Origin of the sequence: Bradyrhizobium sp. JYMT SZCCT0428 (assembly GCF_018131075.1) — a bacterium.
Classification (GTDB): Bacteria; Pseudomonadota; Alphaproteobacteria; order Rhizobiales; family Xanthobacteraceae; genus Bradyrhizobium.
The window spans coordinates 56,315-113,085 of the sequence record NZ_JAFCLS010000026.1 but is presented as its reverse complement, the minus strand read 5'-3'; the positions used below and the strand labels follow the sequence as shown (position 1 = coordinate 113,085).

Genomic DNA, 56,771 nt, shown 5'->3' with positions numbered 1-56,771 from the left:
CTGACTATGCCGCCGCGCGGCACGCTCGCGGAAGCAAAGGACTTTGCGCAGCTGCATGGCGGCTGGATCGCCGCACGTCTCGGCCGCCTGCCGAAGGCCGCACCGTTTCAAGCTGGCACAGTAGTACCGCTCCGCGGTGTTCCTCACCGCATCGTACATCGTTCGGGCGAGCGTGGCACGGTGTGGACCGAAACCCGCGACAGCGGGGAGAAAGTTCTCTGCGTCGCCGGCGGCGCCGAGCACATGGACCGCCGCGTCCATGATTATCTCAAGCGTGAAGCGCGCAAGGATCTGCACAAGGCATCATTGGCCTATGCGGAAGAACTCGGCGTCAGGGTCAAGCGGGTGTCGATCCGCGATCAATCGAGCCGCTGGGGCTCCTGCACTTCGGCCGGATCATTGTCGTTTTCCTGGCGGCTGATCCTCGCGCCGCCCTTTGTGCTGGACTATCTCGCCGCCCACGAGGTCGCGCATCTGGTCGAGATGAACCACTCGGCGCGATTCTGGCGTGTCGTCGGAAAGATCTGTCCGTCGGTCGTGCGCGCCAAATCCTGGCTCGATACCCACGGCAATGATCTGCACCGTTACGGGGTCGAGGACTAAGTCGGAAAACCAGGCCCCATTCTACTTTGCATGGGTTGTTTTCGCGATTCTTGTGTCTGCGGCCTGCGCTGTCTAGCGATTGCCGCCGAACACCCGGTCCATCAGCCATCCATCCAACCCTGCCGCAGCTTCCGGGCGGGCCGATGGATTCGGCGGCGGCGCCGACGTGCGCGTCGGTGGTTGGCGATAGCCGCCGCCTGAGGGGATCGGGGCAAGCGGCACCGGCGCGGATGGCTGATATGATGGCTGTGGCGGCGCGCTGACCTGCGAGGCGGGGAACAGATTTGAGAGCAGGCCGCCGCCGCCGGCTTGTGATCTCGGCAGGTTCGCAACCGGCACGCCCTGGTGGGCTGATCGCATGAAGCGGGTCCAGACCTCGACCGGCAAGCCGCCGCCAGTGGCCTTCTTGGTCGGCGAGTTGTCGTCATTGCCGAGCCAGACGCCGGTGACGAGGTTTGCGGTGTAGCCGATGAACCAGGCGTCGCGGAAATCCTGACTGGTGCCGGTCTTGCCGGCGGCCATCCAGCCCGGAAGCTCCGCCTTGCGCGCGGTGCCCGAGAGCAGCGTCTCCTGCATCATGGTGTTCATCATCGCGACGTGGCGCGGCTCGATCACCTGGCTCAGCTGATCCGGCTGCCGCGCATACAGCACCTTGCCTTCATTGGTGCGGATTTTGGTCACGACATGCGGGGAAACCCCGAGCCCGCCATTGGCAAATGGTGCAAAGGCGCCGACCAGCTCGATGACGGAGACTTCCGAGGTGCCGAGCGCGATCGAGGCGTTGGCGTCCAGCTTCGAGGAAATGCCGAGCCGGTGCGCGGTCCGCACCACGCTCTTGGCGCCGACTTCGATGCCGAGCCGCACCGCCACCGTGTTGAGCGACATCGAAAGCGCCTGGGTCAGCGTCACCGACCCGAAATATTCATGGGTGTAGTTCTCAGGCCGCCAGCCCTTGATATCGATCGGCGAATCCTGCCGGATCGTTTCAGGCGTCAATCCCGCCTCGATCGCGGTGAGATAGACGAACGGCTTGAAGGCCGAGCCTGGCTGGCGCTTAGCGGTAACCGCGCGGTTGTACTGGCTCTCGGCATAGTTCCGCCCGCCGACCATGGCGCGCACCGCGCCGTCAGGCGTCATCGCCACCAGCGCGCCCTGGGTGACGTTGAACTTCACGCTTTTGGCGGCGAGTTCGTCGATGATGGAGGCTTCCGCCACGCTCTGCAATTTGGGATCGATCGTGGTCTCGACCACGATGCTCTGTTCGATCTGGCCGATCAGATCGTCGAGCACTTCGCCGATCCAGTCGGCGACGTAATTGACGGTGCCGGCGCCGACCGGTTTCACGTTATAGGAGGGATGGCCGATCGAGGCCTGCGCCTGCGCGTCGGTGATGAATTTGGCATCCGCCATCGCCGCGAGCACGATCTGGGCGCGCTGCTCGGCTCCTTCCGGGTTGCGGTTCGGCGCCAGCCGCGACGGCGACTTGACGAGGCCCGCCAGCATCGCCGCTTCCGCGATCGTGACGTTCTTGGCGGACTTGCCGAAATAGCGTTGCGCCGCGGCCTCGACGCCATAGGCGCCGGAGCCGAAATAGACGCGGTTGAGATAGAGCTCGAGGATTTCCGATTTGGAATGCTTGCGTTCCAGCCAGATCGCGAGTTCCACTTCCTGCAGCTTGCGCGCGACGGTGCGTTCCTGGGTCAGGAACAGGTTCTTCGCGAGCTGCTGCGTCAGTGTCGAGCCGCCTTGCGAGACGCCGCGATGCATGACGTTGGCGACCGCTGCCCGCGCGATGCCGATCGGGTCGACGCCGTAATGCGAATAAAAGCGGCGGTCTTCGATGGCGATGAAGGCTTTCGGCAGATAGGGCGGCAGATCCTTCAGCGAGACATTGGCGCCGGCCATCTCGCCGCGCGAGGCCAGCACGCTGCCGTCGAGACCGACGATCTGGATCGTCGGCGGACGTTTCGGAATAGCCAGCGACTGGATCGCCGGCAGATGCGCGCCGACCCAGATCACGACGCCGACGACCGCGATCGCGGCCCATAGGCCGAGCACCGCGCCCCAATAGAACAGCCGTCCGATGCGGAATCCGCCACGCGATTTCGTGCGGCGCTTGGCGCCGCTGCGGTCCGCGCGCGGCTTGCGCTCGCGCGGCGTCTCGTCGTCATCGCTTTCAGGTTTGCGCTTGGCGGAAGATTTTTTCGGCTTGTCTTCGCTTACGGTGACGCGGTCCTGCGGCGACAGCCGCAATTCGCTCAGCGCGGCGGCGATTCCGAATTGCGGTTCCTTGCGGCCGCCGCTCTTTTTCCGTCCCCACGCCATACGCAAACGCTGCTCACATCCCGCCCGCCGCAAGCTAACGCCCGCAGTTTAAGGGTCGGTTACGGAGAGGTTAACGCGGGATTAGGAGGTGCGGCGGCGCGTGCTAAAGGAACAGCATATGTCAGCAAGGGAAGCCGCCATGGGCCACATCGATCCGACCAAGGAAGTGTTCGCACAGTTTCGGGCCAACGACCGGCCCGGCCCGATCCACATGCTCAATCTGGTCCGGTTGCGGGAACAAGCTGCCTATCCCGACGGCCGCAAGGCATCAGGCGCGGAAGCCTATGCGGCGTATGGACGGGAAAGCGGACCGGTGTTCGAACGGCTTGGCGGCCGGATCGTCTGGCAGGGGCGGTTCGAACTGATGCTGATCGGGCCGGCGGAAGAACGCTGGGATCATTGCTTCATCGCCGAATATCCAAGCGTCGCCGCCTTTGCGGAGATGATCCGCGATCCTGTGTATCGCGAGGCGGTAAAACACCGGCAGGCGGCGGTCGAGGATTCGCGGCTGATCCGGCATGCCGTGTTGCCGCTCGGAAAGACGTTTGGGGAAATCCCGAAGTAACAATTTCCACGCCGTCATGGCCGGGCTTGTCCCGGCCATCCACGTCTTCCTGTTCATGAGGGCCAAAACGTGGATGCCCGGGTCAAGCCAGGCAATGACGACTGCCCTCAAAAAACAAATCGGCGGCCCCGAGGGACCGCCGATCGTTCGTATCGATGGAAGTTGAGGCTAGCCCGCCGGGCCGGCGTCCTCGAGGATGGGGCCGAACAGTTCCCAGCGCTCGCCGTTGAACTTCATCATCTGCAGCTGCTTGTTGACGCGGTAATCGTTGGGGCCGGTGTTGATCTTCATGCCCGGCAGGCCGAGGTCGAGTACGACGTCCTTCAACGAGGCCGCCTGCTTCATCACGTTTTCACGGGTCAGGTCATCACCGCACTGTTTGAGCACCTGCACGAGCAATTGAGCGGTCGAATAGCCGTAGGTATTCACCGTGTTCATCTTGTCGCCTTCCGGGAAGTACTTCGCCATGAAGTCGAGATACTTCTGCAGGCCCGGATCGCCCTTCCAGGTCGGATCGGCCGGATCCTTGCCGTACTGAACGCTGATCACGCCCTTCGACGCTTCGAGGCCCGCCGGCTGCAGCGTGGCGCTGACCGGGCTGGCATTGATGTCGAGGATGTGGATCGGCTTCCAGGCGATTTCGTGGATCTTCCGGATTGCCTGCGCCGCCTGCTTCGGCGTCGTGGCGCTGTAGAACAGGGTCGCGCCGGCGTCCTTGATCTTCAGCACCTGCGAATCGATGGTCGGGTCGGAGACTTCGTAGGAAGCCTCGGCCACGATCATCTTTGCCGCCTTGTCACCGAGGCCCGCCTTCAGTCCGTTGACATAGTCCTTACCCAGATCGTCGTTCTGATAGAGGATGCCGATCTTGGCATCCGGATGTTCTTTCAGAATGTACGTGCCGTAAATGCGGCCCTCGACGAAGTAGTTCGGGTTGTAGCCCATGGTCCAGGGGAAGTTCTTCGGGTCGGTGAACTTCGAAGCGCCGGTGGCGGCGAACAGCTGCGGCACCTTCTTGCTGTTGAGATATTTCTGCACGGCGGCATTTGCCGCGGTTCCGATGACCTGGAAAGTGAGGAGGACTTCATCGCTCTCGACGAGCTTGCGGATCTGCTCGACCGTCTTCGGCGGGCTGTAGGCGTCGTCATACTGGATCAAATTGACCTTGCGGCCGTTGATGCCGCCCTGGTCGTTGATCATCTTCATGTAGGCGGCCTGCGTCTTGCCGATATTGGCATAGACGGAGTAGGCGCCCGAGAACGGCACGGTCTGGCCGATCTTGATTTCGGTATCGGTCGCGCCGGTGTCGTATTTCTTCTGCGCGTAGGCCGACGAAGCCGACAGGGCGACCGCGAGTGCCGTGCCGGTGATCAAATGGAAAATACCATTCTTCATATCGCTCGTTTCCTCATGTGTTGATTGAGCCGATGATCTTGTCTTGGGACCCAATATGACCCGGTGGACGCCATCGCTGGTTGAATAGTGGCGGAACGGATGCTGCAATGCAAGGCGATGCAAGCTGAAACGGTCCGGGATTTCTGGCTGGCGAGGGCAAGGTTAATTCGAGGGCGGCAATTGGTGGCTGCCCAAAAAGAATCCAATCGGCATGTTCACGTTCGGAATGACACCACATTGGGCATTGGAGCCCGCACCGGATACCAAAAACGGACAACGATGGCGTGCTGAAGACGACATCGCCAGTTCCTCTCTGAACGAAGCGGCCCAGCCAGAACGGCCGGGCGTTTACGCCAACCAGAGCAGGATCAATGCGAGCGCCGCTGGCGCCGCCTGCACATACAAGATCCGGCGGCTGACGGTCGCGGCGCCGTAAGCGCCTGCCACGATCACGCAGAGCAGAAAGAATGCTTTGATCTGGAATCCGAAGCCCGGGTTTGGATGGACCAGGCCCCAGACGAGGCCGGCGGCGAGAAAGCCATTATACAGGCCCTGATTGGCCGCCAGCACCGCCGTCTCCTTCGCCTTCTCGGGCGTATTGCGGAAGGTCTTCAGCCCGAGCGGCTTCTCCCAGAGAAACATCTCCAGCGCGAGAAAGTAGACGTGCAGCGCGGCGACCACCGCGACCAGACAATTGGCGATAAGCGTCATGTGGCGGCCCCCAAAACCGACAGCGGAATTCGGGTGGACGCTAGCACGCTCAGCGTGAAAAGTGCGGCGGCGTGCCGATATTTTGCAGAAAATGATGAGGTCCGAAAACCGCGAGACAGGCCGGGCGCGATATCAGATGCTTCGATCGAGCGACAGCGCGAGGAATCAACGGGAATGCGTACCGACAGAACATACGGCACCGTCAGCGCCATCAGGCGCAAGGAAATGAGCGGCCTGGAATTTGTCCAGGGACTCGCCGACGGCACGCTGCCCCTCAACACGATCGCGCGCACGCTGGGCTACGATGTCACCGAAGCCGCGAGCGGCCGCGTGGTCATCACCGCCGAACCGAGTGACGACCACCTCAACCCGGCCGGCACCGTGCATGGCGGCTTCTCGGCCACGCTGCTCGACAGCTGCATGGGGCTGGCTATTCAGTCGACCCTGGAGAAAGGTCTGGGATCGACGACGCTGGAGTTCAAGACCTCGCTGGTGCGACCGATTACGCCCGAGACCGGCACGATCAGGGCCGAGGGCATTGTGCTCAGCAGCGGCCGGCGGGTCGGCACCGCGGAAGGACGCATCACCGATAGCAAGGGACGTTTGCTTGCCCAGGGCACCACGACCTGCCTGATTTTCGAGAACTGAGCGGGCATAAGGCGCGCAAAGCGCGGGACATGCCCTGCACAACGGTGGATGATTTTCTGATGGATATGGACCGTACCGCTTGCTATCGCGCGATTTCGACCCGGGATATCAGGTTCGACGGGCGGCTTTTTGTCGGCGTCAAAACCACCGGCATCTATTGCCGGCCGATCTGTCCGGCGCGCACCCCGAAATTCGAGAACGTGTCGTTCTATGCTTCGGCGGCCGCAGCCCAGGAGGCCGGCTTCCGTCCCTGCCTGCGCTGCCGGCCGGAAGTGTCGCCTGACCTCGCGTTCTGGCGCGGCAGCTCCAACACGGTTTCGCGCGCGCTGGCATTGATCGAATCCGGCGCGCTCGATGGTGATGATGTAGAAGGTCTGGCTAGTCGGCTCGGCGTCGGCGGGCGGCAATTGCGGCGGCTGTTCCGTCAGCATGTCGGCGCTTCGCCGATTGCGGTTGCCCAAACCCGACGGGTGCTGCTTGCCAAGCAGTTGATCCACGAAACGTCGCTGCCGATGGCCGAGGTCGCCCTGGCGTCCGGCTTCAACAGCGTGCGCCGCTTCAACGAAACCTTCTCGGATCTGTTCGGGCGTCCGCCGGCCGCGTTGCGGCGTTCCCGCGACAAGACCAGGCGTGAAGCCGGCGCGCTGTCGGTTCGTCTTCCGTATCGGCCGCCCTATGATTGGGACGCGATGCTGTCGTTCCTCAGCGCCCGCGCCATTCCCGGGGTCGAGATCGTTGCCGGTGATAGCTATCGCCGCACGATTGCGATCGGCGGCAAGTGCGGCGTGATCAGTGTCATGCCCGCGCCGAAGAACCGGATCGACGTCCGCGTTCGCTTTCCCGAGATGGCGGCCTTGCCGCAGATCATCGCGCGCGTCCGCCGGGTCTTCGATCTCGCCGCTGACCCCGATACGATCGGCGCGCATCTCGCGCTCGATCCCGTGCTGGCACCGCTGGTCGCGGCGCGGCCGGGCTTGCGCGTCCCCGGGGCATGGGACGGTTTCGAACTCGCGGTGCGGGCGATCTTCGGCCAGCAAATCACGGTTCCTGCCGCGACCAAACTGCTCGGCAAACTGGTGCAGGCCTTTGGCGATCCGCTGCCGCCTGCGATGACGGAGAGCGAGGGTCTCAGCCATCTGTTTCCCCTTGCGGCGCGGATTGCGAGCTCCGATCTGACAACGCTCGGGATGCCAGGTGCGCGGGCGATGGCGGTGACCTCGCTGGCGCAGGCGATCTCGGCCGATCCCGCGATCTTCAGCCGCGGCGCCAGCCTTGAGGACGCGATCGTGAAATTAAGGGCGCTGCCGGGAATCGGCGAATGGACCGCGCAATACATCGCCATGCGCGAGCTGCGCGAACCCGATGCGTTCCCCGCCGCCGACATCGGTTTGCTCCGCGCGATGACCGACGGCGAAGGGCGTCGCCCGTCGCCGGCGGAATTGCTTGTTCGCAGCGAGCGCTGGCGGCCGTGGCGCGCCTATGCGGCGTTGCATCTGTGGGCCGCGGGCGTCCAGGCTGCAGTAGTATCCGGAAAAATCGATGAGCGCGAAGCCGCCTGAAACCTTCAATCTCGACCGGCTGCAAACGCCGATCGGAATCGCGTTGCTGGTGACCGATTCCGGCGGCGTGCTGCGCGCGCTGGACTGGGAAGAGCACGGGCCGCGCATGAAGGAGTTGCTGCGGCTGCAATATGGCCCGGTCGATCTGGAAGAGGCGCGGTCACCGAAAGCGTTGAGGGCGGCGCTGACAGGGTATTTCAAAGGCGATCTCGATCGCCTCAACGCGATCAAGTGGCGCGTCGCGGGCACGCCGTTCCAGCAGAAGGTCTGGACCGCATTGCCAAAGATTCCTGCGGGCACGACGATGAGCTACGGCGCGCTGGCAGCGAAGCTGAACGCGCCAAAAGCCATGCGCGCGGTCGGTCATGCTAACGGCTCCAACCCGATCAGCGTCGTCGTGCCCTGTCATCGCCTGATCGGCGCCAACGGCGCGCTGGTCAAGTATGGCGGCGGCCTCGAGCGGAAGCGATGGTTGCTGGAGCATGAGGGGGTGAGGCTGAAGGTGTGACGGCTCCCCGTCATTGCGAGCGCAGCGAAGCAATCCATAGCGCGGCATAACGGATGGGTGGATTGCTTCGCTGCGCTCGCAATGACGATGCATATGTCAGGTCCGCAAACCGCCAGACAGATTTGTGCGACACCCCTAGCGTCTCCCCACATTCAATCATGGAGACGACCAATGACGGACGCTGAAATTCAGGAATTTGTGACGCGATTTGCCGCCGCCTGGGCGGCGCGGGACGGAAAGGCCTTTCTCGATCTCTGGCACCCCGAAGGCTCGCTGCATACGCCGCTGGTGGGCCGGCGCGTGGCGGGCAACGAACTCGACCGGCTGATGGAAGTGCAGACGGCGGCGGCGCCGGATTTCGTCTGGCAATTGCTGGACTGGACCTCGCGCGGCGACGTCGTGATCATCGAATGGCAGACCACGCGCAATGTAGGCGGCGTCAGGTTCGAATGGCGCGGCGTCGACAAGTTCCGCATCAAGAACGGCAAGATCATCGAGGAGCGGGTCTATACCGACACCGCGCCGTTGCGCGCATTCCGCAAGGGCGAGAAGCTGGAGCCGATCATCCAGTTCTGAGAGACAGGTGCTATCTCCCTCTCCCCGCTTGCGGGGTGAGGGGCTCTATCCGCAACACAGGATCTCGGTCGCTGGACCGGTACCCCCTCACCCGGATCGCAAGAGCGATCCGACCTCTCCCCGCAAGCGGGGAGAGGTAAGGGAGAATCACGCCGCCGGCTGGGCGGCGTTGTCCTCGCTCGCGAGCAGGTGCAGCAGCGCGCTCTTGATCGCGGCCTGCCGCGTCGGCGCGGTGATCTGCGCACCGAGCAGATCGGTGACATAGAACACGTCGCGGGCGCGCTCGCCGAAGGTCGCGACATGGGCGGAGGCGATGTTGAGGTTGAGCTTCGAGATCGCCGTCGTCAGCTGGTACAGCAGACCCGGGCGGTCGAGGCCGGAGACCTCGATCACGGTGTAGCGGTCCGACCATTGGTTGTTGATGGTCACCTCAGGCTCGACCACGAACGGCCGCGCCTTGCCGCGCGCGGCCGCCTTGCGCGCCACCACTTCGGGCAGTCGCAATTTGCCCTCCAGCACCTGCTCGATCATCTCGCCGATTCGCGTGGCGCGGCGTCCCTCGTCCTCGTCGCGGTCGTATTCCCGGGAGATGGCGATGGTGTCGAGCGCGCGGCCGTCGGTGGTGGTGTAGATCTGCGCATCGACGATGTTCGCGCCCGCGGACGCGCAGGCGCCGGCGATGATCGACAGCAGCCAGGGATGGTCGGTCGCGAGTATAGTCAGTTCGGTGACGCCGCGCGCTTCGTCGAAGCCCACATTGATCGCAAGCTTGTGGCCGGCCTGTTCGCTGGCCCGCAGGAAACGCGCGTGGCGGATTTTTCGCGGCAGTTCGACCTTGAGCCAGTACGCCGGATAATGCCGCGCGATATAGGCGTTGAGCTCCTGCTCCGGCCATTCGGTAAAGGCGGCGCGGAATTCCGACTGCGCCACCGCGATGCGCTGGGCGCGGTTCACTTCCGAGAAGCCGCCGGTCAGCACCGGCTCGGTTTCGTAATACAGCGTGCGCAGCAACTGCGCCTTCCAGCCATTCCACACGCCGGGACCGACGCCGCGGATGTCGGCGGTGGTCAGAATCGTCAGCAGCTTCATCAGCTCGACCGATTGCACCACGGCGGCGAAATTCTCGATCGTCTTGCGGTCCGACAAATCGCGCGACTGCGCCACCGTCGACATGGTCAGATGCTCTTCAATCAGCCACGCCACCGTCTCGGTGTCGGCGGCGTTGAAGCCGAGCCGCGGGCACAGCCGCCGCGCCACCTTGGCGCCGGCGATCGAATGATCCTCGGGCCGGCCCTTGGCGATGTCGTGCAACAGCGTGGTGATGTAGATCACCGCGCGGTGCTCGGGGCGGATTTTGCGCATCAGGTCGCTGGCGACGGTGAACTCGTCGTTGCCGCCGCGCTCGATGTCCTGCAGGAAGCCGACGCAGCGGATCAGGTGCTCGTCCACCGTGTAATGGTGGTACATGTTGAACTGCATCATCGACACAATCTTGCCGAAGGCGCGGATGAAGTGACCGAGCACGCCGGTCTCGTTCATGCGCCGCAGCACGGTCTCGGCGTTGTCGGACGTCAGGATCTCCATGAACAGAAGGTTGGCTTCCGGATTTTCCCTCAAGCCGGTGTTGATCAGCTTCAGCGAGCGCGTCACCGTACGCATCGCGTCGGGATGGAAGGCGAGGTTGTTCTTCTGTGCGAGGCGGAAGATCCGGATCAGATTGACCGGATCGTGCTTGAAGACGTCGGGCGCCGCGAGATTGATCCGGTTGTTGTCGATGATGAAGTCGTCGCTGTCGGGCACCCGCCGCCGCTTGATGCCGGGCCGGAACCGCGCGACCACGCGGCTCAGTACCGGCGCCGGCTTGGCCTGCTCGTCTTCCAGCTTGGCGCACAGGATTGCGGTGAGGTCGCCGACGTCCTTGGCGACCAGGAAGTAGTGCTTCATGAAGCGTTCGACATCCTGCATGCCGGGATGCGAGGTATAGCCGAGGCGGACCGCGATCTCGCGCTGCATGTCGAACGACAGTCGTTCCTCGGCGCGGCCGGAGACGAAGTGCAAATTGCAGCGCACCGACCACAGGAAATCGGCGCAGCGGCGGAAGGTGCGGTACTCCTGCGCGTCGAACACGCCGCGCTCGACCAGTTCATCGGTCTCGCGGACGCGATAGACATATTTCGCGATCCAGAACAGCGTGTGCAGGTCGCGGAGACCACCCTTGCCGTCCTTGACGTTGGGTTCGACCAGATAGCGCGACTGCCCGCCGCGGCGATGGCGTTCTTCGCGCTCGGCGAGCTTGGCGGTAACGAACTCTGCGGCGGTGCCCTGCACGACGTTCTTGTCGAAGCGCGCGACCAGTTCGTCGTAGAGCGGCTGGTCGCCGGTCAGGAATCTCGTCTCGAGGATGGCGGTGCGGATCGTCATGTCGCCACGCGCCTGCCGGACCGATTCATCGACCGAACGCGTGGCGTGGCCGACCTTCAGCCCCATGTCCCACAGGCAATAGAGAATGGCTTCGGCGACCTGCTCGCCCCAGGCGGTCTGCTTGTAGGGCAGGATGAACAACAGATCGATGTCGGATTCCGGCGCCATCAGCCCGCGGCCATAACCGCCGGTGGCGACGACAGACATGCGTTCTTCGCCTGATCGGACATGCGAGCGATAGAGATGCCGCGTGGCGGCGGAATAGAGAATGCGGATGATTTCGTCCTGCACGAAACACAATCGCTCGGCGCAGCGGCGGCCGTGACGGTCCTTCAGCAGCACGGCCTGCGCGGTGGTGCGCGCAGCGATCAACTCGGCTTTGAGCAATTGCGCCATCGCCGAGCGGAACACGTCCTCGCGGCCGGCATTTTTTTCGGCGAGCGCATCGATCGCGGCGGTGATCCGCGCGGTATCAAAACGATCATCCGCCACCGGGCGGTCCTCGGTCACAACGCTGTCCATGATCTATCCCGATATCGGACGGCGCAGACGCTGTCACTGGCGATTGTGAGGCAACAGTAGTTCTATGCTGGATTCGCGCTGCTTTGGACAAACCTGTTCTCAGGGCGCAGCTTTCGCGGCAGCTATTTTCTCGTTGACCTTGCGGTTTAACTCATTGAAATAAAAGACAGTTTTTTGAGATATGAGGAGACTAGGGAATGTTCAGGATTTCACGGCGCGCGTTTGCTGCTGTTATCGCAGCCTCGACCTTGCTGCCCGGCGCGGCCTTCGCCGCCGACCCGCTCAAGGAAATCCGCATCGACTGGGCGACCTACAACCCGGTGTCGATGATCCTCAAGCAGAAGGGCCTTCTGGAAAAGGAATTCGCCAAGGACGGCATCAACGTCGTCTGGGTGCAGTCGGCGGGTTCCAACAAGGCGCTCGAATTCCTCAACGCCGGATCGATCGACTTCGGATCGAGCGCGGGCTCGGCCGCTTTGGTCGCCAAGATCAACGGTAATCCGATCAAGTCGATCTATGTCTATTCGCGCCCCGAATGGACCGCGCTAGTGACCGGCAAAGATTCCAAGATCGCCAGCATTGCCGATCTCAAGGGCAAGCGCGTCGCGGTGACGCGCGGCACCGATCCGCATATCTTCCTGGTGCGCGCGCTGCTCGGCGCCGGCCTGTCCGAAAAAGACATCACCCCGGTGCTGCTGCAGCACGCCGACGGCAAGACCGCACTGATCCGCGGCGACGTCGACGCCTGGGCGGGGCTCGATCCGATGATGGCGCAGGCCGAAGTCGAGGAGGGCGCCAAGCTGTTCTTCCGCAAGCCCGACGCCAACACCTGGGGCATCCTCAATGTGCGCGAGCAGTTCCTGAAAGATCATCCGGACGCGGTTCGCCGCGTGCTCGCGGTATATGAAGAGGCGCGCAAATATTCGCTGGCCAACTACGACGACCTGAAGAAGACCTTCATCGGCATCACCAAGCTGCCGGATGCGGTGGTCGACAAGCAGCTCAAGGAGCGCACCGAACTGACCCACAGCCGCATCGGCGCCCCGCAGCGCGACTCCATCCTCGCCGCCGGCCTCGCTTTGCAGCAGGCCGGGGTCGTTGCCGCCACGGTCGACGTCAAGGCGACGCTGGATGCGCTGATCGACGATCAGGTCCCGCTGCCGACGAATTGAGGTTTTCACCCTCCAGGGGAGGGTAAGTCGCCACCTTGCAATCCCTCGAAAGACGCGTTCTTGCTATGGCCATGACCGTTGAACTGCCAGCGCTGGAACGGACCGATTCGACGACGCCCGAGACGAAGGTGTCGTCGGCACGGCTGCGCCGTTATGCGGGGCCGGCGCTGGGGCTGCTGCTGCCGGTGGGCCTCGCCGTGGCCTGGGAAATCGCGGTCTGGGCGGGCCTGTCGAACGGCCGGCTGGTGCCGCCGCCAACCAAGATCTTCGCCACCATGGTGGAACTCGCCAAAAGCGGCGAGCTCTCGCGCCATATCATCGCGACGCTGAGCCGCGTCGCCTCGGGTTTTGTCATCGGTGTCGTCGCCGGCACATTGTTCGGCGCGATTTCCGGCTATTGGGGGCTGGCGCGGCGGCTGCTCGATCCGACTGTGCAGGCGCTGCGCGCAATACCGTCGATCGCCTGGGTGCCGCTATTCATCCTGTGGCTCGGTATTTTCGAAACCTCGAAGGTTGCGCTGATCGCGGTCGGAGTGTTCTTTCCGGTCTATCTCGGCGTGATGGGCGCGATCCTCTCGGTCGATCGCAAGATTGTCGAGGTCGGCCGCACCTTCCGCTTGAGCGGCCCGGCGATGATCCGCCGCATCCTGTTGCCCGCGGTGCTGCCGGCCTATGTGGTGGCGCTGCGCGTCGGCCTTGGCTTGGGGTGGATGTTCGTCGTCGCCGCCGAATTCATGGGCGCGTCCGAAGGGCTCGGCTATCTCCTGATCGATGGCCAGCAGCTCGGCAAGCCGGCGCAGATCGTCGCCGCGATCGTGATCTTCGCCATCCTGGGCAAAACCACCGACTGGCTGATCGAGCTCGCCACCGCGCCGCTGCTGCGCTGGCAGGACGCGTTCGGCGGCAAGGGTGGAGCGGCCTGATGCTCGCACTCGATCGTGTCGGAAAAACCTATCCGAACGGCGTCCACGCGCTGGAGCGGTTTTCCGCCGACATCAAGCTCGGCGAGATCGTCGCCATCATCGGCGGCTCCGGCTGCGGCAAGTCCACCTTGCTGCGCGCCATCGCCGGCCTCGACCGCGCCACCACAGGCACGGTGACGCTGGACGACATTGCAATTACTGCCCCGCACGCAAAAATCGGCATCATCTTCCAGGAGCCGCGGCTGCTGCCGTGGCTCAGCGTCGCCGACAATATCGGCTTTGGCCTCTCTGAGTTGTCCGCCGCCGCAAGGCGCGAAAAGGTCGCGCAAGCCCTGGCCCGGGTCGGCCTCACGGACAAGGCCAACGCCTGGCCGCGCGAATTGTCCGGCGGGCAGGCGCAGCGGGTCGCGATCGCCCGCGCCCTGGTGCCGCAGCCGGAAGTGCTGCTGCTGGACGAGCCGTTTTCCGCGCTCGACGCCTTCACGCGGCGCGACCTGCAGGACCACCTGCTCGATCTCTGGAACGATACAAGGCCAACGCTCATGCTGGTGACGCATGACGTCGATGAGGCCGTGGTGCTGGCGGATCGCGTGCTTGTGATGCGGCCGCGGCCGGGGCGGCTGTTCGAGGAGATCAAGGTCAATCTGGCGCGGCCGCGCGACCGTAATTCGCCGCACTTCGACAACTTCAAGCGCCGCGTGCTGACCGCGCTGGATCGCTCGCTCGACCGCAATGTGCCTGACGCCGACGCCAAATCGACCGCCGGCGAGGCGATGTGGTGGTGACATCCGCCTGATTAGGCCTTAAATCCGGACCTGCAAAAACAGCCGGGAGAAAAAAATGGACGCCGCCGAACTCCGTGCGATGCAGGCCCCGATCAAGGAGCGCTACAAGTCCGATCCCTCAGCCGCCGTCATCACGCTCAAGGCCAAGGGCTCGATCGACAATGAAGGCCTGACCTGCAAGGTCGAAACCGGCCGCGCGCTGGCCGTTGCAGGCCTGCATCCCGCCACCGGCGGTTCCGGGCTTGAACTGTGCTCGGGCGACATGCTGCTGGAAGCGCTCGTCGCCTGCGCCGGCGTGACGCTGAAGTCGGTCGCCACCGCGGTCGAAATTCCGCTCAAGTCCGGCCACGTCATCGCCGAAGGCGATCTGGATTTCCGCGGCACGCTCGGCGTCGACAAGGAAGCCCCGGTCGGTTTCGCCGAAATCCGCCTGCGCTTCGACGTCGAGACCGACGCGCCACAGGACAAGCTCGATCTCTTGCTAAAGCTCACCGAGCGCTATTGCGTGGTCTATCAGACCATCCGGAACGGCCCCAAGGTCGCGGTGTCGATGAAGCGGGTCTAGCCCGCAATACGATGTCGTCCCGGCCTTGAGCCGGGACCCATACGGTGCGGCCCCTCGTTTCGAGCACCGCTGTTCGACGATCTTCGCGCCACACGAATAGTTGTGGTTATGGGTCCCGGCTCGCGCTTCGCTTGGCCGGGACGACGGTAGAAAATGTCCCCCGAATCCATCTTCCTTCTGACGCTCGTCCTGCGCATGGTGATAACAGCGGCGTTCGTGGTGACGGCGTCCATCATCACCGAGAAGTCAGGCCCGGTGATCGGCGCGCTGATCGCGACACTGCCGATTTCGGCGGGGCCGTCTTATGTGTTCCTCGCGCTCGATCACGACGCGGCCTTTATCGCCGAAGGTGCGCTGGCGAGCCTGCCGATCAATGCCGCGACGATCTTTATGGGGCTGACCTATGTCGTGCTGGCGCAGCGCCGGAGCGCGGTCGTCAGCTGCCTCTCCGCGGTCGCGGTGTGGATCGCGCTCGCCTCGATCATCCGCTCGGTACCCTGGACGCTGGCCGGTGGTCTGGTCGTCAACGCCATCGCCTTTGCGATCTGCGTGCCGCTGCTCGCGCGTTACCGTCACGTCAAGATGCCGCCGGTCGCGCGGCGCTGGTACGACATTCCCCTGCGCGCCTCGCTGGTTGCGACACTGGTTGCGACCGTGGTCACGACGTCAGGCTGGGTCGGTCCGAAAATCAGCGGCATCATCGCGCTGTTTCCGATCGTGTTCACCTCCATGATGCTGATCCTGCATCCGCGCATCGGCGGCCCGCCGACCGCAGCCGTGCTCGCCAACAGCGCCTGGGGCTTGATCGGTTTGGGCCTTGCGATTGCCGTCCTGCACATCGCCGCGTTGCAGTTCGGCTCGGTGATCGGACTGAGCCTCGGGCTCGCGACCTGCGTCTCGTGGAATCTGGCGCTGTGGTGGAAGGGGCGAAGGAAGGCTGTGCGGTGAGGAGTTATCCGTCATTCCGGGATGGTGCGTTAGCACCAGACCTCAGGGGCGCAATTGCGCCCCCGGGGAATCTCGAGATTCCGGGTTCGATGCTTTGCATCGCCCGGCTCCAATTTTGACAGAAGATTGCTAGTTACCACTGCCGGCAGACCCGCTAAGTTGGCGGCAGAGCAGAACTGGGGCGTGCGGTGGAGGGATTGTACAAGGTCGAATACGACATCAATGAGGGCTCCGGTCGCAGCGTGCTGTACGCTAATGCCGGAACGATGCTTGGCGGCAATACGGCATTCGCCCATTTTGGCAGCTACCAGATCGTGGACGGCGAAATCGTCGCCAGGCTCAGGACCGCCGCCACAGCCCGTCGCCCCGCCCGAGGTCGCTCGTCAGTTCCGACCAGGTCACGCTCAGTATACGCGGCAGGGCAGAGGGCCAGGCCTATCGCTTCGCGGGTGAGGTGGTGGAGGACGCCGGCTCGGTGTTTCGCGCGCTCATGACGCCGCTCGGCAATGACGACGTTCCGCCGCCCGGTACGGTCGGCGACGGCGGTATCGTCAGCGGACTCTACTCGATCGACATCCGGATGCTCGACGGCCTTGCCGGCGGGCATACCGGGGTGATGCTGCTGCATGACGGTCGCATTCTCGGCGGCGACGCGTTTTTCTATTATCTCGGGGCCTATAGTTCGGCGAACGGCAGCTGGAAGGGCGAGTTCGTCAATCAGGAACACACCCCGGCGAAGGCCGAGCATCCGCTGTTCGGCGGTTATGAAGTCGGCATCGGTTTCTCAGGCCGTTGCGATGCCAACGGTGCTGAAATGGAGGCAACCGCATTGGCCGGCAAGCGCAGCATCCGCCTCGCCGCCACGCTGAAGTTGATCCAGCCGTTCGCCGAATTGGGCCGCTAGCCCGCTGCGCCCCAAGGCAGTCTCCATTGAATGACGCCAAACAGGCGCAAATACAGCAGCGTTGTCGCCACCAGCGAGACCACGGCCACCGCCAGCGGCACGCCGTACACCAGCGCAATCCATGCGAACGCTTTCGCGGCGCGCCTCAAGCCTTGCGTTCTTTCGCCAGCGTCGTGAGCCGATACAGCGCATCCAGCGCTTCGCGCGGCGACATCTCATCGGGATGCAGCGCCTGCACGGCGGCGAGCAATTGCTCGGCCTCGCTCGGCGGTGCGGGTTCGGCAGCCGCACGTGACGGCACCGCGAACAGCGGCAGATCATCGGCCAAGGCGCGCGCGGTCTGACCACGGTCCTGGGCTTCGAGTTTTGCCAGCACCGATTTGGCGCGCGCGATCACCGCCGGCGGCAGGCCGGCGAGTTTGGCAACCTGGATGCCGTAGGAGCGATCGGCCGAGCCAGGCAGCACCTCGTGCAGGAACACGACGTCGCCCTGCCATTCCTTGACGCGCACCGTGGCGTTGAACATCCGCGGCAGCTTGGCGGAGAGCGCGGTCAACTCGTGATAATGCGTCGCGAACAGCGCGCGGCAGCGGTTGCTCTCATGCAGATGTTCGATCGCGGCCCATGCGATCGACAGGCCATCGAAGGTCGCGGTGCCGCGGCCGATTTCGTCCAGGATCACAAGCGAGCGCTCGCTGGCCTGATTCAAAATCACGGCGGTTTCGACCATTTCCACCATGAAGGTCGAGCGCCCGCGTGCCAGGTCGTCGGCGGCGCCGACGCGGCTGAACAACCGGTCTACGACGCCGATCCGCGCCCGCGAGGCCGGCACGTAGCTGCCGATCTGCGCCAATAGCGCGATCAGCGCGTTCTGGCGCAGGAAGGTCGATTTACCCGCCATGTTCGGGCCGGTGATCAGCCAGATCTGGCCGGACACCTGCGCCGGTCCCGGCGAGAGGTCGCAGGCATTGGCGATGAACGGCTGGCCGTCGCGCTTCAGCGCGGCCTCGACCACGGGATGGCGGCCGCCCTCGACGGCAAAGCCGAGCGAGCCGTCGACTTCAGGCCGAACGTAATTCTCGTCCACCGCAAGTTTTGCCAGCGCGGTTGCGACATCGAGCAGCGCAAAGGCGTGCGCCGCGGCGCGAAGATCGTCGCTGGCCGCAAGCGCGATGACCGACAGCCGTTCGAAGATTTCCAGTTCCAGGTTGAGCGCGCGGTCGCCGGCATTGGCGATCTTGGCTTCGATCTCGCCGAGCTCGGAAGTCGTGAACCGAACCTGGCCGGCCAGCGTCTGGCGATGAATGAAGGTCGCATTCAAGGGCGCGGTCATCAGCTTGTCGCCGTGCTGCGCCGTCACCTCGACGAAATAGCCCAGCACATTGTTGTGGCGGATCTTGAGGCCCTTGATGCCGGTGTCGTCGGCATAGCGCGCCTGCATCGCGGCGACCACGAGACGCGAGGCATCGCGCAGATTGCGGCTCTCGTCGAGCGCAGGCTCATAGCCTTCGCGGACGAAGCCGCCGTCACGTTTGATCAGCGGCAATTGTTCGGCCAGCGCTCGTTCGAATTCGCGCGCAAGATCGCGTGACGGACGGCGTAGCGCCTCCATCACCGAAGCGATCTCCGGCGGCGGCGCATCCAGTTGCGCCAGCCGCGCCAGCGCCTGGTCCGCGGCGAGGATGCCGTCGCGCAGCCCAGCCAGATCGCGCGGGCCGCCGCGGCCCACCGACAATCGCGCCAGCGCGCGCGACATGTCAGGCGCGGCGCGCAAGGTGGTGCGGATATCGTCTCGCGCAAAACTGTCGGCGACGAAAGTGGCGATGGCGTCCAGACGCCGCGCGATCGCAGCGCTGTCGGTGAGCGGCGCCGCGAGACGTTGTGCGAGCAGCCGCGATCCGGCCGCGGTGACCGTGCAGTCGATCGCATCGAGCAGCGAACCGCGCCGCTCGCCCGCCAGCGTGCGGGTCAATTCGAGGTTGGCGCGGGTGGCCGGGTCGATCGCCATCGTGGTGCCGGCGGCCTCGCGCGACGGCGGCGACAGCGGCGGACGCTTTCCAACTTGCGTACGGTCGATATAGGTCACGGCGGCGGCCGCCGCGGTCGCTTCCAGCCGCGACATGGCGGAAAGGCCGTCCATGGTGGCGACCGCGAAATAATCGCACAGCCGCCGTTCCGCGGTGGCGCCGTCGAACACGTCGCGGGTCAGCGGCGTCACCGCCGGCAGTTCGCGCAGCAGGGCGCCGAGATCAGCATCGCCGTAGAGCGCGTCGGTGACGATGACTTCGTTGGGGTTGATCCGTGCCAAGGTCGCCGCAAGCTCGGCCGTCGAGCATTCCGTGACCATGAATTCGGAGGTCGAGATATCGATCCAGGCCAGGCCAATGCGGTCGCCACCGCTTGATCCCCGCGCCCGTGCGATTGCCAGCAGGTAATTATTGGTCTTGGCGTCGAGCAGCGTGTCTTCGGTCAGCGTACCCGGCGTGACGAGCCGCACCACGCCGCGGCTCACCACGCTCTTGTTGCCACGCGCGCGGGCGGCTGCGGGATTCTCGGTCTGCTCGCACACCGCGACGCGATGACCGGCATTGATCAGCCGATGCAGGTAATCCTCGGAGCGCTCCACCGGCACGCCGCACATCGGGATGTCCAAGCCCTGATGCTTGCCGCGTTTTGTCAGTACGATGCCGAGCGTTCTGGAGGCGATCTCGGCGTCCTCGAAGAACAACTCGTAGAAATCGCCCATCCGGTAGAACAGCAGCAGCCCGGGATGGCCGGCCTTGATCTCGAGGTATTGTTCCATCATCGGCGTGACGCGCGCGGGCGCCTCGGCGGCCGGAGTTGCCTCTGGAGGTGGGGGTGCAGGGATGTTTTGCTGGATCGTCATTGCGGGGCGCAAACTACAAAATTTTGTCTCGCGGTCCTATTGGTTTGGCCGGGCTGTCCGGGTTTTCCACGCTCGGTGTGAATGGTGTGAAATAGAGGCCACACGGGGCGTTCCATCCGCTCCCTCCCCCCTTGCGGGGGAGGGTCGGGGAGAGGGGTAAGCCACGCGCACCGTCTTTGCCGTCACCCCTCTCCCTAGCCCTCCCCCGCAAGGGGGGAGGGAACATACCGTCTGTGTTGCTGGCGCGGTCAATTGACCTCTCGCAGCGCCGCTCCTAAAACTCGCCATTAATTCAGTGGGGTCAACGGCCCAAACGCGGCGTTCAGGGAGAGATTCAATGCGTGATGTGTTCATTTGCGATGCTGTACGGACCCCGATCGGCCGTTTTGGCGGTTCGCTCGCCAAGGTGCGTGCCGACGATCTCGCCGCCGCCCCGATCAAGGCCCTGATGGCGAAGCATCCCAATCTCGACTGGAAAGCGGTCGATGAGGTGTTCTTCGGCTGCGCCAACCAGGCCGGCGAGGACAACCGCAACGTCGCGCGCATGGCGCTTCTTTTGGCGGGCATGCCCGACTCGGTTCCCGGTCAGACGCTCAACCGTCTCTGCGCCTCGGGCCTCGATGCGGTTGGTGCCGGCGGCCGCGCGATCCGCGCAGGCGAGATCGATTTCGCCATTGCCGGCGGCGTCGAATCGATGACCCGGGCGCCGTTCGTGATGGGCAAGGCGCCGGAAGCGTTTTCGCGTTCCGCTGATATTTTCGACACCACGATCGGCTGGCGTTTCATCAATCCTTTGATGAAGGCGCAGTACGGCGTCGACGCGATGCCGGAGACCGGCGAGAACGTCGCGGAGGAATTCCAGGTGTCGCGCGCCGATCAGGACGCGATGGCAATTCGCTCGCAGCAGCGTGCGGGCGCCGCGATTGCCGCCGGCTATTTCGCGGAAGAAATCACCCCGGTGTCGGTGCCCGGCGGCAAGGCCGGCCCGATCACCGTCGACAAGGACGAGCATCCGCGCCCCGAAACCACGCTGGAAGGCCTGACCAAACTGAAGCCGATCGTGCGCAATCCCGGCACGGTGACGGCAGGCAATGCGTCCGGTGTCAATGACGGCGCGGCCGCGATGATCCTGGCTTCCGAAGCCGCCGTGAAAAAGCACGGCCTGACGCCGCGGGCGCGCATCCTTGGGTTAGCGTCGGCCGCGGTGCCGCCGCGCATCATGGGCATCGGCCCGGTGCCGGCGACCAGGAAGCTGATGGAGCGGCTCGGCATCAAGATCAGCGATTTCGATCTGATCGAGCTCAACGAAGCCTTCGCCTCGCAGGGCATTGCCGTTCTCAGGCAGCTCGGCGTCAAGGACGATGCCGATTTCGTCAACCCGCATGGCGGCGCCATCGCGCTCGGTCACCCCCTCGGCATGAGCGGCGCGCGACTGGCCATGACGGCGGTGCACGGCATGGAGAAGCGCGGCGGCAAGCTTGCCTTGGCAACTATGTGCGTCGGCGTCGGTCAGGGCGTCGCGATGGCCATCGAAAAGCTGAACTAAGACAACGATTTGGGAGGGGCAAAAACGGCCCTTCCCCAAATTAGTTATGTCATATAATGATCCGGTGGCGCCTGCGATCGCGATGCCAGGGAGGAAGTCATGACATTATCTTATCCGCTGCAAAGCTTGACGGCGCACCCGCCGCGGCTGTCGCCCGGCTACAAGAGCACGGTGAAGCGCTCGCCCACCAAGCCGCTGATCCCGATGCGGCATACGCTGTCGGAATTGACCGGGCCGGTCTACGGCCACGAGACGGTGCGCGAAAACGACAACGACCTCACGCTCCAGGGCAAGGGCGAGCCGCTCGGCGAGCGCATCATCGTGCACGGCCATGTTCTCGATGAAGACGGCCGCGGCGTGCCCAACACGCTGGTCGAACTGTGGCAGGCCAACGCCTGCGGCCGCTATGTCCATGTCGTCGACCAGCATCCGGCGCCGCTTGATCCGAATTTCACTGGCGCCGGCCGCACACAGTCGGACAGCGAGGGCTATTACCGCTTCGTCACCATCAAGCCCGGCGCCTATCCCTGGGGCAACCATCACAATGCCTGGCGTCCGGCCCATATCCACTTCTCGGTATTCGGACATTCCTTCGTCTCGCGGCTGGTGACGCAGATGTATTTCCCCGGCGATCCGCTATTCCCGTTCGATCCGATTTTCAATTCGGTGACCGACGAGAAGGCGCGCAACCGGATGGTGTCCGACTTCGACCTCGAAAATACGCAGCCGGATTGGGCGCTGTGCTACCGCTTCAACATTGTGCTGCGCGGGCGCAACGCCACGCCGATGGAGACCAAGTAAGTGTCCAAGGCCCAGAGCAAGCCGGAAGGCGTTACCCCATCGCAAACCGTCGGCCCGTATTTCGCCTATGGCCTGACATCGAACGGCAAGTATGACTGGAACGACGCCTTCTCCAACAATCTCGTGACGGCGGATACGTCGGGCGAGCGCGTCCGCGTCGAGGGCCGGGTGTTCGACGGCGACGGCAATCCGATGGTGGATTGCATGCTGGAGATCTGGCAGGCCGACGCGCAAGGCCGCTTCTCCGATCCGCAGGACAAGCGGGCGCTGCCCAATTCATCGTTCAAGGGTTTTGGCCGCTGCGGGACCGATGCCGATGGCCGCTATGCCTTCGACACCATCAAGCCGGGCATCGTGCATGATCCCGACGGCAAGCCGCAGGCACCGCATCTCGTGCTCGCGGTGTTCGCGCGCGGTATGCTGCTGCATCTCTATACGCGGATCTATTTCGGCGGCGAGGCGGCCAACACCACCGATCCCGTGCTGGTGCTGGTGCCGGTCGACCGTCGCGCCACGCTGATCGCCCAGCAGGCGCACTGCAATGGAAACGCGGTCTATAGCCTCGACATCAACATGCAGGGCGACAACGAGACCGTGTTCTTCGACGTGTAGGGACTGCCGATGATCATCGGGCGCGAGCAGGATTTCACGGTTGCAGCGTCGGCCGTGATGGAGCGGACCTCCGATCCACGGTTGCGCGAGATCATGCTGTCGCTGGTCAAGCATCTGCACGGTTTTGTCCGTGATGTCAGGCTGACCGAAGCCGAATTCCGCGAAGCCGCCGCTGTCATCGCGGAACTCGGCCAGCAATCGACCGACACCCACAATGAAGTCGTGCTGATCGCGGGCTCGCTCGGCGTGTCCTCATTGGTATGCCTGTTGAACAATGGCGATCACGGCAATACCGAGACGGCGCAATCGCTGCTCGGGCCGTTCTGGCGGCTGAACTCGCCGCGCGTTGAAAACGGCGGCTCGATCGTCCGGTCCGACACGCCGGGTGCGGCGCTGTTCGTCAACGCCCGCGTCGTCGACCCTGCCGGTAATCCGATTGGCGGCGCCGAGGTCGATATCTGGCACGCCTCGCCGGTCGGCCTGTACGAGAACCAGGATCCCGAACAGGCCGAGATGAATTTGCGCGGCAAGTTCACGACCGATGCCGACGGATGCTTTGCGTTTCGTTCGGTGATGATGGTCGGCTATCCCATTCCGACCAATGGCGTGGTCGGGCGGCTCTTGAAGGCGCAGGACCGGCATCCCTACCGGCCGGCGCATCTGCACGCGCTGATCTTCAGGCCGGGCTTCAAGGTTTTGATTTCCCAGGTCTATGATCCCGCTGACCCGCATATCGACAGTGACGTGCAGTTCGGCGTGACCAAGGCGCTGATCGGCGAATTCGTGCGGCATGATGAGGCGCATCCGACGGAAAGTGATGTCGGCTCGCCCTGGTATTCGCTCGACTATGTCTACCGGATGGAAGCCGGCGAGGCCGTCCTGCCGCGCCCGCCGATCAAGTAACGCCCAGCTCGTTCGACTTGCCCGAGATGTCCATCGCCGCGCGCCATGCAAACACCATGGCCGGGCCGATCATGGTTCCCGGACCGGGATAGGTGCCGCGGAAAATCGAGGCCGCGTCGGCGCCGGCGGCATAAAGGCCGGGAATCGATTGTCCTGTGGACGTCAGCACCCGGCCGTTGGCGTCGGTGCGCAATCCGGCGCTGCTCGCGAGGTCGGAAGGCCAGACCGCGACCGCGAAATACGGAGCGGGGCCGATCTTGCGCAGGCAGGGATTTGGCTTGTTCGTGGCATCACCGTTGAAACGGTTGAGGTCGCTGGTGCCGCGGCCGAAATCCTCGTCGATACCGGTTTCGGCAAACCGATTGTACCGTTCGATCGTGCCGGCCAGCGCGCCGCCGTCAACGCCGATTTGCGGCGCTAGTGCCGCGATGCTGTCGCCAGTGAAGAGATAGCCTGACCTGATGAAGCGCGTGAGGTCGCGCGTCCCGGGATGGATCAAGCCGAGGCCATAGTCGCGAAGAAAACTGCGGTCGCAGATCAGGAACGCCGGGATGCTGGGCACTGTTTGATGCGCCCGCAGCATGCCCTCGACGAAGTCATGATACGAATTGGCTTCGTTGACAAAGCGCACGCCTGACCTGTTGACGGCAACCAGCCCGGGCTTGGCGCGGTCGAGCATGATGTGCGGAAATACCGAGAGGTGGCCGTCCTCTTGCTGCATCACCGAACTCGGCATCCACAGCGCCGGGCTCCGGATGTCCTGCGCAATCTCGCCATGCGCGCGCTCGCCCGCGAGAATGCCGTCGCCGGTGTTGCTGTCCGGGGACATCGAATAGCGCCGGGTGTCGTCCGGAAACAGCCGGCTGCGCAATTCGCTGCTCCAGCCAATGCCGCCGGCCGCCAGCACGATGCCGCGCCGCGCGCGAATGCTGATCTCGCTATCGTTTGTCGTGAACACCGCGCCGATGATTCTTCCGTCGTCCGCGATCAGCTGGCTGAGCTGCGTCTGGTAACGAATCTCGACGGCGTACTGTTTCAAACTGTAGAGCAGCCGCGCCACCAGCGCGTTGCCCATGATCAGCCATGTGCCGCGCGGGTGCTTGATCCGGTCCAGCGCCTGCCGCACCAGCAGGCGGGCCGTGTTCGAAAAATTAGCCCAGGAGCGAAACGGATGCAGCAACGACGGAATGTCGGTCTTGCCGACCATCATGCCGCCGAGCACCATGAATTCACGGCGCGGCGGTCGCACCCGCGCAAAGTCATCGCCGAGCTTTCGTCCGTCGAACGGTACGGCACCCAGCGCCCTGCCGCCAAGCGCGGCGCCGGGCTGTGCGTGATAGTCCGGATGCACCGGCGGCGGCACGAAGGCCACGCTGGATTTCTGCTGAAGATAATCGAGCACGGCAGGGCCAGTGGCAAGAAAGGCCGCGAGCCGCGCATCACAGGCGTCATCGCCTAGTATCGCCGCAAGGTAGGTTCTCGCGGCCTCGACGCTGTCGGGCACGCCGGCCGCCTCGCTTTGCCGGCTGCCGGGAATCCACACTGTTCCAGCCGAGGTCGCGGTGGTGCCGCCGACCATGTCGGATTTTTCGCACAGAATGACCTTGAGGCCTTCGAGCGCGCCGACCAATGCTGCCGTCATGCCCGCGGCGCCGGCGCCGATCACGAGCAAATCGGTCTCGACATCCCACTCTGTCTGGCGGCCGGTCACAACAATCCGACCGAACAGCTCATTTCAGCGTCCCGATCGCCAGCGCATGCGCCACGCAACTGTTGATGTGCTCGGTCAGGATCGACTTTGCGCCCTCGATGTCACGCTTCAGCGCGCAGTCCAGCAAGGCCTGATGCTGCGCGATGGTGGCGCTGCCGCGGTATTGCAGGGCGTAGCGGAAATATTTGTCGAACACGACCGAGTGAGTCTGCATCAACTCGCGCGACCCGCAGCTCGATATCAGGGCCTGGTGGAATTCGCCGTCGTAACGTTTTCGAAGTTCGGGATCGTCGCCCGCCGTGAGGATGGCGCGCTCGGTCGCCGCCAGCTTGTGATGCGCTGACACCACGCGGCCTTCCCATTCCATGTCGCCGGCCCGGAAGGATTCGGTCATCGCGTGATGTTCGAGCAGGATTCGCAGCTGCGCGAGCTCGCGCAAATTCTGGATCGAGACGGGAGCGACCTCGAACCCGCGCTGGCCTTCGGCAACGACAAACCCTTCCGAAGCCAGCCGGTTGAGGATCTCGCGAAGCGTCGAAACGCTGAGGCCGTAATCCTCCTTCATCGAGTCGAGCTTGAGCCGTCCCGACGGGTTGAGCACTCCGAAGATGATGTCGGAGCGAATGCGGTGATAGCCGCTGTCGCCGGCCGACATCGGGGTCTGCTGCTGCTCCATGATCGTCAATGTCTATCCCGCTTTTGGGCCTGCAATGGCTGACGCGACTCGCCGCCGAGCATAGCCGCGAATGTCGGCCTTTGCCGCAAACTACGATCATATGATCAAATCTATTACATCATATATTTCTGTGATTATCATTTGACAATGACTCCGCTATATGGTTTCCACCGAAAAGGATCGGCCAGACATCAAAAATCGCAGCAACAAGCCGCGGCTGGCACCGGATCGTCAGGGGAGGATGAGATGAAGCTGTTTGCAGTTCTGTCCGCGGCCGTGTTCGGCGGGGCACTTTTGGTCGGCTCCGCATCCGCGCAGGAGGTCCAGGAGCGGACCATCCGCTGGGGACACCTCAACAACACCGATCATCCCGTCAGCTTCGGCGTGCAAAAATTCGCGGAAATCCTGCTCGCCAAGAGCGGCGGCAAGCTCAAAGTCCGCGAGTTCGCTTCGTCCCAGCTCGGCAATGAATTGCAGCAGCAATCGGCGCTGCGCGGCGGCACGCAGGAGATGCTGTCGGCGTCCACGACCTCGCTCGCGACGGTCATTCCGGAATTCGGCCTGCTCGACTTCCCGTTCATCGTCAACACCACCGATCAGGCCGATGCACTGGTTCAGGGCGCATTCGGCAAGGCGATGATCGATGCGCTGCCGCAGCGTGGACTGGTCGGGCTCGGTTATTGGGGGCTCGGCTTCCGCAACGTCACCAACAGCAAGCATCCGATCGCCAAGCTGGAAGATTTCGCCGGCCTCAAGCTGCGCGTGATCCCCAACCCGGTCTATCTGGAGTCCTTCAGTGCCTTCAAGGCCAACCCGATCCCGATGGCGTTCGGTGAGCTCTACTCGGCGCTGGAAACGCGCACGGTCGATGGCCAGGAAAATCCGTACACCGTGATCCTGTCCAACAAGTTCTTTGAGGTCCAGAAATACGTCTCCGCCACCGGCCACACCTTCACCGAGAACATCATCATCGTCAGCAAGATCTTCTGGGACAAGCTGTCGCCGGCCGAACAGAAGATGATGCAGGAAGCCTACAACGAAAGCCGCGCCTACCAGAAGGAGCAGACGCGGCTGCAGACCGAAAAGGCGCTCTCCGAATTGCAGGCCAAGGGCATGACGTACAACGCGGTGGCGCCGGAAGAACTGGAGCGCATGCGCAAAGCCGTCCAGCCGGTGGTGGACAAGATTTCTGCGGCCCTCAAGCCTGATACGGTCAAGCTGTTCAACGCGGAGCTTGATCGCGTCCGCAAAGAGGTCAAGTGACGCGCCGCTGATATCGGCGAAGCAGGGCCGGTATCCAGCGGCTCTGCACGAACTCCAGCTCCAGACGGCGCCGATGGGACGGATACTCGACCTCTATTGCGCGTTGCTCAAGGGCGTGATCGCGCTATGCCTCGCGGTCATGGTGGTGCTGGTGTTCGGCAATGTCGTGCTGCGCTACGGCTTCAATTCCGGCATCACGATTTCGGAGGAACTGTCGCGCTGGATGCTGGTGTGGCTGACGTTTCTGGGCGCCATCGTCGCCGTGCGCGAGCATTCGCATCTCGGCGTCGATACGCTGGTGCGAATGCTGGGACCCCTGGGAAAACGCATCTGCTTCGTCATCAGCTACTGCCTGATGCTGTATGCCGACTGGCTGCTGCTGGCGGGTAGCTGGCGCCAGACCATCATCAACATTGACGATCGCGCGCCGGCGACCGGTCTGTCGCTCGGCATTTTCTATTTCGTCGGCGTGATCTTCGGCGTCTCGGTCGGAATCATGCTGCTCTATGATTTGTTCCGCGTCGTCTCCGGCCAGGCCAGCGAATCCGAACTCGTCGCCGTCAAGGAGGAGGACATCTGATGGCATCGCGGGGGCGCCGCACATGACCATCGCGGTCTTCACCTTCTCGTTGCTCGGCGCCATGGCGCTCGGCATGCCGATCGCCTTTGCGCTGCTCATCTGCGGGATCGCGCTGATGAGCACGATCAACATGTTCGATTCCCAGATCGTGGCGCAGAACATCATCAATGGCGCCGACAGCTTTCCGTTGATGGCGATTCCCTTCTTCATGCTCGCCGGCGAGATCATGAACAAGGGAGGGCTGGCCAGGCGCATCGTCAATGTCGCCCTCGTTGCGGTTGGGCATTTCCGCGGCGGCCTTGGCTATGTGACGATCCTCGCGGCCTGTATCCTCTCATCGCTGTCGGGATCGGCCGCGGCCGATGCCGCCGCGCTCGCAGCCGTGCTGGTGCCGATGATGGTGGCGGCCGGACACAAGAAGATCTACGCGGCAGGACTTGTGGCTGCGAGCGGCGTGATCGGTCCCGTCATTCCTCCCAGCATCGGCTTCGTCATCTTCGGCGTCGCCGCCGGCGTGTCGATCTCCAAGCTGTTTCTCGCCGGTATCTTTCCGGGGCTGATGATTGGTGCCGGCTTGTGCGTCGCCTGGTGGTGGGTGGTCCACAAGGAAAACCTGACGCCGCCGCCGCGGGCATCATTCAAGGAAGTTGCCCACGCCGTGATCGACGGCTTCTGGGCGCTGATGTTGCCGGCGATCATCATCGTCGGCTTGCGTTTCGGCATCTTTACTCCGACCGAGGCCGGCGTTGTTGTCGCGGTTTATTCGCTGTTCGTGACCACCTGCATTTATCGCGAACTGAAATTCTCGCAGCTGTACGGCGTCTTCGTCTCCGCCGCCCTGACCACCAGTATCGTGATGTTCCTGGTGGCGGCGGCGCTGGTCTCTTCCTGGCTGATCACGGTGTCGGAGATTTCAGCCCAAGTGGTCGACCTCCTGAAGCCCTTCATGGGCAACAAGACGCTTTTGATGTTCGCGATCATGGTCATCGTGGTCATCGTCGGCACCGCGCTCGACATGACGCCGACGATCCTGATCCTGACGCCGATCCTGATGCCGATCGTCAAGGCGGCTGGCATCGACCCGGTCTATTTCGGCGTGATGTTCATCATCAACAATTCCATCGGCCTCATCACACCGCCGGTCGGTATCGTGCTGAACGTCGTTTGCGGCGTCTCCAGGATCAGCATGGAAGATATCATCAAGGGCGTCTGGCCGTTCATGATCGCCCAGCTTATCGTGCTGTTTCTGTTGGTGCTGTTCCCGGCATTGGTGACGGTCCCGGCCAAGTGGCTTGCCGGCTAGCAGCGGCATATCAAGCGTAGAAGGGGGAGACTCAATGGCCACCAAGATCATGATCCTGAACGGACCCAACCTGAATTTCCTGGGCATTCGGGAGCCTCATATTTACGGCCCGACGACGCTGAAGGAGATTGAAGCGAGCTGCCAGGAAGTGGCTGACTATCTCGGGGTCACGATCTCGTTTCACCAGTCCAATCTCGAAGGTGAACTGGTGAACTGGATCCAGTCGGCGCACGGCAATTATGATGCGATCATCATGAACCCGGCGGCCTATTCGTTCACCTCGATCGCGCTGATCGACGCGCTGAAAATATTCGAAGGCCCGAAGATTGAGGTCCACATCTCCAACATTCATGCGCGGGACGAGCTGCACCGGCATTCGATCACGTCGACTGCTTCCACCTCTGTCATCTGCGGTCTCGGCCCTTATGGCTATATCGCAGCAATGCTGGCTGCGGTTCAAAAGCTCGGGAAGTTGCCGGATGCCGTTCCGGCATCGCTGCACGGCTTGAAGGGGAGATAAAGGAATGCGCGGCGCAGGCTTTCTGGCGATCTGGAGCGACGTCGAGCCCGATCATCTCACCGATTACCGGCACTGGTTGACGCGCGAGCACACCACCGAGCGGGTGACCACCAAGGGCTTTTTGGGCGTTCGCGTGTTCCGCGCCACGCGGACTGACATTGCCAGGTTCTTCATTCTCTACGAACTGGAAGCCCCCGAGGTGCTCGACGGGCCCGCGTATCTGGCGCGGCTCAACGCCCCGACGCCGTGGTCGCAGCGCACCATGCCCCGGCTCGGCAATTTCATTCGCGGCGGCGGCGTCATGACCGCGCGGGCAGGGCGGGGCGAGGGATCGACCATCGCCGCGCTGCGCGTCGAACGTCTGCCGGAAAAACCGCAAGCATTCGCCGACGCCCTCGTCGCGCTCGACGGCATTGCCGCGGTACAGATCGGCACGACCGATCTGGCGCGCACCTCGGTGCCGACGGTCGAGAAGGGCATGCGGAAGGATGAAGGGATTTTTGCGGGCCTGCTGATCATCGAGGCGCTTGACGAGACGGCGCTTGGTGGCGCATTGCGTCGAGCAACTAAAATGGCGCCGGATCTTGGTGGCGCCGGCGAGCCGGAGGTCTACCAAGGCATGTTCGCACTCGACGCCCGTATCGCTGACTTTGAATAATGCCGTCGTTCTCGCTCGCCGCGCTGACCGTCCTCGATCTGGCGCCTCCCGCGTTGATCGAAATGGCCGCAGCCTGCGGCTATGACGCCGTCGGGATTCGCCTGCTGCCCGCGATGCCCGGCGGCATCGCCTATCCGCTGGATGACAAAGCGAGCCTGAAGGAAACGCTGGCCCGGCTGGACGCGACCGGCGTCAAAGTAGCCGACCTCGAAGTGGTCGCGCTCCGGCCCGAAACCGAGATTGCCGGCTTCTCCGCGTTCTTCGAGACCGGTGCGCGGCTCGGCGCCAGGCACATCCTGGTGGCGGGCTACCATCCTGATCTCGCCCGGTTCAGGGATAGCTTTGCGAAGTTTTGCGAGGCCGCCGCCCCATACGGGCTGACGGCCGATCTCGAATTCATGCCCTGGACCTCCGTCCCGGATCTGGCGACAGCCAACAGCATTGTCGCGCCGATGGGGCAGGCCAATGCCGGTATCCTGGTCGATGCCCTGCATTTCGACCGGTCGAGGAGTTCAACCGCCGACCTTGCGCGCGTGCCCGTCCACCGGCTGCACTACTGGCAGTTATGCGACGGCCCGGCCGAGCGGCCTGCCACAAACGACGAGTTGATCCATGCCGCCCGCCATGAGCGGATGTTTCCCGGCGAGGGCGGCATCGACCTCGTCTCGCTGGCGCGCGCCATGCCGGCGGATATCACCATCAGCCTCGAAGTCCCGACCGCCGAGCTTGCCAAGACCATGGGCCATAAGGACCGCGCCCAGCGCGCGCTGGATGCTGCCAAGACCGTGATCGCGGCGGCCAAACTCTGAGAACGACCCTGAGACGGCGTTGATAAGGTCATTTGCGCCGATCGAACATGGGAGTATCTCTCAGGTTCACCTTCGAAAGTTGCTGCACATGATGACGCTGCGCCAGGTCGAAGTTATCAGGGCCGTGATGATCACGGGCACGATCGGCGGGGCGGCAAAACTGCTCAACGTATCGGCGCCGGGCATCAGCCGGCTGGTGAAATATACCGAGCGCTCGCTCGGCATCCGCTTCTTCCAGCGCCAGAACGGGCGCTACTTCCCGACCTCCGAAGCGCATAACATTTTCGAGCAGATCAACGGCGTCTACAAGAAGGTCGACGATCTCACCGAAATCATTTCAAAGATCGGGCGCGGCACGCTGTCGGAACTGCGCATCGGCTCGGTGCCGAGCATTTCCCAGATCATGGTGCCGCGCGCGATCGAGCGCATCCGTCGGCGCTATCCCGATCTGCACATCGATATCAACATCCTCAAGATCGAGGAGGCGATCGACTATCTGTTGCTCGGCAAGGGCGATTGCGTCGCCATGAGCTATCGGCTCGACCATCCCGGCCTCGATTTCATGCCGCTGGCGTCAGGCGAATTGTTCTGCATCGTGCCGCAGGGGCATGAACTCGCGGAACGAAAACAGGTCACCGCCGCGGAGATCATCCGCTATCCCCTGATCGGCATCGACCCCAACGATCCCTACGGGCGCATCATGGCCGAGATCTTCGCGCGCAATAAACTCTCCTACGACATCACGATCCGGGCGCGGTTCGGCACCACGGTCTGCGCGCTGGTCAAGGCGGGGCTCGGGATTGCTGTCATCGATCAGTTCACCGTGGCGCATGGCGGCTATCCCGGCATCGAGATGCTTCGGATCGTGGAGCCCACAAGGTTCGACACGTATATCGCGGTGAAAAGAGGCGCCTCGCTCTCGCTGCATGTCGAGCATTTCATCGAATGCCTGCGGTCGGAAATGCGGGCGCTGGAGCCGAGCCGGAAAAGTCCGGCGGTGGCGGCATCGCGTGGCCGAAAAAAATAACATCAAGTTATGTTTGTGGAATAAATGGGTAATTGTGTTATCTGGCGAAGGCGGTATCGTTTGCGCGGTTTTGGTGCTCTAAGCCGCGCAATCCCATGCTGATACTGCGAGACCCTAGCGACGTGTCCAAACGCCCGCCCTCGATCAGTCAAAAGTTTCTCACCGGCCTGATCGGGGCCCCGATTGCGCATTCGGCGTCGCCGGCGATGCACGAGGAGGCGGCCGCTGCCCTGGGTATCCGCTGTCATTATCAGCTGATCGAGGTCGCGGGCCAGAGTTCGGCTGAACTGCGCACGTTGCTCGACAGCATCAAGCGCATCGGCTTTGCCGGGGTCAACGTCACGTTTCCCTACAAGGAAGCGGTGATCCCGCTGCTCGATGATCTGTCGCCGGCCGCGCGCGCGATCGGCGCGGTCAATACGGTTGTCGTCAGCGGCAGCCGGCTGGTCGGATACAATACCGATGCCACGGGGTTTGAACGGGCGATTAGCAATCTGGTGAAGGCATCCGGTCATGGCCCCGTTGCCCTGATCGGCGCCGGCGGCGTCGGCAAGGCGATTGCCCACGCGTTCGCGGCGCTCAGTGTCGCCGAACTCAGCATCTTCGATACCGACCGCGCCAAGGCCGAACAGATTGCGGCGCAGTTGCGTGGTCGCCAACCGGTGCGGATTGCACAAACGGTGGAAGACGCGCTGCGCGGTGCCGTGGGCGTGGTCAACGGAACGCCGATCGGCATGCTGCCGGATCGTGGTACGCCGGTGCCGGAGGCGCTACTGCGTCGCGACATCTGGGTGGCTGACGCGGTCTATTCGCCGCTCTGGACGCCGCTGCTGACGGCCGCCAAAGCCAGGGGCGCCGAAATCATGACCGGGCGCGATCTCGCGATCCATCAGGCCGCGGACGCCTTCGAATTATTTACGGCAATGAAGCCGTCCATTGTCGAAATGGGGAATGCATTCGACGCCGTGATGGCAAGGCGCTACTCTGCGATATCGGACGCGTAGCCGGTCACAAGGCTCGCGTCGACAAGATCAAAAGATCACGACAACAGGGGATGGAAATGAAATCAGGAATTTTGGCAGGTATCCTGCTCGCAACCATGACGGCGGCCGCGGCGTTGGCGCAATCCGGCGCTCCCATCAAGCTAGCTAATGTGGCCGAACTCTCCGGTGGCGGCGCCACGGTCGGCACCAACTGGAAGAACGGCATCGATCTTGCGATCGAGGAAGTCAACGCCAAGGGCGGCGTGCTCGGCCGCAAGCTGGAAGTCACCCACGCCGATTCGCAATCCAACCCCGGCGTGGCGCGCGCCCAGGTCCAGAAGGCGCTCGACGGCGAGCCCTATGTCCTGCTCGGTCCCGGCTATTCCGGATCGGTCAAGGTCACGGCGCCGCTCGCGGCCGAAGCCGGCATCGCCCAGATCATGGGTGGTGAGGCCGCCGAACTGACGCAGGGCGGTAACAAATTCCTGTTCCGCACCTCGTTCGGTCAGCAATCCTCGATGCCGAAGGTCGCCAAGTACATCAATGACGAGGTGAAGGCGAAATCGGTTGCGATTGTCTGGGTGAACAATGATTTCGGCCGCGGCGGCCGCGACGTCATCACCAAGGAATTCGCCAAGCTCGGCATCAAGGTTGCCGCCGACCTCTCCACCGAAGCAGGTCAGGCCGACTTCGCTGCCGACGTCAGCAAGATCAAGGCGGCGGCGCCCGATGCGGTCTTCATCTATCTGAACGAAGAGGAAAGCGCCCGTATCCTGAAAGAGCTGAAGCGCCAGGGCGTCACCGTGCCCCTGATCGGCGAAACCACGCTGGTCGGCCAGAAGGTGGTCGAACTGGCGGGGGATGCTGCGAACGGCGCGCGCGGCCATGTCGGCCTCACCACCGATGCCCCGGTCGATCTGATCAAGGCGTTCCGGGAAAAATTTTCCAAGAAGTACAATTATGTGCCTGACCATAATGGTCTCAAGGGCTATCTGGCGATCTACATGATCAAGGCCACCACCGAGAAAATGGGCAAGGTCGATTCCAAAGCATTTGCCGACAATCTCCATGGCCTCACCATCAAGGCGGCCAGCGAGCCCGGCATCCTGATGGATGCGACCTTCGACAAGAACGGCGACATCGATCGCCAGGGTTTCCTGGTCGAGATCGTCGATGGCAAGCAGATCATCAAGCAGGTGCTGCCGAAGCTCAACTGAGGTACGGACTTCATCCCGAGGCGCTTGCCACCGGCTCCGCGCGAAGCGCGGCCCGACGATAAACTCCGCAAGCGTCTCGAAGGATGGATAGCAAGGTGGTATCGCGGCCATCCTTAGAGGTGCGCGCAAGAGCGCGCTCCTGCGGACGAGGTCGGTGTAAAGGTCAGGGTAAAGGCATGTCCAATTGCTAGATCTTCTGATAGCGGGACTGGCGACGGGCGCGATCTATGCCATCGTCGCGGTCGGCTTCACGCTGCTGTGGCAGACGTCGCAGACCATCAACTTCGCGCAGGGCGAATTCGTCATGCTGCCGGCGTTCCTGATGCTGGCGGCGATGCACGTCGGCGCGCCGTTCTGGCTCGCGATCGTCATCGGCATGCTGCTGTCGCTGCTGCTGCTCGGCCTCGGCTTCAAGATGCTGCTGGTCGACCCGATGCTGCGCCACGGCGTGTTGCCGCTGGCGATCGCGACCATGGCGCTGGCGATCGGCATCAAGGAAGCCGTGAAACAGTTTTTCAGCGCCGAAGCCTCGCCGTTTCCCTCCATCGTGCCGGCTGGTGATATCTCGATCCTCGGCCGTCAGGTCGCGTTGCAAAGCGTTGGCGTACTCGCGCTCGCCATCGCCGCAGTGGTCGGATTGACCATGCTGTTGAACCGCACGTCCATTGGCCATCAGATGCAGGCCACCGCACAAAATCCGACCGTCGCGCGCATCATCGGCATTCCCGTCGAGCGGATGATCCTGATGACGTTCCTGATCAACGCTTTTCTGGTCGCGCTGGCGTCGCTGCTGATCACGCCGATCTATCTCGCCAAGTTTTCCAGCGGCGAAGTGCTGGGCCAGGCGGCGTTTATTGCCGCGATCGTCGGCGGGTTCAACCAGGTGCGCGGCGCGATCGCCGGCGGCTTGCTGATCGGCGTCGTCGACAATCTCGCGGCGGCCTATGTCTCGACGCAATATCGCGCGGCCGTGCCGATGGTGCTCCTGATCCTCATCATCCTGCTTCGTCCGCAGGGACTGCTTGGCCGCGCTGAGGAGCGTACGGTATGAGCATGTTCAATCGATATTGGCGCATCGCGCTCGGTGTGGTCGTGATCGCGGCCCTGATCATCGCGCCGATGTACCTCAATCGCTACGGCCTGTTCATCCTGAGCCAATGGGCTGTCATGACCATCGCCGCGATGGGGCTCAACCTGACGCTGGGCTATGCTGGCCAGGTGTCGCTGGCGCAGGGCGCCTTCGTCGGCATCGGCGCCTATTCCGCAGCGATCATGACGGCGAACGGGATGCCGCTGATCGCGGGGCTCGGCGTTGCCATCGTCCTGTGCTTTGCGATCGGCTGGATCCTCGGTTATCCGGCGCTGCGGGTGCAGCATCATTATCTTGCCTTCGTGACGCTGGCATTTTCCACGCTCGCCTTCCTGGTGTTCCGCAACGAGAGCTGGCTGACCAACGGCATCTACGGCATCAGCAACATTCCGCGCCCGACGATTCTGGGATATCCGACCAATCGGCCGCTGCCCTTCTATTATGTCTGTCTCGGTTCGCTGGCGCTGGTGTCGTTCGCGACCTGGTGGCTGATCCGCTCGCCCTGGGGCCGCGCCTTCGTGGCCCTGCGCGAAAACCCGGTGCGGGCGCTCTCGCTCGGCATCGATACAAGGCGCTACACCTTGATGGCGTTTGCGATCGGCTCGGCGCTCGGCGGCGTCGCCGGTACATTGTATGCGCCGCTGACGCAGTATATCGATCCGGTGCCGTTCAACCTCTCCCTTTCGCTCGATCTCTTGATGATGGTGATCGTTGGCGGTTCGGGGTTCTTCTTCGGCCCGTTCCTGGGCGCGATGATCGCGGTGCTGCTGCCGGAATGGCTGCGCTTCACCCAGGGCTATTACCTGATGCTCTATGCTGTCGCCGTGATCCTGCTGCTGATCTATTCGCCGAGCGGCATTCTGGGCATCCTCGATCGCTATCTGACCGAGCGCCGCACCAAGGCCGCCTCCGCGCTGCGCGCGGTCGCGAAATCAGGACTGGAGCCGGCTCCATGACCGCGGTTCTCGAAATCAGCGACATCAAGAAGAATTTCGGCGGCATCAAAGCGGTCGATGGCGTCAGCTTCGACGTGCAGGAAGGCGAAATCCTCGGCCTGATCGGCCCGAACGGCTGCGGCAAGTCGACCTTGTTCAATTGCATTCTTGGCCAGTTGCAGCCGAGCGCCGGCGAGGTGAAGGTCGATGGCAAGGTCGTTACCGGGTTTCGGCCGTCGGATTTGAACCGGCTCGGCGTCAGCCGCACCTTCCAATTGCTTCAGGTGTTTCCAAAACTGTCGGTGCGGGAAAATCTCATCCTCGCCGGCCAGGAGCACCAGGGCAACATGCTGTCGCGGCTGCTGGGTCCATCGGATGCGGGCCTCAGCAAGGCGGCCGATCAGATGATCGAGTTCTTCAAGCTCGGCCATCTCGCCGGTGAACTGGCCGGCGGATTGTCCTACGGCCAGCAGAAACTGCTCGATGCGGCCATGGCCTTCATGGGCGGACCGCGGCTGGTGCTGCTCGACGAGCCCGCCGGCGGCGTCAATCTGACGATGCTCGGCGATCTCAAGGCGCGGCTGGCCGAGATCAACCGCGAGAAGCGCGCCACCTTCGTCGTGATCGAACACAACATGGAATTCGTGATGTCGCTGTGCTCGCGCGTGGTGGTGATGGCGGAAGGCAAGGTGCTGGCGATCGGTACGCCCGCTGAAATCCGTGCCAACAGCGCGGTCATCGACGCGTATCTCGGCCACTGAACCGGTGGATGAGGGAACACAGATGAGCGAACCCATCCTCGACGTTAAAGGCCTGGTCGGCGGCTACGGCAAGATGACCATCCTGAACGGCACCAGTTTTTCGGTGCCGGCGGGCACCATCACCACGGTGATCGGGCCGAACGGCGCCGGAAAATCCACCGTGTTCAAGGCGATCTTCGGCCTGCTGAAGCTGCGCGAAGGCACGATCACGTTCAAGGGGCGTGATGTCACCGGTCTCAGCCAGCGCGAACTGCTCACCACAGGCATTTGCTACGTGCCGCAGGGCCGCAACATCTTCCCGGAACTGTCCGTGCGCCACAATATCGAGCTCGGCGCCGTGGTCGCGGGACGCGATATCCCCGATCTGCCGGCGCGCATCGAATCTGCGCTCGATCGATTCCCGATTCTGCGCAAGAGGGCAACGCAGCAGGCGTCCACGCTGTCGGGCGGCGAACAGAAGCAGCTCGAAATCGCCCGCGGCCTGTTGCTCAATCCGCAATTGATGCTGGTCGACGAACCGTCGATCGGGCTGTCCCCGCTCATGATTCGGCAGACGTTCGGCATCCTGCAGGATTTGCGCGACCGCGGCGTTTCGATCCTGCTGATCGAACAGAACGCGCGCTCGGCGCTGGAAATTTCGGACTACGGCATCGTGCTCGAACTCGGCCAGACCCGTCTCGTCGACAGGGCCGACAAGGTGCTCAGCAATCCCCGCGTCGGCCAGCTCTTCCTCGGCGGCGCGATCGATCAGCCATCTGCATAAACGACAACTACAGCAAAATCACTGGGGGAACGGAACGATGTCGATCACACCGGGCAAACTTATTTGGGCGGCACTGTTGCTCGCCGCCAGCGGCCAGATAACGCCGGCCCTGGCGCAGCAACTTGCCTGCGACGATGGCATCAAGACGGCCTTCAAGCCTGACGCCGAGACGATCGTTGTTGCGGTTCGCCAGGTGAAGAAGGGCGAGGAATTGAAGGCGCCCGATGCGCCGCAGCCGATAACGGCGGCGGCAGACATCTGCCTGGTGAAGTTGCTGGTGGGCCCCGGCGCCACCTCGGAAAAGGACAAGACCGCGCGCTCCTACTCCGAGGGCATCGGCATCGAGGTCTGGCTGCCGGCGCCTGCCAACTGGAACGAGCGCATCCGCAATTATGGCGGCGGCGGATGGGTCGGCGGCGGACATCGCTATGCCGATCAGATCGGCAGCAAGGTCCCGGCGATCGTCAACGCCAATATCGGCTATGCGTCGGGCACGTCAGATGCCGGACAGCCCTGGTACCAGGACGGCTCGTTCACATTCCTCTCCGACGGCAAGCTCAATGCCGAGTCGCTGCGCGACTTCTCGGTGCGCGCGATGGTGGAGCAGGCCAACAAGACCAAGGCGCTGGTCAACGTCTATTACGGCAAGGCGCCCAAATACACTTACTATGACGGCCATTCCCAGGGTGGCCGGCAGGGCATGAAGGTCTTCCAGGAATACCCCGAACTCTACGATGGCTATCTGATCGCGCAACCCGCGCCGAATATCGCGAAGTTCGGAACGTCCGGATTGTATCCGCAGATCGTGATGAAGACCGAACTCGGCTTCACTGCGGTGAACAAGGACGCGGCCAAGGCGTTTGCCGCCAAGGTCGCCGCCGCCAACCAGCGCGCCGTCGCCGCCTGCGACACCGCCGGGCTCGGCTTCCTGCTCGATCCCTTTGCCTGCAACTACAACCCCGCGCGCGACGCCGCGGCGCTGTGTGCCGGTGCTGCCGGCGACGGCGTGACCGGCAGCAATCCGGATGCCGCGACCTGCATGAGCGCAAAAGAAGCGATGGCGCTGAACCGGATCTGGTACGGCGCTACACCGGATGGCAGTTTCGACGCCGCCCAGACGCCGGACAGCCGCAGCGGCAAGTCGCTCGGCCCCAAGCAGGTCTGGTGGGCGTTCACCCGCGGGACCGGGATTGGCGGCCAGATCACGAGCGCCGGTGCGGACGCCGTTGCCCAGGCGATGCAGGACGTCAGCTATGCCGCTGACGCCAGCGCGAGCTCGGCCATACCGATCACCAACGCTTCGACAGCCGTGCGCAACAAATGGCTCGAACTCGATTATGCCGGTCTGGCCGACGCCGTCGCCAAGAACGTCGCGCTGCAGCCGACGCTGTTCAGCAACCTCATCACCGACAAGGCTGACCTTGCAAAACTGCGCGACCTCGGCCGCAAGGTGGTGATCTGGACCGGCCTCGTCGACGATGCGATCCCGCCCGCCGGCAACATCAACTATCATGAGCGCGTGCTGGCTCAGATGGGCGGACACGCCGAGGTCGCGAAGTTCATGCGGATGTATCTGGTGCCGGGCGCCGCGCACTCTTCACAGGGCCGCGCCTACACGGTCGGCGGCAAGAATGACACCGTGCCAATGCCTAAATTGCCCGGCAACGCCAACCAGACGCCGACGCGCGAGCAGGACCAGTTCTTCACCGCGCTGGTCGATTGGGTCGAGAAGGGCGAAGCGCCCGGCGACATCCTCCTGACCTCGCGCGACAAGAGCATCAGCTATCCGATCTGCGTCTATCCGCTACATACGACCTGGAACGGTAGTGGGCCAGTGACGCAGGCCACCAGCTTCAGCTGCAGGTAGAGTAACGCGGATCGATGTGTTAGCTGATAGGAGCGGCGGGGCGTGATCGCGCCGCCGGGAATGTCAGAAGCGATCGACCATGAGCGAGCAACAAACCGGAACAGGCGCGCGGACCCACGAAGTGCTGGGCCTGCTCGGCTTCCTCCTGGTCGCCACCGCCCAGGTCTCCAACATGATCCTGGCGCGCGGCGTGGCCGGAAGCGTTCCGCCGTTCTCGATCGCGTTCTTCCGCTGGAGCATCGTGGCGCTCGGCCTGCTGCCGGTCGTCGTGATGGCGCTGCGCGAGAAGCCCGCAGCGTTGCGCGGGCAGTGGCCGGGCATCGCGCTGGCCGGCTTTCTCGGCATGTTCATCTGCGGCGGCCCGGTCTATGTCGCCGGGATCACCACGTCGGCGATCAACCTCGCGCTGATCATGGCGCTGTCGCCGATCGTCGTGCTGCTGTTCTCCTTTGCCACGGGGCGGGAATCCATTGCCCGCAGGCAAATCATCGGCATGGCGGTCGCGCTGGCGGGCGCGCTCCTGATCATCACCAAAGGACAGGCCTCGGTCGGGACGGGCCTTTCCACCGGCGATCTGCTGGCGCTGCTCGCCATGCTGGGCTGGGCCGGATACACCTTGATGCAAAATCGCGTCGGCCAGGGCGTCAGCTTCCTGGCGCGGATCGGCCTGTTCGCGGCGGCCGGCGCGCTGTTCTCGCTGCCGTTTGCGGTTCATGAAATCTGGCAGACGCCATCAGCCGCCTTCACCGGCCGTGCCGCGCTCGTCTATCTCTTCGCTGGCCTCGTCCCCGGGCTGTTTGCCTATGCGGCCTATGCCTTTCTAGGCGCGCGCTTCGGCGCGGTATCGACGTCGCTCAGCCTCTATCTCGGCCCGATCGTCAGCGCGGTGCTGTCGATCCTCTTTCTCGGCGAGGCGCCGACAATCATCCATCTGATCGGCGGCGCGCTATCGCTTGGCGGCATGTATTTGTGCTTGCAGGCCAAGCCAGGCGAGGCGCGATAGCCTCTATTCGATCACCGCATGATCCGGCGCCACCGACTGGGCGCGCAGCGTCGCCTTGGTCGAACCGATCATGATGGCCAGCGGGATCGAGACCAGGACGAACAGCATCACCAGCTGGTAGTCCTGCGAGAAGGCGATGATCTGCGACTGCGCCTTGACCATGGCGTCCGCCATGGCGCGGCCAGTATCGGTGGTAAGATCGATCATGCCGCGCACATTGGGCATCTGCAGGGCGTGGTTGAACGGGTTGATATTTTCCGACAGCCCCGCATAGACCCGCCGCGATCCCTCGGTCAGCTGCGAGATCACGATGGAAATGCCGACCGAACTCGCGACGTTGCGCATCAATGTCAGCATCGAGGTGCCATCGGTGCGCAAATGATTGGGCAGCGTCAGGAACGCGACGGTCGAGAGCGGCACGAACACCAGCCCAAAGCCAAATCCCTGCAGCACGCTGATCACGACGATCTCGGTGACGCCGGTCTGGTCGGTCCACCCCGTCATGTAGAACAGCGAGATAGCCGTGATGCTGAGGCCCGTGATGATCAGACTGCGCGCCTCGACAAAGCGCATCATCCGGCCGACCAGCATCATCGCGACGAAGGTGCCGCAGCCGCGGGTCGCCAGCAGCACGCCCGCAGTGATGATGGGATAGCCGATCACGTTCTGCAGGAACGGCGACGACAGCGCCATGGTCGAGAACAGCACGAGGCCCATGACCGCCATGAACACGCAGCCGCCGACGAAATTCTTGTCCTTGAACAGCGCGAACTGGATGAACGGCTTCGAGGTCGTGAACGAATGCGCCAGGAAATAATAGAAGCCGATGCCGGCGATGATGAACTCGGCGATGATCTCGTTGGATTCGAGCCAGCCGAGCTGCTCGCCGCGGTCGAGCGCCAGCTGCAGCGATCCGATCGAGACCGCGAGCGCCGTGAAGCCGAACCAGTCGAAGCGCAGCGCCTGGTCTTTCTTGGTCTCGTCCATGAAGATCATGAGGCCGAGCACGGTGAAGATGCCGAACGGCAGGTTGACGAAGAACACCCAGTGCCAGGAATAGGTTTCGGTCAGCCACGCGCCCAGTGAGGGTCCCATGATCGGGCCCATCATCACGCCCATGCCCCAGATCGCCATCGCCTTGGCGCGCTCATGCAGTGCGTAGGAATCTAGCATCACCGCTTGCGACAGCGGCACCAGTGCCGCGCCGAACACGCCCTGCAGCAGACGAAACAGCACCATCTGGTTGATGTCCTGCGCCAGGCCGCACAGCACGGAAGCAATCGTGAAGCCGCCCGAACAGATGATGAAGATGCGCTTGCGGCCGAAGCGGTTGGCGATCCATCCCACCGGGGCCGTCATGATCGCGGCCGCGACGATATAGGAGGTCAGCACCCAGTTGATCTGGTCCTGCGAGGCCGACAGCGAACCCTGCATGTAGGGCAGCGCGACATTGGCGATGGTGGTGTCGAGCGCCTGCATGATCGTCGCCGTCATGGCGCAGATCGTCACCATGTTCCGGCGCAGGCCGGGAACCGCAGCTGGTGTCGGGCCCGGCGCCGCCATGGTCAGTCGGTTTCGTGGTTAGCCGCAGCCGGCGAGAGGCCGAGCAGGTGCGCGAGCGAGCGGCGGTGGTTGGTATCGATGCTGGCATAGACGCTCATGCCGGCCTTGAGCTTGCGGACGAACTTGTCGTTCCTGTCGAAATAGATCCGCACCGGGACGCGCTGCACCACCTTGACGAAATTGCCGGTGGCGTTCTGCGGCGGCAGGATCGCGAACTGCGCGCCGGTGCCGGGCGAGAGCGAGCCGACCGTGCCCTTGAACACGTGGTTGGGGAAGGCGTCGACGTCGAGCGTGACGCTCTGGCCGACCGCCACATAGGTGAAATCGGATTCCTTCGGATTGGCGTCGACCCAGGGGTTGGCGACGTCGATGATGGAAAACACCGGGCTGCCCGCCATCACGAAGCGGCCGAGCTGGATCTGTTCGACCTGTGTCGCGACGCCGTTCATCGGCGCGCGCACGGTGGTCAGATCGAGGTTGCGCTGGGCGTCGTCGAGCGCGGCCTTGGCCTGCATGTAGGCCGGAAACGCTTCGAGCGGCAGTTCGGGATCGCCGAGCAGCTGGTTGAGGGCGTTGGATCGCTGTTGCGTGACGAGCTGGCGCTGCGCCTGTGCGGTGACCAGGGTCGTGGCGCTGTTGTCGAGATCGAGCTGCGAACCGGCCTGGCTCTTGACCAGCGAATTCTTGCGTTCGACGTCCTTTTGCTTGAGCGCGATGCCGGCGTTCACCAGTTCGATGGTCTGTCCGTAGAGCTTCACGTTGGCGACAAGGGTGTCGTGACTGACCTTGGCGTCGTCAAGTTTGGAGCGCGCCTGCGCTACCGCCAGCCGGAACGGCACCGGGTCGATCTGGAACAGGGTGTCGCCGGTCGAAACCTGCTGGCCTTCCTTCACGGTCACGTTGATGATCTTGCCCGACACGTCCGACGTGATCAGCACCTTCTGCGCACCGACATAGGCGTCGTCGGTGGTCACGTAGCGGCCGCCGTTGAGATAGAAGGTGATGCCGGCCACCGCTGACACCAGCGGCAGCACCACCAGCAGCAGGAAACGCCGATAGCGGCGCATGCCGGCCATCAGCCGACGGCGCGGCTCCGCGGCCAGTTTCGGACGCGGGGTCGGTTCGGCGCCCTTCTGTTCGGCGGCCTTCTGTTCAGGGGGAAATTTGAGCACGGGATCAGCCATAACGCTGCTCCTTTCGGGACGGTTCGCTGGGCGGATTCTGGACCGCGTTGCGAACGTTTTCCTTGATCAGGTCGAGTTGGGCGAGCAGCCGGTGGGCATCGGCGGGGTTGATGCCGTCGAGCGCGGTCGCGGTGAGCTCGGAGCGCAAGCCGCTGAGCTTGCCGAGCAGCGGGCGCGCGGCCTTCTTCAGATAAAGCCGGTTGACGCGGCGGTCGGTCTCGTCGCCGCGGCGCTCGATCCAGCCATTGTCGCAGAGCTTGTCGATCAGCCGCGTCAGCGTGATCGGCTGCATTTCCATCAGTTCGGCGAGTTCCGTCTGCTTCAGGCCCTCGGATCGTTCGACCTTGGCCAAAACCGCCCATTGCGCGCGGGTGATGCCATAGCGCGCCGCCTGCTTGTCGGCATAGGCGCGCATCATCCGCTGCACCTCGCCGAGCGTAAACAGGAAGTTCATATCGACGGAACCGCGCATCGCCAGCCTCCATAAGCTTTGGATATTATAAGCTTGCTTATGAATTCCGCATGCAGGGTTAGCAGTTACCAGCTCCGCCCTCAGAACATGGCTGCTGTCTGCGGAACCGCCGGGCTTTGGTATTGCCCGCCAAAATGCTACAAACCTGACGCAATGACCCTGGCAAAACCCACCTTTCCCGCACCCGACCACGATCACGGCCGTTGTGCCGCCGACGCGATCGCGCATGCCGAGCAGGTTTGCGCCAAGCGGGCGCAGAAATTCACCCCGATCCGGCGGCAGGTGCTGCAGGCGCTGCTGTCCAGCCACCGTCCGCTCGGGGCCTATGAGGTGATCGACGAACTCGCCAAATCGATGCCGCGGCCGGCGCCGATCACCGTCTACCGCGCGCTGGATTTCCTGATGGAAAACGGCCTCGTCCACCGCATCGAAAGCCGCAACGCCTTCCTCGCCTGCGCGCACGACCATGACGCGACCGCGATGGTGGCGTTCCTGATCTGCGACCATTGCGGCTCGGTCGGCGAAATTCCCGCAGCGCCCGTGGCGCAAAGCCTCAATGCGGCGGCGCGCGCCTCCGGCTTTGCGCCAAAGCTTTCCGTCGTCGAGATTGCCGGCACCTGCGCGCATTGTCAGAAATAAGAACGCGGCGCCAAGCCGGGCTACGAGGATAAATGTCGTCCAATCCTGTGATCTCTGCCGCCGGGCGTGCCCTCACCCCGGGCGCTATCGCCTTGATGCTGATGCTGTGCCTCAGCTGGGGTTTCAATCAGATCGCGGTGAAGCTGGTTCTGCCGGACGTGCCGCCGATGCTGCAGGCCCTGGTCCGCTCGCTTGGCGCGTTGCCGGTGTTGCTGATCATCGGCTGGTTTCGCGGCGTCAGATTCTTCGAGCGCGACGGCACGCTGTGGCCGGGCGTCATTGCGGGCATGATCTTCGGGATTGAATTCGTGCTGATCTACCGCGGCCTGCTGCTGACGTCGGCATCGCGGGCCGCGGTGTTCTTGTACACGGCGCCGTTCTTCGTAGCCCTCGGCTCCTATGTCTTTCTCGGCGAACGGCTGCGCGCCTCGCAATGGGGCGGGCTCGCTTTAAGTTTTGCCGGCGTGGCGCTGGCGATCGGCGTCCCCCAGGCCAATGTCGATGCCAATGTGTTGATGGGCGATCTCTTGATCGTCGTGGGCGGCGCGCTGTGGGCGACCACGACGCTGATCGTCAAGGCGACCGCGCTGATCAAGGCGCCGGCAGAAAAGGGGCTCGGCTATCAGGTGGCGATCTCGATCCCGATCCTGGCGCTTGCGGCGTGGATTTCCGGCGAAACCATCACCCATATTCCCGGGCCGCTGTCGCTGGCGCTGCTGGCCTATCAGGCGTTCTGGGTCGTGGGCCTGACGTTCCTGCTGTGGTTTGCGCTGGTGAAAACCTATTCGGCCAGCAAATTGTCGGCCTTCACCTTCATCACGCCGCTGTTCGGCGTGGTCGCCGCGTATTTCATCCTGCACGACACGCTGACGCTGGCCTTCGGCGTCGCCGCGCTGCTGGTGATCGCCGGGCTCTATCTCGTCAACCGGCCGGAAGCGGCGAGGGCGGAAATAGCGCCGGATCCTAACGTTTGACGGGGTATGGACCCGTCATGGCCGGGCATAGCCGTCTGAAGGACGGCGTCGCTTGCGCTCGCCTATGTCCCGGCCATCCACGCCTTTCTTGCTTGATGGCGGGCAAAGACGTGGATGCCCGGCACAAGGCCGGGCATGACGACTGGCCCTAATCCGTCTCGATCGGCAGCGCCTCGTCCTTGGCCCACTCGCCCATCGAGGCGTCATAGAGGGTGAGGTTGTCGTAACCAAGCCGGTGCAGCAGGAACAGATCGATGGTGGCCGAGATGCCGCCGCCGCAATAGGCGATCACCTGCTTGTCCTTGCGCAGGCCTTGCGTTGCAAATTTCTCTTCGGCATTGGCGAGCAGCACGAAGACCCGCGTCGCGGGATCGAGCAGCGTTGCCGCTGACACGTTGCAGCTGCCGGGAATCCTGCCGGGCCGCCCATAGCGGCTTGGCTCCAGGCCTTTGTGGAATTGCGGGCCGAGCGCATTGACGACGACGGCGCTGTGATCCCTGACAGCAGCTAGCACCTCGTCCTTGCCGACGAAAAAGCCGGGCCTCGGCTTCGCCTTGAACTTGGCCTTCTTGTATCCCTTAGGCGCGCCGGTCTCGATCTCTCGCTCTTCGGCCTTCCATTTGTCGAAGCAGCCATCGAGAACAGCGACATTGTCAAAGCCGAGCGATCTCAGCATCCACCAGAACCGCGTCGCCCACATCGGCGTGCCGATGGAATAGAGCACGACGCGGCTGTCCGGGCCGACGCCGTGCCGCCCGAACGCCGCCTCGAGCTGCGCGATGTCAGGCATCATGAAGCGAAGCTCGATACCCTGTTTGGAGAATTCGCCCTGCAGGTCGAGAAAATCCGCGCCGGGAATATGGCCGGCCGCGAAGGTCTGGTCGCCGGGCACCGCGATATAGGGCGCGTCGCTGCCCTTGGGCGCCGGTTCGAGATAGGTCGTGCAATCGAACAGCCGCAGGTTGGGCTGATCGAGGATGCCGGCGAGTTCCACCGTGCTGATGAGCTCCGACATGCTGACCTCCGGTTAATTTGAACAATGCTAGGGTGTGCGGCGACGGATGAAAAGCCGGGCTGCCCGGCGCAAGCAGCTCTTTCAATCCGGCGATTCCTGTCCAATATAGCTGACAGGGGAGGCCGAGTGTTGATCGCCCACCTCGAACCGCAATGGCCGGATTAAGTCATTGAAAATACAGAGATAAAAGTCAAATTCGGGTGCGGCCGGCTGGCCCATTCCCGTCCCCTTGGTGAATGTCACCAAAACCTGATATTCGAGACGCCATGAACAAGCCCGAAAAACCGCCGCAAGACGACGTCGCCGGCCCCAGCGCCCGGCATAAAACCACCCAGGTCATGGTCGGCAATGTCGCCGTCGGCGGGGGTGCCCCGATCGTCGTGCAGTCGATGACCAACACCGACACCGCCGATATCGACGGCACCATCGCCCAGGTCGCCGCCCTCTCGCGCGCCGGCTCGGAAATGGTCCGGATCACGGTGGACCGCGAAGAGGCGGCCGCCGCCGTTCCGCACATCCGCGACGGCCTGCGCAAGCGCGGCATCACCACGCCCCTGATCGGCGACTTCCACTACATCGGCCACAAGCTTCTGGCGGATTATCCGGCCTGCGCCGAAGCGCTCGACAAATACCGCATCAATCCCGGCAATGTCGGCTTCAAGAACAAGCGCGACACCCAGTTCGCCGACATCATCGAGATCGCCAACAAGAACAACAAGGCGGTCCGCATCGGCGCCAATTGGGGTTCGCTCGATCAGGAACTGCTGACCAAGCTGATGGACGAGAACATGCTCTTGCCGAACCCGCGCGATGCGCGGGCGGTGATGCGCGAGGCGATGGTGCAGTCGGCGCTATTGTCGGCGGCGCGCGCCGAAGAGCTCGGCATGCCCAAGAACAAGATGATCCTGTCGGCGAAGGTTTCCGCCGTGCAGGATCTGATCTCGGTCTACGAGGTGCTCGCGGAGCGCTCGGATTACGCGATCCATCTCGGCCTCACCGAGGCCGGCATGGGATCGAAGGGCATCGTGGCGTCTTCGGCGGCGCTCGGCATCCTGCTGCAGCAAGGCATCGGCGACACCATCCGCATTTCTCTGACGCCCGAACCCGGCGGCGATCGCACGCTGGAAGTCCAGGTCGCGCAGGAACTGCTGCAGACCATGGGTTTTCGAACTTTCGTGCCGCTGGTCGCGGCATGCCCCGGCTGCGGCCGCACCACGTCAACCACGTTCCAGGAACTGGCGCGCTCGATCCAGGATTTCATCAGGGAAGAGATGCCGGGCTGGAAGACGCAGTATCCCGGCGTCGAAGCCCTGAACGTCGCGGTCATGGGCTGCATCGTCAACGGCCCCGGCGAATCCAAGCACGCCAATATCGGTATTTCCTTGCCCGGCACCGGCGAAGCCCCGGCCGCCCCTGTGTTCGTCGACGGCAAGAAGTTCCGAACGTTGCGCGGCCCGAGCATCGCAGCCGACTTCAAGGCGCTGGTGATCGATTACATCGATCAGCGCTATGGGGCGAATGCCAAGGCGCCGGTGACGGCGGCGGAGTAAACTCTCTCCACACGTCGTCCCCGCGAAGGCGGGGACCCATAACCACAGGGCTTTGTGGTTATGCCGGGCTGTGGCTCCAGCTTTCACAACAACGTGCTCCTGTGGTTATGGGTCCCTGCGTTCGCAGGGACGACGAGCTACTTGCATTGCACTTCGCCGCGCCTGAGCTACGATGCTTCCAAATCAATAATGATTGGGAGACACCCGATGAGTTCACTCTCCAGCAAGCAGGGCCCCCGCTATCGGCACATCGTCGGCGAGAGCGAACCCTATGAGACCATCGGCGTCGAAAAGCTGACCCCGATCATCGGCGCGGAGATTTCCGGCGTCGACCTTTCAAGCTCGCTGTCGAACCGCACGATGGATGAAATCCATCGCGCTCTCGCCGAAAACCTCGTGATCTTCTTTCGCGACCAGCACATCACGCCGCAGCAGCATCTGGCGTTCGGCCGGCAGTTCGGTGAATTGCACATCCATCCGGCCGCGCCGCATGAGGGCGACGATCCCGCGTTGATGAAGATCTACGCCGACAAGGATTCACCGCGCGCCAATGGCGAGGGCTGGCACACCGACGTGTCCTGCGACGTCGAGCCGCCGATGGGCTCGATCCTCTACATCAGGCAGTGCCCGCCGCGCGGCGGCGACACGCTGTTCGCCAACATGTATGCGGCCTATGAAGCGCTGTCGGACCGCATGAAGGGCTATCTCGACGGGCTCACCGCGCTGCATGACGGCGAGCAGACCTATCGCGGGCTCTATGCCAATTACGGCGTGGCCGACCGCCCGGAATATCCCCGCGCCGAGCATCCGGTCGTGCGCACCCATCCGGTGACCGGCAAGAAGGCGCTCTACGTCAACCGCGGTTTTACGCGTTTTCTGATCGGCGTTCCCCGCGACGAGAGCGACGCGATGCTCGCCTATCTCTATCAGCACGCGGAAAACCCGCTGTTCCAATGCCGCTTCCGCTGGACCGAAAACGCCATCGCGTTCTGGGACAACCGCTGCGCCCAGCATCGCGCGATGTGGGATTACTGGCCGCATACGCGGTCAGGCACGCGCGTCACGGTGAAGGGCGAACGGCCGGTGTGATGAGCGCCGTAGGATGGGTAGAGCGCAGTGAAACCCATCATCTCACGCCGGGTACAAGTGATGGGTATCGCTTCGCTCCACCCATCCTACGAGCTGAAACGAAAATAAAATCGGGAGGTCACGCCATGCTCCGCGCCGAAGACAACGCCTTCCTGACCGAAAGCGGGGCGGGAACGGGGATGGGCGAATTGTTGCGCCGGTTCTGGATGCCGGTGCTGCTGTCGGCGGAATTGCCTGAGGCCGACGGCACGCCGAAGAAGATCGTCGTCATGGGCGAGGAACTCTTGGCGTTCCGCGACACGCGCGGCGTGGTCGGCGTTATCGATCAGTATTGTCCGCACCGCGGCGCCAATCTCTGGCTCGGCCGCAACGAGGAATGCGGCATCCGCTGCGTCTATCATGGGTGGAAGTTCGACACGTCAGGCAATTGCGTCGACATGCCGACCTCCTATCCCGATCTGAATGCAAAAGACCTGATCAAGATCAAATCCTATCCGGCGCGCGAATGGGGCGACATGATATGGGCCTATATGGGTCCGGCGGACCAGATGCCGGAATTGCCGGCGCTGGAAATGGCGCTGGTGCCGGCGTCGCATCGCTACGTCACCAAGAAATGGCAGGACTGCAACTGGGTGCAGGCGCTCGAAGGCTCGATCGATACTGCGCATTTCACCTTCGCGCATTTGAGCTTCGAGAAGGAAGAGAACGAGATCCTCGACATCAAGAAACATTTTGTCAATCCGCTCACACGGGTTGCGACCGACCATATGCGCTGGATCGCCGAGGACCCGCGCCCGGTAATCAAGATCAGCCCGCACGCGGCCGGCCTCACCGTCGCCGGCGGGCGTCTCACCGGGTCCGACAACATCTACTGGCGCATCGCCCAGTTCCTGATGCCGGTGCATGCCTATGCGCCGAGTTCGATGCCGGGTGAGAATATCTTCGGCCAGAGTTTTGTACCGGTGACCGATACCAGTTGCTGGATCTACACCTATGCGTGGAATCCGGAGCGGCCGCTGACGCAGGCCGAGCGCGACGGTTACGATCGCGGCAATGGGGTGATGTCGGAGGTCGACGAGAACTACATTCCGCTGCGCAACAAGTCGAACGATTATCTGATCGATCGCAAGCTGCAGAAGACGAAAAGCTACACCGGCATCAAGGGCGTCTCCGAACAGGACGCTGCGGTGCAGGACAGCCAGGGCCCGATCGCCGACCGGACGCGAGAGCATCTCGGCCCGACCGATTTGGGCATCATGCATTTCCGCAAACTGGTGATGGAGGCCGCCCGCGCGCTGCAGCAGGGCGAAGCGCCGCCGCATGCCCGGCATCAGGACCGCTACACCGTCCGCTCCGGCGCCTGCGTGACCAGCAAGACGAAAGACCTCACCGCCGTGATGATCGAGCGCTTCGGCGATGCGGCGGGGTTCGTCGGTGGAGGCGGGCGGAATGTTGCGGCGGAGTAGGGGGCGCTCTCGCTGCCGTCATTGCGAGCGCAGCGAAGCAATCCATGTCACGGCATAACGGATAGATGGATTGCTTCGTCGCTCCGCTCCTCGCAATGACGGAAAACTACAACGGAATCCTCCGATACTCCCGATTGCTCAAGCTCGCTTCCTCCAGATCGAGGTCGCGCTCGATCCGGCGCCTCGTCTCGTCGGTGATCTTGCCGTCGCGCAGCAAGGCGTGAATGAATTTCCGCTCCGTCGAGATCAGCTCGCGTGTCAGTTCGGTGCCGGCCGCCGAGGCGTCCTGCACGTCGGGATCGAACGAATCGGGCAACTGGTTGGTGCGGGATTCGTGCCGTGCGCGGAGCAGCTTGACGACCTCGTCGGTCAGTTCGCGGTCGTTGGTGATCGCATCGAGCGATTTGAGCGCGGCATCGAGCGCCTCGCGTCGCGCCGCGATTTCAGCTTCGTGCTCGGCGATGTGTTCGTCGCGGCCGGCCTGCGTCAACCCGAGCCAGCGCACCACGAGCGGCAGGCCTGACCCCAGGCCGACCAGGGTGATGAAAATGACGCCGAAGGAAACGAACAGGATCAGGTCGCGATGCGGGAACGCGTCGCCATTCGGCAGTGCAAGCGGCAGCGCCAGCGCCGCGGCAAGCGACACCGCGCCGCGCACGCCGGTGAAGGCGATCACGAAGGTGTTTCGCCAGGGAGGGCTGGGATCGCGCGCCCTCAGGCGCGGGTTCAGCAGGCGCGGCAGGTAGATGGCGGGAAAGACCCAGGCGAACCGCGCGACGATCACGATGACCGTGACCAGCGCGGTGGCGAACAGGATTTCGTCCAGCGGGAACGCCTTCGATTTCTCGAACAGCGAGCGCATCTGGAAGCCGGTCAGCAAGAACAGAAAACCCTCGACCAGATAGATCACGAGGTCCCAGAAGAAGATGCCCTGCAGGCGCGTCGCCGATGAGATCAAAAGCGGCCCGTTCCAGCTCATATAGAGCCCGCAGGCGACGGTGGCGATCACGCCGGAACCGCCGAGATGGTGAGGAATCCAGAAAGCGAGGTAGGGCGTGATCAGCGACAGCGTAATCTCGACCTGCGGATCGCGGGCGCGGTGGCGCATGCGCAGGCTGAGCCAGCCCACCGCGAGACCGAACAGCAACTCGCCGACGACGATGACGCCGAACGTGCCGGTGGCCTTCGGCAGCGAGAACATGCCGGTCAGGATCGCCGCCACCGCGAAGCGATAGAGGATCAGCGCGGTCGCATCGTTGACCAGGCCCTCGCCCTCGAGCACGACCAGGATCCGGCGCGGCATGCCGAGCTTGCGGGCAATCGCCAGCGGCGCCACCACGTCGGGCGGGGCGACGATGGCGCCGAGCAGAAAGCCGACGGTCCACGGCAGCCCGATCAGGTAATGCGTGGCGGCGGCGACCGCGAAGGTGGTGAAAATCACGCAGCCGACCGCCAGCAGCGTGATCGGACGGAGGTTGAACTTGAATTCACGCCAGCTCATGGCGACGCTGGCCGAATAGATCAGCGGCGGCAGCACCACCAGCAGCACCAGTTCCGGCGGCAGTTCGATCGACGGCATGCCCGGCACGAAGGCGAGCACGATGCCGACGAGCATCATCAGGATGGCCGACGCGACATTGATTCGCCGCGCCAGCAGGGCGGTCCCGGCCAGCACGGCGAGCAGGATCAAGAAGATCTGAAATTTGGCGTCCATGATCTCCCCAATTCGCAGGGAAACCCCTCGGACGTCAATCCGGTCGGAGGGGCCCGCGGACGGAGGAGGCTACCCGCGCAGATCGTAGCGGTAGGATTTTGAGACGATCTTCCAGCCATCGGAGAGCTTCATCGCCACCAGATAGTCGGTGAAATAGAGCGGCGGCAATTGGCAGCGCACCTTGATTAAGGCGGTGGATTCGTCCGAACGGTCGATGGCGACGATGAAATCCTCGCGCGGCTTGCCTTCGGCCTTCGCCGACGGCCGCTTGCGGAAGTAGTCCAGCCAGTCGGGCATGGCGAGGACCTTCAGCCTGCCTTTCTCCAGCGAGCGCAGGTCGGCGGAAGGGTGGAAGATCGCGCCGAGCTTGTCGACGTCGCCTTCGTAGACGGCGTCGAAATAATGCTGGATCACGGCTTCCACGGTCGAACGGTCGTAGCTCACGGATCGTTCCTCCTATGCAGGCCTAAGCAGCGGTCACTCGCGCAGATCGTAGCGATAGGATTTCGAGACGATCTTCCAGCCGTCGGAGAGCTTCATCGCCACCAGATAGTCGGTGAAGTAACGCGGCGGCAATTGGCAGCGCACCTTGATGAAGGCGGTGGACTCGTCCGAGCGGTCGATGGTGACGATGAAATCCTCGCGCGGCTTGCCTTCGGCCTTGGCTGACGGCCGCTTGCGCACGCGGTCCAGCCAGTCCGGCACGGTCAGCACCTGCAATTCGCCCTTCTCCACCCAGCGCAAATCGGCGGTGGGGTCGAAGATCGCGCCGAGCTTGTCGGCATTGCCTTCATACAGGCCGTCGAAATAATTCTGGACGACGGCTTCGACGCTCGATCGATCTTCGCTCACAATAGTCCTCCCCAGGATGCAGGATTGTTCGAGTTGAAGTAAGCCACGAACAGATGCATTGCGCTATGGATGAGTTCAAGACCGCAGCAGGGAATTGAATCATGACGGGTTCAGCGAATTCGAATGCTCGCATTCTGGCCGGAGAATGCTTCTGCGGGGCGGTACGTTACGCCGTGGCCGATTCATTCGAATATGCCCTCAATTGCCATTGTTCGAATTGCCGGCGGACAACCGGTTCGGCGTTTAAGCCGTTTGCCGGCATCGCGCGCGACAGGCTCAGCATCACCGCGGGTGACGACAATGTGATGATCCATGGCGACGATGCCGGCCATAACGCGCACTGCCGGCGATGCGGCTCCTTGCTCTATTCGGTGGTGCGCGATGGCGCCTTCGTCCATGTCGCGATGGGGACGCTGGTCGACGCTCCCTCGATCCGCCCCTCAGCCCACATCTTCGTGGGTTCCAAGGCGCCCTGGTTCTCCATCACCGACGATTTGCCGCAGTACCAGGGTCACGTTGTCTCGCGCTGAACGCCCGGATTAGGCGTAGCAATTGGCGGTCGAGGCCGGCCGGATGAGCCTGGCGTCAACATGACCTGCCGCGGTAACCCGTGGCCTGTTTGCCGGATTGGCGGTAAAATGGCGGCGCGATCCGGGTCGATGCGGTTCGTGACCCAACTCACAAAGCCGGCCCTATGCCCATGATAGGTATATCCGGTGCGAAAGTGCGAGGCTCCGGAAGCGTCATGATCAGGTCTGGATCTCTAAAATTGGATCGATGGGTGCTTGCCGCCGCGGCGCTGCTGGCGGTGTGCCAGCCGGCGTTTGCCGAGAAGCGCGTCGCCCTGGTGCTGGGCAATTCCGCCTACAGGAATGTCCCGCAGCTTGCCAATCCGGTTAACGACAGCGCCAAGATCGCCGCGACGCTGAAGGAGGCCGGCTTCGATGTCGTCGATTCCCGCCGCGATCTGCCCGCGGCCGAAACCCGGCGCGCACTGCGCGACTTCGCCGACCGTGCCCGGGACGCCGACATCGCCGTCGTCTATTACGCCGGCCACGGCATCGAGGTGGACGGCTCGAATTATCTGATTCCGGTGGATGCAAAACTGGAACGCGACACGGACGTTTACGACGAGGCCCTGTCGCTGGATCGCGTGCTGATCGCGATCGAGCCGGCCAAAAAATTACGGCTCGTCATTCTCGACGCCTGCCGTGACAATCCGTTCTCCAAGACCATGAAGCGGACCGTGGCCTCGCGCGCGATCGGGCAGGGCCTCGCCAAGGTGGAGCCGAGCAGCCCGAACGTGCTGATCGCCTATTCGGCCAAGGCCGGATTCACCGCGGCGGATGGCGACGGCCAGAACAGCCCGTTCACAGCAGCGCTGTCGCGCCATATCGCGACGCCGGGGCTCGACGTGCGCCGCGCTTTCGGATTTGTCCGCGACGAAGTGCTCAAGACCACCGGCAACCGGCAGGAGCCGTTTGTCTATGGTTCGCTCGGCGGCGAAGACGTGCCGCTGGTGCCGGCCCCTGCCAAACCGGCGCCCGCCGCGGCGGCGCCTGCGCCCGCGCTCAGCGCGCAGGCGGAAGCCCGCCGCGACTATGAACTGGCGCTTCAGCTCGGCAACAAGAACGCGCTCGACGCCTTCCTCATGCAATATCCCGACGGCTTCTACGCCAGCCTCGCCAAGCTGCAGCTCGACAAGATCGCCGCCGAGGAAATCCGCGTCGCCGCCACCGAGAAAGCGCGGCTGGCCGAGCAGGAGCGGGCGCGGCTCGTCGCCGAAGGCGCTCAGAGATCGGAGCAGTCGAAGGCTGATGCCGATGCCAGGGCCGCCGAGCAGGCGCGCATCGCCGCCGAAAAGGCCAAGCAGATTGCGCAGGACCAGGCCGCGGCGGCCGAACAGAAGCGCCTCGCGGCTGAAGCACCGGCGCCCGCCAAGGAACCTGTCAAGGAACCGGTCAAGGAAAAGGCCGTCAATCTCGCGGCCCTGCCCCCCGCATCGGCGCCAACCGACGTCACCAAATCGGTGCAGGCCGAACTGCGCCGTGTAGGCTGCCTGACCGGCGCTGCCGATGGCGACTGGAACGCGGCTTCGCAGCGCTCGCTGACGCTGTTCAACCGTTACGCCGGGACCAAGCTTGATGCCAAAGTGGCCAGCGTCGATACGCTCGATGTGATCAAGCTGAAACCGTCACGCGTCTGTCCGCTGGTCTGCGAACATGGCTTCAGGGCCGATGGCGACCGCTGCAGCAGGATCACTTGCGCCCAGGGTTCGGTGCTCAACGACGACAATGAATGCGAAAGGCGCCGCGCCAACAAGCCGGTGGCCAAGCGCGATACCGAGGATCGCCCGGAGCGTCCGGTGCGCGAACGGCCGCGGCCCGAGGTCAGCGCGCCCCGGCCTCAAGGATCGCCTCAGGCATCCGGCCGGGGATCTGGCCAGGTCGTATGCGATCAGTCCGGCTGCCGTTCTGCGAACGCCGGTTGTCGCGTCGAATTCAGGACGTTTGAGGCGGGCGGCCCATATCCAAGCGGCGGCAATATCCAGGTGTGCCGCTGACGCGCGCATAGCGTTTTCCAGCGAAGTGCATACCGGTTCGGTAGCAATCAAGTTTACGCAGATTGCGTAGACTTATCTGCGATAGAAAACGCGTCAAAACTAGGAATCTAGATCGCGCTCGCGGCGATATTGACCATCAGCGCGACCAGCGCGGTATTGAACACGAACGAGATGACGCCGTGCACGGTAGCGGTGCGGCGGATGATCTTGTCGGTAATCCCGACATCGGAAACCTGCGCGGTCATCCCGATCACGAACGAGAAGTAGACGAAATCCCAGTAATCGGCGTCCTCATGCTGGTCGCCGCTCGGAAACTGCAGGCCGCCAGGTTTGCCGCCGCGGTAATACTCATGCGCGTAGTGCAGCGAGAACGCCGTGTGTACCGCCGCCCATGACAGGGCGATGGTCACCGTCGCCAGCACAAGTCCCGGCGCGCTGCGGTTGGAGGCGCCGAGTTCGAACACGATGGCCGCGATGCTGGCAAACGCGCCGAGCGCCGTCAGCAGCAGAATCAGGAAACGGCCGTCGTCCTGCAGTGCCGCGTTGCGGCGGATGTGCGCCATGCCGCTGCGAAACACCATGGTGAAAACCAGCACCAGATACAGCGCAACGAAAATGTCCCAGCCGACCAGCAGCCGCGTTACC

54 protein-coding genes (2 of these 54 running past the window's edge) are annotated in these 56,771 nt (G+C 63.5%); 38 read left to right on the top strand and 16 right to left on the bottom strand.

The annotated features are described in order from the left end of the window. Positions 1-603: the 3' portion of a M48 family metallopeptidase gene (locus tag JQ575_RS25435; protein WP_212035875.1), read on the top strand. 249 nt of this gene lie to the left of the window's left edge; only the last 603 of its 852 coding nucleotides appear in the window; its start codon lies beyond the left edge, outside the window; it ends in the stop codon at positions 601-603. A gap of 72 nt (positions 604-675) precedes the next feature. Here the strand turns inward: JQ575_RS25435 and JQ575_RS25430 are convergent, their stop codons facing one another. Then, positions 676-2,928: a transglycosylase domain-containing protein gene (locus JQ575_RS25430; RefSeq protein ID WP_212035889.1), complete on the bottom strand. Its 2,253-nt coding sequence runs from the start codon at positions 2,926-2,928 to the stop codon at positions 676-678. 139 nt (positions 2,929-3,067) lie between these two features. Between JQ575_RS25430 and JQ575_RS25425 the strand changes: the two genes are divergently transcribed. Beyond that, the gene (locus JQ575_RS25425) at positions 3,068-3,493 is read left to right on the top strand and encodes a DUF1330 domain-containing protein (protein ID WP_212035888.1); all 426 of its coding nucleotides are present in this window, start codon (positions 3,068-3,070) and stop codon (positions 3,491-3,493) included. A 168-nt stretch (positions 3,494-3,661) separates the two neighbouring features. On the opposite strand, the gene JQ575_RS25420 is transcribed toward JQ575_RS25425, so the two are convergent. Next, positions 3,662-4,888 carry an ABC transporter substrate-binding protein gene (locus JQ575_RS25420; protein ID WP_212035874.1) on the bottom strand — a complete coding sequence of 409 codons (1,227 nt, stop codon included), beginning with the start codon at positions 4,886-4,888 and terminating at the stop codon, positions 3,662-3,664. A 348-nt stretch (positions 4,889-5,236) separates the two neighbouring features. Next, on the bottom strand, positions 5,237-5,599 hold the full coding sequence (locus JQ575_RS25415) for a DUF1304 domain-containing protein (RefSeq protein ID WP_212035873.1): 363 nt from the start codon (positions 5,597-5,599) through the stop codon (positions 5,237-5,239). Between the two features lie 174 nt (positions 5,600-5,773). Here JQ575_RS25415 and JQ575_RS25410 point away from each other — a divergent pair, with 174 nt between their 5' ends. From JQ575_RS25410 to JQ575_RS25390, 4 genes are all read left to right on the top strand, one after another. After that, positions 5,774-6,247, top strand: coding sequence for a PaaI family thioesterase (locus tag JQ575_RS25410; RefSeq protein ID WP_212035872.1), 474 nt, complete (start codon positions 5,774-5,776; stop codon positions 6,245-6,247). Positions 6,248-6,306: 59 nt separating this feature from the next. Then, positions 6,307-7,806 (top strand): AlkA N-terminal domain-containing protein, encoded by a 1,500-nt coding sequence (locus JQ575_RS46160; protein ID WP_312016021.1) that lies wholly within the window; start codon positions 6,307-6,309, stop codon positions 7,804-7,806. Then, on the top strand, positions 7,787-8,314 hold the full coding sequence (locus tag JQ575_RS25395; protein WP_212035871.1) for a methylated-DNA--[protein]-cysteine S-methyltransferase: 528 nt from the start codon (positions 7,787-7,789) through the stop codon (positions 8,312-8,314). The genes JQ575_RS46160 and JQ575_RS25395 overlap by 20 nt, the downstream gene beginning before the upstream one ends. Positions 8,315-8,485: 171 nt before the next feature. Further along, a complete protein-coding gene (locus JQ575_RS25390; RefSeq protein WP_212035870.1) occupies positions 8,486-8,890 on the top strand; it encodes a nuclear transport factor 2 family protein in 405 nt (134 codons plus the stop codon). A 147-nt stretch (positions 8,891-9,037) separates the two neighbouring features. Here the strand turns inward: JQ575_RS25390 and JQ575_RS25385 are convergent, their stop codons facing one another. Next, positions 9,038-11,833, bottom strand: a complete 2,796-nt coding sequence (locus JQ575_RS25385) for a [protein-PII] uridylyltransferase (protein WP_212035869.1) — start codon at positions 11,831-11,833, stop codon at positions 9,038-9,040. A 197-nt stretch (positions 11,834-12,030) separates the two neighbouring features. Here JQ575_RS25385 and JQ575_RS25380 point away from each other — a divergent pair, with 197 nt between their 5' ends. From JQ575_RS25380 to JQ575_RS44875, 6 genes are all read left to right on the top strand, one after another. Beyond that, positions 12,031-13,005, top strand: coding sequence for an aliphatic sulfonate ABC transporter substrate-binding protein (locus tag JQ575_RS25380; RefSeq protein ID WP_212035868.1), 975 nt, complete (start codon positions 12,031-12,033; stop codon positions 13,003-13,005). Positions 13,006-13,070: 65 nt separating this feature from the next. Next, complete coding sequence (locus tag JQ575_RS25375; protein ID WP_212035867.1) at positions 13,071-13,928, top strand: ABC transporter permease; 858 nt, start codon at positions 13,071-13,073, stop codon at positions 13,926-13,928. After that, the gene (locus JQ575_RS25370) at positions 13,928-14,713 is read left to right on the top strand and encodes an ABC transporter ATP-binding protein (RefSeq protein WP_212035866.1); all 786 of its coding nucleotides are present in this window, start codon (positions 13,928-13,930) and stop codon (positions 14,711-14,713) included. The genes JQ575_RS25375 and JQ575_RS25370 overlap by 1 nt, the downstream gene beginning before the upstream one ends. A gap of 55 nt (positions 14,714-14,768) precedes the next feature. Then, positions 14,769-15,278, top strand: a complete 510-nt coding sequence (locus JQ575_RS25365) for an OsmC family protein (RefSeq protein WP_192736401.1) — start codon at positions 14,769-14,771, stop codon at positions 15,276-15,278. A gap of 153 nt (positions 15,279-15,431) precedes the next feature. Beyond that, positions 15,432-16,226, top strand: a complete 795-nt coding sequence (locus tag JQ575_RS25360; protein WP_212035865.1) for a hypothetical protein — start codon at positions 15,432-15,434, stop codon at positions 16,224-16,226. A 475-nt stretch (positions 16,227-16,701) separates the two neighbouring features. After that, positions 16,702-17,130 carry a GrlR family regulatory protein gene (locus JQ575_RS44875; protein WP_249166885.1) on the top strand — a complete coding sequence of 143 codons (429 nt, stop codon included), beginning with the start codon at positions 16,702-16,704 and terminating at the stop codon, positions 17,128-17,130. Here the strand turns inward: JQ575_RS44875 and JQ575_RS25350 are convergent. Both JQ575_RS25350 and mutS read right to left on the bottom strand, forming a co-directional pair. Then, the gene (locus JQ575_RS25350; protein WP_212035864.1) at positions 17,127-17,279 is read right to left on the bottom strand and encodes a hypothetical protein; all 153 of its coding nucleotides are present in this window, start codon (positions 17,277-17,279) and stop codon (positions 17,127-17,129) included. The two genes, JQ575_RS44875 and JQ575_RS25350, sit on opposite strands and share 4 nt — an antisense overlap. Further along, positions 17,276-20,017, bottom strand: coding sequence for a DNA mismatch repair protein MutS (mutS, locus tag JQ575_RS25345; RefSeq protein ID WP_212035863.1), 2,742 nt, complete (start codon positions 20,015-20,017; stop codon positions 17,276-17,278). The genes JQ575_RS25350 and mutS overlap by 4 nt, the downstream gene beginning before the upstream one ends. Positions 20,018-20,354: 337 nt before the next feature. Here mutS and pcaF point away from each other — a divergent pair, with 337 nt between their 5' ends. The 4 genes from pcaF (at position 20,355) to JQ575_RS25325 (ending at position 23,879) form a co-directional block, all read left to right on the top strand. Beyond that, positions 20,355-21,563: a 3-oxoadipyl-CoA thiolase gene (gene pcaF, locus JQ575_RS25340; protein ID WP_212035862.1), complete on the top strand. Its 1,209-nt coding sequence runs from the start codon at positions 20,355-20,357 to the stop codon at positions 21,561-21,563. A 99-nt stretch (positions 21,564-21,662) separates the two neighbouring features. Then, the gene (gene pcaH / locus JQ575_RS25335) at positions 21,663-22,364 is read left to right on the top strand and encodes a protocatechuate 3,4-dioxygenase subunit beta (protein WP_212035861.1); all 702 of its coding nucleotides are present in this window, start codon (positions 21,663-21,665) and stop codon (positions 22,362-22,364) included. Next, positions 22,365-22,976: a protocatechuate 3,4-dioxygenase subunit alpha gene (gene pcaG, locus JQ575_RS25330; protein WP_212035860.1), complete on the top strand. Its 612-nt coding sequence runs from the start codon at positions 22,365-22,367 to the stop codon at positions 22,974-22,976. A gap of 9 nt (positions 22,977-22,985) precedes the next feature. After that, positions 22,986-23,879, top strand: a complete 894-nt coding sequence (locus tag JQ575_RS25325) for a dioxygenase (protein WP_212035859.1) — start codon at positions 22,986-22,988, stop codon at positions 23,877-23,879. On the opposite strand, the gene JQ575_RS25320 is transcribed toward JQ575_RS25325, so the two are convergent. Beyond that, positions 23,872-25,590, bottom strand: a complete 1,719-nt coding sequence (locus JQ575_RS25320) for an FAD-dependent oxidoreductase (RefSeq protein ID WP_312016020.1) — start codon at positions 25,588-25,590, stop codon at positions 23,872-23,874. The two genes, JQ575_RS25325 and JQ575_RS25320, sit on opposite strands and share 8 nt — an antisense overlap. Positions 25,591-25,609: 19 nt before the next feature. Continuing rightward, a complete protein-coding gene (locus tag JQ575_RS25315; protein WP_249119574.1) occupies positions 25,610-26,266 on the bottom strand; it encodes a GntR family transcriptional regulator in 657 nt (218 codons plus the stop codon). A 246-nt stretch (positions 26,267-26,512) separates the two neighbouring features. Here JQ575_RS25315 and JQ575_RS25310 point away from each other — a divergent pair, with 246 nt between their 5' ends. From JQ575_RS25310 to JQ575_RS25240, 15 genes are all read left to right on the top strand, one after another. Beyond that, the gene (locus tag JQ575_RS25310) at positions 26,513-27,529 is read left to right on the top strand and encodes a TRAP transporter substrate-binding protein (RefSeq protein ID WP_212035858.1); all 1,017 of its coding nucleotides are present in this window, start codon (positions 26,513-26,515) and stop codon (positions 27,527-27,529) included. A gap of 73 nt (positions 27,530-27,602) precedes the next feature. Next, the gene (locus tag JQ575_RS25305; RefSeq protein WP_212035857.1) at positions 27,603-28,109 is read left to right on the top strand and encodes a TRAP transporter small permease; all 507 of its coding nucleotides are present in this window, start codon (positions 27,603-27,605) and stop codon (positions 28,107-28,109) included. A gap of 22 nt (positions 28,110-28,131) precedes the next feature. After that, positions 28,132-29,412 carry a TRAP transporter large permease subunit gene (locus JQ575_RS25300; RefSeq protein WP_212035856.1) on the top strand — a complete coding sequence of 427 codons (1,281 nt, stop codon included), beginning with the start codon at positions 28,132-28,134 and terminating at the stop codon, positions 29,410-29,412. A 34-nt stretch (positions 29,413-29,446) separates the two neighbouring features. Then, complete coding sequence (gene aroQ / locus JQ575_RS25295) at positions 29,447-29,932, top strand: type II 3-dehydroquinate dehydratase (RefSeq protein WP_212035855.1); 486 nt, start codon at positions 29,447-29,449, stop codon at positions 29,930-29,932. 4 nt (positions 29,933-29,936) lie between these two features. Next, positions 29,937-30,590: a hypothetical protein gene (locus tag JQ575_RS25290; RefSeq protein ID WP_212035854.1), complete on the top strand. Its 654-nt coding sequence runs from the start codon at positions 29,937-29,939 to the stop codon at positions 30,588-30,590. Further along, positions 30,590-31,399 carry a sugar phosphate isomerase/epimerase gene (locus tag JQ575_RS25285; protein ID WP_212035853.1) on the top strand — a complete coding sequence of 270 codons (810 nt, stop codon included), beginning with the start codon at positions 30,590-30,592 and terminating at the stop codon, positions 31,397-31,399. The genes JQ575_RS25290 and JQ575_RS25285 overlap by 1 nt, the downstream gene beginning before the upstream one ends. 88 nt (positions 31,400-31,487) lie before the next feature. After that, on the top strand, positions 31,488-32,426 hold the full coding sequence (locus JQ575_RS25280; RefSeq protein WP_212035852.1) for a LysR family transcriptional regulator: 939 nt from the start codon (positions 31,488-31,490) through the stop codon (positions 32,424-32,426). Between the two features lie 122 nt (positions 32,427-32,548). Then, positions 32,549-33,430, top strand: coding sequence for a shikimate dehydrogenase (locus JQ575_RS25275; protein ID WP_312016019.1), 882 nt, complete (start codon positions 32,549-32,551; stop codon positions 33,428-33,430). A 56-nt stretch (positions 33,431-33,486) separates the two neighbouring features. Further along, complete coding sequence (locus tag JQ575_RS25270) at positions 33,487-34,626, top strand: ABC transporter substrate-binding protein (RefSeq protein ID WP_212035850.1); 1,140 nt, start codon at positions 33,487-33,489, stop codon at positions 34,624-34,626. 184 nt (positions 34,627-34,810) lie between these two features. Beyond that, complete coding sequence (locus tag JQ575_RS25265; RefSeq protein WP_212035849.1) at positions 34,811-35,677, top strand: branched-chain amino acid ABC transporter permease; 867 nt, start codon at positions 34,811-34,813, stop codon at positions 35,675-35,677. After that, positions 35,674-36,672, top strand: coding sequence for a branched-chain amino acid ABC transporter permease (locus tag JQ575_RS25260; RefSeq protein ID WP_212035848.1), 999 nt, complete (start codon positions 35,674-35,676; stop codon positions 36,670-36,672). Before JQ575_RS25265 ends, JQ575_RS25260 begins: the two co-directional genes overlap by 4 nt. After that, on the top strand, positions 36,669-37,412 hold the full coding sequence (locus tag JQ575_RS25255; RefSeq protein ID WP_192736421.1) for an ABC transporter ATP-binding protein: 744 nt from the start codon (positions 36,669-36,671) through the stop codon (positions 37,410-37,412). The genes JQ575_RS25260 and JQ575_RS25255 overlap by 4 nt, the downstream gene beginning before the upstream one ends. Positions 37,413-37,434: 22 nt before the next feature. Continuing rightward, positions 37,435-38,175, top strand: a complete 741-nt coding sequence (locus JQ575_RS25250; protein WP_212035847.1) for an ABC transporter ATP-binding protein — start codon at positions 37,435-37,437, stop codon at positions 38,173-38,175. Positions 38,176-38,212: 37 nt separating this feature from the next. Further along, positions 38,213-40,042, top strand: coding sequence for a tannase/feruloyl esterase family alpha/beta hydrolase (locus JQ575_RS25245; protein WP_212035846.1), 1,830 nt, complete (start codon positions 38,213-38,215; stop codon positions 40,040-40,042). 79 nt (positions 40,043-40,121) lie between these two features. Continuing rightward, entirely contained in the window at positions 40,122-41,045 is a 924-nt protein-coding gene (locus JQ575_RS25240; RefSeq protein WP_212035845.1) for a DMT family transporter, read from the top strand. Positions 41,046-41,048: 3 nt separating this feature from the next. Here JQ575_RS25240 and JQ575_RS25235 read toward each other — a convergent pair whose 3' ends face one another. From JQ575_RS25235 to JQ575_RS25225, 3 genes are read right to left on the bottom strand one after another with little or no spacing between them, the layout of a single operon-like run. Next, on the bottom strand, positions 41,049-42,608 hold the full coding sequence (locus JQ575_RS25235) for an MDR family MFS transporter (protein ID WP_212035844.1): 1,560 nt from the start codon (positions 42,606-42,608) through the stop codon (positions 41,049-41,051). 2 nt (positions 42,609-42,610) lie between these two features. Then, entirely contained in the window at positions 42,611-43,792 is a 1,182-nt protein-coding gene (locus JQ575_RS25230; RefSeq protein ID WP_212035843.1) for an HlyD family secretion protein, read from the bottom strand. Next, positions 43,785-44,264 carry a MarR family winged helix-turn-helix transcriptional regulator gene (locus JQ575_RS25225; protein ID WP_212035842.1) on the bottom strand — a complete coding sequence of 160 codons (480 nt, stop codon included), beginning with the start codon at positions 44,262-44,264 and terminating at the stop codon, positions 43,785-43,787. Before JQ575_RS25225 ends, JQ575_RS25230 begins: the two co-directional genes overlap by 8 nt. A 153-nt stretch (positions 44,265-44,417) precedes the next feature. Between JQ575_RS25225 and JQ575_RS25220 the strand changes: the two genes are divergently transcribed. After that, on the top strand, positions 44,418-44,903 hold the full coding sequence (locus JQ575_RS25220) for a Fur family transcriptional regulator (RefSeq protein ID WP_212035841.1): 486 nt from the start codon (positions 44,418-44,420) through the stop codon (positions 44,901-44,903). A gap of 32 nt (positions 44,904-44,935) precedes the next feature. After that, complete coding sequence (locus JQ575_RS25215) at positions 44,936-45,877, top strand: DMT family transporter (protein ID WP_212035840.1); 942 nt, start codon at positions 44,936-44,938, stop codon at positions 45,875-45,877. Between the two features lie 148 nt (positions 45,878-46,025). Here the strand turns inward: JQ575_RS25215 and JQ575_RS25210 are convergent, their stop codons facing one another. Then, positions 46,026-46,892, bottom strand: coding sequence for a sulfurtransferase (locus JQ575_RS25210; RefSeq protein ID WP_212035839.1), 867 nt, complete (start codon positions 46,890-46,892; stop codon positions 46,026-46,028). 266 nt (positions 46,893-47,158) lie between these two features. Between JQ575_RS25210 and ispG the strand changes: the two genes are divergently transcribed. The 3 genes from ispG (at position 47,159) to JQ575_RS25195 (ending at position 50,997) form a co-directional block, all read left to right on the top strand. Beyond that, complete coding sequence (gene ispG / locus JQ575_RS25205; protein WP_212035838.1) at positions 47,159-48,442, top strand: flavodoxin-dependent (E)-4-hydroxy-3-methylbut-2-enyl-diphosphate synthase; 1,284 nt, start codon at positions 47,159-47,161, stop codon at positions 48,440-48,442. Between the two features lie 207 nt (positions 48,443-48,649). After that, positions 48,650-49,531: a TauD/TfdA family dioxygenase gene (locus tag JQ575_RS25200; protein ID WP_212035837.1), complete on the top strand. Its 882-nt coding sequence runs from the start codon at positions 48,650-48,652 to the stop codon at positions 49,529-49,531. Between the two features lie 125 nt (positions 49,532-49,656). Further along, positions 49,657-50,997, top strand: coding sequence for a Rieske 2Fe-2S domain-containing protein (locus JQ575_RS25195; RefSeq protein WP_212035836.1), 1,341 nt, complete (start codon positions 49,657-49,659; stop codon positions 50,995-50,997). Positions 50,998-51,103: 106 nt separating this feature from the next. On the opposite strand, the gene JQ575_RS25190 is transcribed toward JQ575_RS25195, so the two are convergent. From JQ575_RS25190 to JQ575_RS25180, 3 genes are all read right to left on the bottom strand, one after another. Next, positions 51,104-52,711 (bottom strand): Na+/H+ antiporter, encoded by a 1,608-nt coding sequence (locus JQ575_RS25190; RefSeq protein WP_212035835.1) that lies wholly within the window; start codon positions 52,709-52,711, stop codon positions 51,104-51,106. A 69-nt stretch (positions 52,712-52,780) separates the two neighbouring features. Beyond that, positions 52,781-53,155, bottom strand: coding sequence for a nuclear transport factor 2 family protein (locus tag JQ575_RS25185; protein WP_212035834.1), 375 nt, complete (start codon positions 53,153-53,155; stop codon positions 52,781-52,783). A gap of 33 nt (positions 53,156-53,188) precedes the next feature. Then, positions 53,189-53,563, bottom strand: a complete 375-nt coding sequence (locus JQ575_RS25180) for a nuclear transport factor 2 family protein (protein WP_211998201.1) — start codon at positions 53,561-53,563, stop codon at positions 53,189-53,191. Positions 53,564-53,664: 101 nt separating this feature from the next. Here JQ575_RS25180 and JQ575_RS25175 point away from each other — a divergent pair, with 101 nt between their 5' ends. Both JQ575_RS25175 and JQ575_RS25170 read left to right on the top strand, forming a co-directional pair. Beyond that, positions 53,665-54,093, top strand: coding sequence for a GFA family protein (locus JQ575_RS25175; protein ID WP_212035833.1), 429 nt, complete (start codon positions 53,665-53,667; stop codon positions 54,091-54,093). A gap of 215 nt (positions 54,094-54,308) precedes the next feature. Beyond that, complete coding sequence (locus JQ575_RS25170) at positions 54,309-56,126, top strand: caspase family protein (protein ID WP_212035832.1); 1,818 nt, start codon at positions 54,309-54,311, stop codon at positions 56,124-56,126. 107 nt (positions 56,127-56,233) lie between these two features. Here the strand turns inward: JQ575_RS25170 and JQ575_RS25165 are convergent, their stop codons facing one another. Then, positions 56,234-56,771 carry the 3' portion of a DUF1345 domain-containing protein gene (locus JQ575_RS25165; RefSeq protein WP_212035831.1) on the bottom strand. Its footprint extends 152 nt past the window's final position, so the window shows 538 of its 690 coding nt (coding positions 153-690); the start codon falls outside the window, past its right edge; the stop codon is at positions 56,234-56,236.

Excerpts from the sequence above, each read along its gene's own strand:
- JQ575_RS25430 (WP_212035889.1), bottom strand. The coding sequence starts at position 2,928 with ATGGCGTGGGGACGGAAAAAGAGCGGCGGCCGCAAGGAACCGCAATTC.
- JQ575_RS25425 (WP_212035888.1), top strand. The coding sequence starts at position 3,068 with ATGGGCCACATCGATCCGACCAAGGAAGTGTTCGCACAGTTTCGGGCC.
- JQ575_RS25420 (WP_212035874.1), bottom strand. The coding sequence starts at position 4,888 with ATGAAGAATGGTATTTTCCATTTGATCACCGGCACGGCACTCGCGGTC.
- JQ575_RS25415 (WP_212035873.1), bottom strand. The coding sequence starts at position 5,599 with ATGACGCTTATCGCCAATTGTCTGGTCGCGGTGGTCGCCGCGCTGCAC.
- JQ575_RS25410 (WP_212035872.1), top strand. The coding sequence starts at position 5,774 with ATGCGTACCGACAGAACATACGGCACCGTCAGCGCCATCAGGCGCAAG.
- JQ575_RS46160 (WP_312016021.1), top strand. The coding sequence starts at position 6,307 with ATGGATATGGACCGTACCGCTTGCTATCGCGCGATTTCGACCCGGGAT.
- JQ575_RS25395 (WP_212035871.1), top strand. The coding sequence starts at position 7,787 with ATGAGCGCGAAGCCGCCTGAAACCTTCAATCTCGACCGGCTGCAAACG.
- JQ575_RS25390 (WP_212035870.1), top strand. The coding sequence starts at position 8,486 with ATGACGGACGCTGAAATTCAGGAATTTGTGACGCGATTTGCCGCCGCC.
- JQ575_RS25385 (WP_212035869.1), bottom strand. The coding sequence starts at position 11,833 with ATGGACAGCGTTGTGACCGAGGACCGCCCGGTGGCGGATGATCGTTTT.
- JQ575_RS25380 (WP_212035868.1), top strand. The coding sequence starts at position 12,031 with ATGTTCAGGATTTCACGGCGCGCGTTTGCTGCTGTTATCGCAGCCTCG.
- JQ575_RS25375 (WP_212035867.1), top strand. The coding sequence starts at position 13,071 with ATGGCCATGACCGTTGAACTGCCAGCGCTGGAACGGACCGATTCGACG.
- JQ575_RS25370 (WP_212035866.1), top strand. The coding sequence starts at position 13,928 with ATGCTCGCACTCGATCGTGTCGGAAAAACCTATCCGAACGGCGTCCAC.
- JQ575_RS25365 (WP_192736401.1), top strand. The coding sequence starts at position 14,769 with ATGGACGCCGCCGAACTCCGTGCGATGCAGGCCCCGATCAAGGAGCGC.
- JQ575_RS25360 (WP_212035865.1), top strand. The coding sequence starts at position 15,432 with ATGTCCCCCGAATCCATCTTCCTTCTGACGCTCGTCCTGCGCATGGTG.
- mutS (WP_212035863.1), bottom strand. The coding sequence starts at position 20,017 with ATGACGATCCAGCAAAACATCCCTGCACCCCCACCTCCAGAGGCAACT.
- pcaF (WP_212035862.1), top strand. The coding sequence starts at position 20,355 with ATGCGTGATGTGTTCATTTGCGATGCTGTACGGACCCCGATCGGCCGT.
- pcaH (WP_212035861.1), top strand. The coding sequence starts at position 21,663 with ATGACATTATCTTATCCGCTGCAAAGCTTGACGGCGCACCCGCCGCGG.
- JQ575_RS25325 (WP_212035859.1), top strand. The coding sequence starts at position 22,986 with ATGATCATCGGGCGCGAGCAGGATTTCACGGTTGCAGCGTCGGCCGTG.
- JQ575_RS25315 (WP_249119574.1), bottom strand. The coding sequence starts at position 26,266 with ATGGAGCAGCAGCAGACCCCGATGTCGGCCGGCGACAGCGGCTATCAC.
- JQ575_RS25310 (WP_212035858.1), top strand. The coding sequence starts at position 26,513 with ATGAAGCTGTTTGCAGTTCTGTCCGCGGCCGTGTTCGGCGGGGCACTT.
- JQ575_RS25305 (WP_212035857.1), top strand. The coding sequence starts at position 27,603 with ATGGGACGGATACTCGACCTCTATTGCGCGTTGCTCAAGGGCGTGATC.
- JQ575_RS25300 (WP_212035856.1), top strand. The coding sequence starts at position 28,132 with ATGACCATCGCGGTCTTCACCTTCTCGTTGCTCGGCGCCATGGCGCTC.
- aroQ (WP_212035855.1), top strand. The coding sequence starts at position 29,447 with ATGGCCACCAAGATCATGATCCTGAACGGACCCAACCTGAATTTCCTG.
- JQ575_RS25290 (WP_212035854.1), top strand. The coding sequence starts at position 29,937 with ATGCGCGGCGCAGGCTTTCTGGCGATCTGGAGCGACGTCGAGCCCGAT.
- JQ575_RS25285 (WP_212035853.1), top strand. The coding sequence starts at position 30,590 with ATGCCGTCGTTCTCGCTCGCCGCGCTGACCGTCCTCGATCTGGCGCCT.
- JQ575_RS25280 (WP_212035852.1), top strand. The coding sequence starts at position 31,488 with ATGATGACGCTGCGCCAGGTCGAAGTTATCAGGGCCGTGATGATCACG.
- JQ575_RS25270 (WP_212035850.1), top strand. The coding sequence starts at position 33,487 with ATGAAATCAGGAATTTTGGCAGGTATCCTGCTCGCAACCATGACGGCG.
- JQ575_RS25260 (WP_212035848.1), top strand. The coding sequence starts at position 35,674 with ATGAGCATGTTCAATCGATATTGGCGCATCGCGCTCGGTGTGGTCGTG.
- JQ575_RS25255 (WP_192736421.1), top strand. The coding sequence starts at position 36,669 with ATGACCGCGGTTCTCGAAATCAGCGACATCAAGAAGAATTTCGGCGGC.
- JQ575_RS25250 (WP_212035847.1), top strand. The coding sequence starts at position 37,435 with ATGAGCGAACCCATCCTCGACGTTAAAGGCCTGGTCGGCGGCTACGGC.
- JQ575_RS25245 (WP_212035846.1), top strand. The coding sequence starts at position 38,213 with ATGTCGATCACACCGGGCAAACTTATTTGGGCGGCACTGTTGCTCGCC.
- JQ575_RS25240 (WP_212035845.1), top strand. The coding sequence starts at position 40,122 with ATGAGCGAGCAACAAACCGGAACAGGCGCGCGGACCCACGAAGTGCTG.
- JQ575_RS25235 (WP_212035844.1), bottom strand. The coding sequence starts at position 42,608 with ATGGCGGCGCCGGGCCCGACACCAGCTGCGGTTCCCGGCCTGCGCCGG.
- JQ575_RS25230 (WP_212035843.1), bottom strand. The coding sequence starts at position 43,792 with ATGGCTGATCCCGTGCTCAAATTTCCCCCTGAACAGAAGGCCGCCGAA.
- JQ575_RS25225 (WP_212035842.1), bottom strand. The coding sequence starts at position 44,264 with ATGCGCGGTTCCGTCGATATGAACTTCCTGTTTACGCTCGGCGAGGTG.
- JQ575_RS25220 (WP_212035841.1), top strand. The coding sequence starts at position 44,418 with ATGACCCTGGCAAAACCCACCTTTCCCGCACCCGACCACGATCACGGC.
- JQ575_RS25215 (WP_212035840.1), top strand. The coding sequence starts at position 44,936 with ATGTCGTCCAATCCTGTGATCTCTGCCGCCGGGCGTGCCCTCACCCCG.
- JQ575_RS25210 (WP_212035839.1), bottom strand. The coding sequence starts at position 46,892 with ATGTCGGAGCTCATCAGCACGGTGGAACTCGCCGGCATCCTCGATCAG.
- ispG (WP_212035838.1), top strand. The coding sequence starts at position 47,159 with ATGAACAAGCCCGAAAAACCGCCGCAAGACGACGTCGCCGGCCCCAGC.
- JQ575_RS25200 (WP_212035837.1), top strand. The coding sequence starts at position 48,650 with ATGAGTTCACTCTCCAGCAAGCAGGGCCCCCGCTATCGGCACATCGTC.
- JQ575_RS25195 (WP_212035836.1), top strand. The coding sequence starts at position 49,657 with ATGCTCCGCGCCGAAGACAACGCCTTCCTGACCGAAAGCGGGGCGGGA.
- JQ575_RS25190 (WP_212035835.1), bottom strand. The coding sequence starts at position 52,711 with ATGGACGCCAAATTTCAGATCTTCTTGATCCTGCTCGCCGTGCTGGCC.
- JQ575_RS25175 (WP_212035833.1), top strand. The coding sequence starts at position 53,665 with ATGACGGGTTCAGCGAATTCGAATGCTCGCATTCTGGCCGGAGAATGC.
- JQ575_RS25170 (WP_212035832.1), top strand. The coding sequence starts at position 54,309 with ATGATCAGGTCTGGATCTCTAAAATTGGATCGATGGGTGCTTGCCGCC.